This is a genomic window from Bradyrhizobium retamae, assembly GCF_001440415.1.
GTDB lineage: Bacteria > Pseudomonadota > Alphaproteobacteria > Rhizobiales > Xanthobacteraceae > Bradyrhizobium > Bradyrhizobium retamae.
In genome coordinates this window covers 229,049-284,616 of sequence record NZ_LLYA01000159.1, presented here as the reverse complement: position 1 = coordinate 284,616, position 55,568 = coordinate 229,049, and the positions used below count along the sequence as shown (strand labels likewise).

General features: G+C 63.4%; 55 protein-coding genes, 2 tRNA genes and 2 pseudogenes (2 of these 59 running past the window's edge). 32 read left to right on the top strand and 27 right to left on the bottom strand.

Annotated elements, in window-relative coordinates; genetic code table 11:
* A protein-coding gene (locus tag CQ13_RS21465; RefSeq protein WP_082637569.1) for a heavy metal translocating P-type ATPase crosses the window boundary here: on the bottom strand, positions 1-1,490 show its 5' portion. The gene continues 895 nt to the left of window position 1, outside the view; 1,490 of the gene's 2,385 nt are visible here — the first part of the coding sequence; it begins with the start codon at positions 1,488-1,490; its stop codon lies beyond the left edge, outside the window.
* A gap of 50 nt (positions 1,491-1,540) precedes the next feature.
* Here CQ13_RS21465 and CQ13_RS21460 point away from each other — a divergent pair, with 50 nt between their 5' ends.
* Positions 1,541-1,816, top strand: coding sequence for a metal-sensitive transcriptional regulator (locus CQ13_RS21460; protein ID WP_057844804.1), 276 nt, complete (start codon positions 1,541-1,543; stop codon positions 1,814-1,816).
* A gap of 77 nt (positions 1,817-1,893) precedes the next feature.
* Here the strand turns inward: CQ13_RS21460 and nikR are convergent, their stop codons facing one another.
* Positions 1,894-2,328, bottom strand: coding sequence for a nickel-responsive transcriptional regulator NikR (gene nikR, locus CQ13_RS21455; protein ID WP_057844803.1), 435 nt, complete (start codon positions 2,326-2,328; stop codon positions 1,894-1,896).
* Positions 2,329-2,516: 188 nt separating this feature from the next.
* Between nikR and CQ13_RS21450 the strand changes: the two genes are divergently transcribed.
* Positions 2,517-4,667, top strand: coding sequence for a TonB-dependent receptor (locus tag CQ13_RS21450; protein WP_057844802.1), 2,151 nt, complete (start codon positions 2,517-2,519; stop codon positions 4,665-4,667).
* A gap of 169 nt (positions 4,668-4,836) precedes the next feature.
* Here CQ13_RS21450 and CQ13_RS21445 read toward each other — a convergent pair whose 3' ends face one another.
* Entirely contained in the window at positions 4,837-5,817 is a 981-nt protein-coding gene (locus CQ13_RS21445) for a YiiX/YebB-like N1pC/P60 family cysteine hydrolase (protein ID WP_057844801.1), read from the bottom strand.
* Between the two features lie 189 nt (positions 5,818-6,006).
* Here CQ13_RS21445 and CQ13_RS21440 point away from each other — a divergent pair, with 189 nt between their 5' ends.
* Positions 6,007-7,404 (top strand): flavin monoamine oxidase family protein, encoded by a 1,398-nt coding sequence (locus CQ13_RS21440; protein ID WP_057844800.1) that lies wholly within the window; start codon positions 6,007-6,009, stop codon positions 7,402-7,404.
* Positions 7,404-8,117, top strand: coding sequence for a Dph6-related ATP pyrophosphatase (locus CQ13_RS21435; RefSeq protein WP_057844799.1), 714 nt, complete (start codon positions 7,404-7,406; stop codon positions 8,115-8,117). The genes CQ13_RS21440 and CQ13_RS21435 overlap by 1 nt, the downstream gene beginning before the upstream one ends.
* Before the next feature lie 89 nt (positions 8,118-8,206).
* Here the strand turns inward: CQ13_RS21435 and CQ13_RS21430 are convergent, their stop codons facing one another.
* The 5 genes from CQ13_RS21430 to rpmI all read right to left on the bottom strand — a co-directional run bounded on the left by CQ13_RS21430 (position 8,207) and on the right by rpmI (position 13,411).
* A complete protein-coding gene (locus CQ13_RS21430; protein WP_057844798.1) occupies positions 8,207-8,977 on the bottom strand; it encodes a sulfite exporter TauE/SafE family protein in 771 nt (256 codons plus the stop codon).
* Positions 8,974-11,382, bottom strand: coding sequence for a phenylalanine--tRNA ligase subunit beta (pheT, locus tag CQ13_RS21425; protein WP_057844797.1), 2,409 nt, complete (start codon positions 11,380-11,382; stop codon positions 8,974-8,976). Before pheT ends, CQ13_RS21430 begins: the two co-directional genes overlap by 4 nt.
* A gap of 115 nt (positions 11,383-11,497) precedes the next feature.
* Positions 11,498-12,580, bottom strand: coding sequence for a phenylalanine--tRNA ligase subunit alpha (pheS, locus tag CQ13_RS21420; protein ID WP_057844880.1), 1,083 nt, complete (start codon positions 12,578-12,580; stop codon positions 11,498-11,500).
* 193 nt (positions 12,581-12,773) lie between these two features.
* A complete protein-coding gene (gene rplT, locus CQ13_RS21415) occupies positions 12,774-13,133 on the bottom strand; it encodes a 50S ribosomal protein L20 (protein WP_028347928.1) in 360 nt (119 codons plus the stop codon).
* Positions 13,134-13,210: 77 nt separating this feature from the next.
* Positions 13,211-13,411: a 50S ribosomal protein L35 gene (rpmI, locus tag CQ13_RS21410; protein WP_057844796.1), complete on the bottom strand. Its 201-nt coding sequence runs from the start codon at positions 13,409-13,411 to the stop codon at positions 13,211-13,213.
* A 263-nt stretch (positions 13,412-13,674) separates the two neighbouring features.
* On the opposite strand from rpmI, the gene CQ13_RS21405 reads away from it, so the two are divergent.
* The gene (locus CQ13_RS21405) at positions 13,675-14,100 is read left to right on the top strand and encodes a hypothetical protein (protein ID WP_057844795.1); all 426 of its coding nucleotides are present in this window, start codon (positions 13,675-13,677) and stop codon (positions 14,098-14,100) included.
* Between the two features lie 130 nt (positions 14,101-14,230).
* Here CQ13_RS21405 and infC read toward each other — a convergent pair whose 3' ends face one another.
* Complete coding sequence (gene infC, locus CQ13_RS21400) at positions 14,231-14,770, bottom strand: translation initiation factor IF-3 (protein ID WP_028347926.1); 540 nt, start codon at positions 14,768-14,770, stop codon at positions 14,231-14,233.
* A gap of 224 nt (positions 14,771-14,994) precedes the next feature.
* On the opposite strand from infC, the gene CQ13_RS21395 reads away from it, so the two are divergent.
* A complete protein-coding gene (locus CQ13_RS21395) occupies positions 14,995-15,801 on the top strand; it encodes an alpha/beta hydrolase (RefSeq protein ID WP_057844794.1) in 807 nt (268 codons plus the stop codon).
* A 106-nt stretch (positions 15,802-15,907) separates the two neighbouring features.
* Positions 15,908-16,362, top strand: a pseudogene (locus CQ13_RS21390) (nuclear transport factor 2 family protein).
* Positions 16,363-16,383: 21 nt separating this feature from the next.
* On the opposite strand, the gene queG reads toward CQ13_RS21390, so the two are convergent.
* Together queG and CQ13_RS21380 are read right to left on the bottom strand one after the other, a co-directional pair.
* Positions 16,384-17,571, bottom strand: a complete 1,188-nt coding sequence (gene queG / locus CQ13_RS21385; protein WP_057844793.1) for a tRNA epoxyqueuosine(34) reductase QueG — start codon at positions 17,569-17,571, stop codon at positions 16,384-16,386.
* Positions 17,520-18,212, bottom strand: coding sequence for a glutathione S-transferase family protein (locus CQ13_RS21380; RefSeq protein ID WP_057844792.1), 693 nt, complete (start codon positions 18,210-18,212; stop codon positions 17,520-17,522). The genes queG and CQ13_RS21380 overlap by 52 nt, the downstream gene beginning before the upstream one ends.
* Positions 18,213-18,501: 289 nt before the next feature.
* On the opposite strand from CQ13_RS21380, the gene CQ13_RS21375 reads away from it, so the two are divergent.
* Complete coding sequence (locus CQ13_RS21375; protein ID WP_057844791.1) at positions 18,502-19,308, top strand: undecaprenyl-diphosphate phosphatase; 807 nt, start codon at positions 18,502-18,504, stop codon at positions 19,306-19,308.
* A 65-nt stretch (positions 19,309-19,373) separates the two neighbouring features.
* Here the strand turns inward: CQ13_RS21375 and CQ13_RS21370 are convergent, their stop codons facing one another.
* On the bottom strand, positions 19,374-20,354 hold the full coding sequence (locus CQ13_RS21370) for a complex I NDUFA9 subunit family protein (protein WP_057844879.1): 981 nt from the start codon (positions 20,352-20,354) through the stop codon (positions 19,374-19,376).
* Between the two features lie 149 nt (positions 20,355-20,503).
* On the opposite strand from CQ13_RS21370, the gene CQ13_RS21365 reads away from it, so the two are divergent.
* Positions 20,504-20,590: transfer RNA gene (locus CQ13_RS21365), tRNA-Leu, on the top strand.
* 87 nt (positions 20,591-20,677) lie between these two features.
* On the opposite strand, the gene CQ13_RS21360 is transcribed toward CQ13_RS21365, so the two are convergent.
* Positions 20,678-20,920 carry a hypothetical protein gene (locus CQ13_RS21360; RefSeq protein ID WP_057844790.1) on the bottom strand — a complete coding sequence of 81 codons (243 nt, stop codon included), beginning with the start codon at positions 20,918-20,920 and terminating at the stop codon, positions 20,678-20,680.
* A 171-nt stretch (positions 20,921-21,091) separates the two neighbouring features.
* Here CQ13_RS21360 and CQ13_RS44515 point away from each other — a divergent pair, with 171 nt between their 5' ends.
* The 9 genes from CQ13_RS44515 to CQ13_RS21320 all read left to right on the top strand — a co-directional run bounded on the left by CQ13_RS44515 (position 21,092) and on the right by CQ13_RS21320 (position 29,900).
* Positions 21,092-21,250 (top strand): hypothetical protein, encoded by a 159-nt coding sequence (locus CQ13_RS44515; RefSeq protein WP_197427380.1) that lies wholly within the window; start codon positions 21,092-21,094, stop codon positions 21,248-21,250.
* Between the two features lie 197 nt (positions 21,251-21,447).
* On the top strand, positions 21,448-22,062 hold the full coding sequence (locus tag CQ13_RS21355; RefSeq protein WP_057844789.1) for a ribonuclease D: 615 nt from the start codon (positions 21,448-21,450) through the stop codon (positions 22,060-22,062).
* A gap of 131 nt (positions 22,063-22,193) precedes the next feature.
* Complete coding sequence (gene lptC / locus CQ13_RS21350) at positions 22,194-22,925, top strand: LPS export ABC transporter periplasmic protein LptC (protein WP_057844878.1); 732 nt, start codon at positions 22,194-22,196, stop codon at positions 22,923-22,925.
* On the top strand, positions 22,922-23,605 hold the full coding sequence (locus CQ13_RS21345; RefSeq protein ID WP_057844788.1) for an LptA/OstA family protein: 684 nt from the start codon (positions 22,922-22,924) through the stop codon (positions 23,603-23,605). Before lptC ends, CQ13_RS21345 begins: the two co-directional genes overlap by 4 nt.
* 194 nt (positions 23,606-23,799) lie before the next feature.
* Entirely contained in the window at positions 23,800-24,810 is a 1,011-nt protein-coding gene (lptB, locus tag CQ13_RS21340; protein WP_057844787.1) for an LPS export ABC transporter ATP-binding protein, read from the top strand.
* A gap of 207 nt (positions 24,811-25,017) precedes the next feature.
* A complete protein-coding gene (gene rpoN, locus CQ13_RS21335; RefSeq protein WP_057844786.1) occupies positions 25,018-26,667 on the top strand; it encodes an RNA polymerase factor sigma-54 in 1,650 nt (549 codons plus the stop codon).
* Between the two features lie 129 nt (positions 26,668-26,796).
* The gene (gene hpf, locus CQ13_RS21330) at positions 26,797-27,399 is read left to right on the top strand and encodes a ribosome hibernation-promoting factor, HPF/YfiA family (protein ID WP_057844785.1); all 603 of its coding nucleotides are present in this window, start codon (positions 26,797-26,799) and stop codon (positions 27,397-27,399) included.
* Between the two features lie 234 nt (positions 27,400-27,633).
* On the top strand, positions 27,634-28,095 hold the full coding sequence (gene ptsN / locus CQ13_RS21325; protein ID WP_028347914.1) for a PTS IIA-like nitrogen regulatory protein PtsN: 462 nt from the start codon (positions 27,634-27,636) through the stop codon (positions 28,093-28,095).
* A gap of 116 nt (positions 28,096-28,211) precedes the next feature.
* Positions 28,212-29,900 (top strand): methyl-accepting chemotaxis protein, encoded by a 1,689-nt coding sequence (locus tag CQ13_RS21320; protein WP_063800116.1) that lies wholly within the window; start codon positions 28,212-28,214, stop codon positions 29,898-29,900.
* Positions 29,901-30,033: 133 nt separating this feature from the next.
* Here CQ13_RS21320 and CQ13_RS21315 read toward each other — a convergent pair whose 3' ends face one another.
* The 8 genes from CQ13_RS21315 to CQ13_RS21280 form a co-directional block, all read right to left on the bottom strand.
* Positions 30,034-30,300 carry a BQ00720 family protein gene (locus CQ13_RS21315; RefSeq protein ID WP_057844784.1) on the bottom strand — a complete coding sequence of 89 codons (267 nt, stop codon included), beginning with the start codon at positions 30,298-30,300 and terminating at the stop codon, positions 30,034-30,036.
* A gap of 52 nt (positions 30,301-30,352) precedes the next feature.
* Positions 30,353-30,778, bottom strand: coding sequence for an Hsp20 family protein (locus tag CQ13_RS21310; RefSeq protein ID WP_028347911.1), 426 nt, complete (start codon positions 30,776-30,778; stop codon positions 30,353-30,355).
* A 203-nt stretch (positions 30,779-30,981) separates the two neighbouring features.
* On the bottom strand, positions 30,982-32,070 hold the full coding sequence (locus CQ13_RS21305; protein ID WP_057844783.1) for a sn-glycerol-3-phosphate import ATP-binding protein UgpC: 1,089 nt from the start codon (positions 32,068-32,070) through the stop codon (positions 30,982-30,984).
* A gap of 16 nt (positions 32,071-32,086) precedes the next feature.
* On the bottom strand, positions 32,087-32,935 hold the full coding sequence (gene ugpE, locus CQ13_RS21300; protein WP_057844782.1) for a sn-glycerol-3-phosphate ABC transporter permease UgpE: 849 nt from the start codon (positions 32,933-32,935) through the stop codon (positions 32,087-32,089).
* Positions 32,935-33,816 carry a sn-glycerol-3-phosphate ABC transporter permease UgpA gene (ugpA, locus tag CQ13_RS21295; RefSeq protein ID WP_057844781.1) on the bottom strand — a complete coding sequence of 294 codons (882 nt, stop codon included), beginning with the start codon at positions 33,814-33,816 and terminating at the stop codon, positions 32,935-32,937. Before ugpA ends, ugpE begins: the two co-directional genes overlap by 1 nt.
* Before the next feature lie 81 nt (positions 33,817-33,897).
* Positions 33,898-35,211: a sn-glycerol-3-phosphate ABC transporter substrate-binding protein UgpB gene (ugpB, locus tag CQ13_RS21290; RefSeq protein ID WP_057844780.1), complete on the bottom strand. Its 1,314-nt coding sequence runs from the start codon at positions 35,209-35,211 to the stop codon at positions 33,898-33,900.
* Between the two features lie 271 nt (positions 35,212-35,482).
* Positions 35,483-36,679 (bottom strand): CaiB/BaiF CoA transferase family protein, encoded by a 1,197-nt coding sequence (locus CQ13_RS21285; RefSeq protein ID WP_057844779.1) that lies wholly within the window; start codon positions 36,677-36,679, stop codon positions 35,483-35,485.
* 173 nt (positions 36,680-36,852) lie between these two features.
* Entirely contained in the window at positions 36,853-37,278 is a 426-nt protein-coding gene (locus CQ13_RS21280; RefSeq protein ID WP_057844778.1) for an organic hydroperoxide resistance protein, read from the bottom strand.
* A gap of 164 nt (positions 37,279-37,442) precedes the next feature.
* Here CQ13_RS21280 and CQ13_RS21275 point away from each other — a divergent pair, with 164 nt between their 5' ends.
* Positions 37,443-37,901, top strand: a complete 459-nt coding sequence (locus tag CQ13_RS21275; protein ID WP_057844876.1) for a MarR family winged helix-turn-helix transcriptional regulator — start codon at positions 37,443-37,445, stop codon at positions 37,899-37,901.
* Positions 37,902-38,039: 138 nt separating this feature from the next.
* Here the strand turns inward: CQ13_RS21275 and CQ13_RS21270 are convergent.
* Positions 38,040-38,115, bottom strand: a tRNA-Ala gene (locus CQ13_RS21270).
* Positions 38,116-38,180: 65 nt separating this feature from the next.
* Positions 38,181-38,606, bottom strand: a complete 426-nt coding sequence (locus CQ13_RS21265) for a TIGR02300 family protein (RefSeq protein WP_057844777.1) — start codon at positions 38,604-38,606, stop codon at positions 38,181-38,183.
* A gap of 143 nt (positions 38,607-38,749) precedes the next feature.
* On the opposite strand from CQ13_RS21265, the gene aroA reads away from it, so the two are divergent.
* From aroA to CQ13_RS21200, 13 genes are all read left to right on the top strand, one after another.
* Positions 38,750-40,087 carry a 3-phosphoshikimate 1-carboxyvinyltransferase gene (aroA, locus tag CQ13_RS21260; RefSeq protein ID WP_057844875.1) on the top strand — a complete coding sequence of 446 codons (1,338 nt, stop codon included), beginning with the start codon at positions 38,750-38,752 and terminating at the stop codon, positions 40,085-40,087.
* Positions 40,084-40,716, top strand: a complete 633-nt coding sequence (gene cmk, locus CQ13_RS21255) for a (d)CMP kinase (protein WP_057844776.1) — start codon at positions 40,084-40,086, stop codon at positions 40,714-40,716. Before aroA ends, cmk begins: the two co-directional genes overlap by 4 nt.
* A gap of 429 nt (positions 40,717-41,145) precedes the next feature.
* Positions 41,146-42,849, top strand: a complete 1,704-nt coding sequence (gene rpsA / locus CQ13_RS21250) for a 30S ribosomal protein S1 (protein WP_028347899.1) — start codon at positions 41,146-41,148, stop codon at positions 42,847-42,849.
* A gap of 284 nt (positions 42,850-43,133) precedes the next feature.
* Complete coding sequence (gene sppA / locus CQ13_RS21245; RefSeq protein WP_057844775.1) at positions 43,134-44,114, top strand: signal peptide peptidase SppA; 981 nt, start codon at positions 43,134-43,136, stop codon at positions 44,112-44,114.
* A 171-nt stretch (positions 44,115-44,285) separates the two neighbouring features.
* The gene (locus CQ13_RS21240; RefSeq protein WP_057844774.1) at positions 44,286-44,591 is read left to right on the top strand and encodes an integration host factor subunit beta; all 306 of its coding nucleotides are present in this window, start codon (positions 44,286-44,288) and stop codon (positions 44,589-44,591) included.
* Positions 44,592-44,663: 72 nt separating this feature from the next.
* Positions 44,664-45,056, top strand: a complete 393-nt coding sequence (locus CQ13_RS21235; protein WP_057844874.1) for a LapA family protein — start codon at positions 44,664-44,666, stop codon at positions 45,054-45,056.
* A 60-nt stretch (positions 45,057-45,116) separates the two neighbouring features.
* Positions 45,117-45,776: a phosphoribosylanthranilate isomerase gene (locus CQ13_RS21230; protein ID WP_057844773.1), complete on the top strand. Its 660-nt coding sequence runs from the start codon at positions 45,117-45,119 to the stop codon at positions 45,774-45,776.
* Entirely contained in the window at positions 45,773-46,990 is a 1,218-nt protein-coding gene (gene trpB, locus CQ13_RS21225; RefSeq protein WP_057844772.1) for a tryptophan synthase subunit beta, read from the top strand. Before CQ13_RS21230 ends, trpB begins: the two co-directional genes overlap by 4 nt.
* The gene (gene trpA / locus CQ13_RS21220; protein WP_057844771.1) at positions 46,987-47,823 is read left to right on the top strand and encodes a tryptophan synthase subunit alpha; all 837 of its coding nucleotides are present in this window, start codon (positions 46,987-46,989) and stop codon (positions 47,821-47,823) included. Before trpB ends, trpA begins: the two co-directional genes overlap by 4 nt.
* 103 nt (positions 47,824-47,926) lie before the next feature.
* Entirely contained in the window at positions 47,927-48,868 is a 942-nt protein-coding gene (gene accD, locus CQ13_RS21215) for an acetyl-CoA carboxylase, carboxyltransferase subunit beta (RefSeq protein ID WP_057844770.1), read from the top strand.
* Positions 48,865-50,205 (top strand): bifunctional folylpolyglutamate synthase/dihydrofolate synthase, encoded by a 1,341-nt coding sequence (locus CQ13_RS21210; RefSeq protein ID WP_057844769.1) that lies wholly within the window; start codon positions 48,865-48,867, stop codon positions 50,203-50,205. The genes accD and CQ13_RS21210 overlap by 4 nt, the downstream gene beginning before the upstream one ends.
* A gap of 252 nt (positions 50,206-50,457) precedes the next feature.
* Positions 50,458-51,198, top strand: a complete 741-nt coding sequence (locus CQ13_RS21205) for a metallophosphoesterase family protein (protein ID WP_057844768.1) — start codon at positions 50,458-50,460, stop codon at positions 51,196-51,198.
* Positions 51,186-51,803 (top strand): class I SAM-dependent methyltransferase, encoded by a 618-nt coding sequence (locus CQ13_RS21200; protein WP_057844767.1) that lies wholly within the window; start codon positions 51,186-51,188, stop codon positions 51,801-51,803. The genes CQ13_RS21205 and CQ13_RS21200 overlap by 13 nt, the downstream gene beginning before the upstream one ends.
* 176 nt (positions 51,804-51,979) lie before the next feature.
* Here the strand turns inward: CQ13_RS21200 and CQ13_RS21195 are convergent, their stop codons facing one another.
* The 4 genes and pseudogenes from CQ13_RS21195 to addA form a co-directional block, all read right to left on the bottom strand.
* Entirely contained in the window at positions 51,980-52,441 is a 462-nt protein-coding gene (locus tag CQ13_RS21195; RefSeq protein WP_057844766.1) for a DUF2231 domain-containing protein, read from the bottom strand.
* A 131-nt stretch (positions 52,442-52,572) separates the two neighbouring features.
* The gene (locus tag CQ13_RS21190; protein ID WP_283807514.1) at positions 52,573-53,655 is read right to left on the bottom strand and encodes an ATP-dependent DNA ligase; all 1,083 of its coding nucleotides are present in this window, start codon (positions 53,653-53,655) and stop codon (positions 52,573-52,575) included.
* 68 nt (positions 53,656-53,723) lie between these two features.
* On the bottom strand, positions 53,724-54,044 hold the full coding sequence (gene trxA, locus CQ13_RS21185; RefSeq protein ID WP_016847387.1) for a thioredoxin: 321 nt from the start codon (positions 54,042-54,044) through the stop codon (positions 53,724-53,726).
* 72 nt (positions 54,045-54,116) lie between these two features.
* A pseudogene (gene addA / locus CQ13_RS21180) lies at positions 54,117-55,568 on the bottom strand (double-strand break repair helicase AddA) (it continues 2,078 nt past the right edge of the window).

Sequence of the window (55,568 nt, the reverse complement as noted above, 5' to 3'; positions counted from 1 at the left end):
GTGACCACCTTCGGCTTGCCCTCGGTCAGCGTGCCCGTTTTGTCGACCACCAGCGTGTCGACCTTCTCCATGCGCTCCAGCGCTTCGGCGTTCTTGATCAGAACGCCGGCCTGGGCGCCGTGGCCGACGCCGACCATGATCGACATCGGCGTGGCGAGGCCGAGCGCGCAGGGGCAGGCGATGATGAGGACGCTGACGGCGGCGACCAGGCCGAATGCCATGCGCGGCTCCGGTCCGAACCAGGCCCAGGCACCGAATGCGATCAGCGCCACGGCGATGACAACGGGCACGAACCAGCCGGAAACTTGATCGGCCAGCCGCTGGATCGGCGCGCGCGAGCGCTGCGCATCCGCCACCATTTTCACGATCTGGGACAGCAGCGTGTCGCGGCCAACCTTGTCGGCGCGCATGATGAAGCCGCCGGACTGGTTGAGCGTGCCTGCGATCACCTTGCTGCCGGGCTCCTTGGTGACCGGCATGGATTCGCCCGTTACCAGGGCTTCGTCGAGCGAGGAGCGGCCTTCGAGGATGACGCCGTCGACCGGCACCTTCTCGCCCGGTCGGACCCGCAGCTTGTCGCCCACCGCCAACGCGTCGATTTCGACCTCATGATCCGTGCCGTCGTCGCCGATCCGGCGCGCGGTCTTCGGCGCAAGCTGCAGCAGCGCCTTGATCGCGCCTGACGTCGCCTCGCGGGCGCGGAGTTCGAGCACCTGGCCGAGCAGCACGAGCACGGTGATGACCGCCGCCGCTTCGAAATAGACCGCGACCGCACCGCCATGGCCGCGGAAGGTGGCCGGGAAGATGCCGGGCGCAACGGTGCCGATCACGCTGTAGGCATAGGCCACGCCGGTGCCCATCGCGATCAGCGTGAACATATTGAGATTGCGCGTTACCAGCGACTGCCAGCCCCGCACGAAGAATGGCCAGCCGGCCCAGAGCACGACCGGGGTGGCGAACGCTAGCTGAACCCAGTTCGACAGCGTCTGGTCGACCCAGCCATGGCCGCCGACGAGGTGGCCGCCCATTTCGAGGATGACGGCCGGCAGCGCAAGCACGAGGCCGATCCAGAAGCGGCGCGTCATGTCCGCGAGTTCCGGATTGGGCGGCGCATCGAGGCTTGCCACCTCCGGCTCCAGCGCCATGCCGCAGATCGGGCAGCTTCCCGGACCGACCTGGCGGATCTCGGGGTGCATCGGGCAGGTGTAGATCGTGCCCTCCGGCACGGCGGCCTTCGGCCTCTTGTCCTTCTCGAGATAGGCGACGGGATCGGCGGCGAATTTGGTGCGGCAGCCGGCCGAGCAGAAATGAAAGGTCTCGCCGTGATGGTCGAAGCGGTGCTTGCTGGTCGCGGGGTTCACGGTCATGCCGCAAACGGGATCGCGCACGGTTGCCGCACCGGCGGCTTGATTACCGTGGTGGCTGTGACTGGCGCCGCAGCATGCGCCCTTCGAAGCGCCGTTTCGATCGGCGTTTTCATTGTTGTTCATCATCATCTCCGGCACTTGAAACCTATACCCTGTAGGGGTATATAGGCCGCATGCGAAAAGACATCAAGGCATCCTGTCAGAAACGTCTCAGCCGGATCGAGGGCCAGGTCCGCGGCCTGTCACGAATGGTTGATGAGGACCGTTACTGCATCGACATCGTCACCCAGATCTCCGCCGTCCGGGCCGCGTTGCGGCGTGTCGAGGAGGAGGTGTTGCGGGATCACGTGGCGCACTGCGTCGAGCACGCCATCACCAGCGGCAACAAGGCCGACCAGCGAGAAAAGATCGCTGAACTTATGGACGTGATCGGGCGCTCCGACCGGTAGCATCGCGGCAATGGTCTCGTGAGATGGTCGGCGATTATCGCTTGCGAGCCAGTCGCGCGCCTTGATCCAGATCAGTGTCAGTCGTGCCTGCGCGCCCGGGGCTTCTTGCCCGAGACCGTCGGGATCATCACCACGCGGCCATAGCGCACGCCGCGCTCGGCGATGATGTGATCGGCAAGCTGCCGGACCTCGCCGCTTGCACCCTTTAGCGCCGTCACCTCCATGCAAGAATCGTCGTCAAGATGCACATGTAGCGTCGCCAGCGACAGATCGTGGTGGCCGTGGAAATTCTGTACCAGCCGTTTTGAGAGGTCGCGCGCGGCGTGATCGTAGACGTAGACCAGTGCGGCGACGCATTGGCCCGATGGCGTGGCGTTCTCGGCGCTTTGCTGCAGGCCAGCGCGGGCCAGATCGCGCATGATCTCGGAGCGGTTCTGATAGCCGCGGGCTTCCGCCGCCGCGTCGATCTCGGCGAGCAGCTCGTCTTCGATCGTGATCGTAATCCGTTGCATGGAAAATTCCGTTCTGGCTCCAGTATGATATTCCTATTGTATCGTCATACTGCGCTTGCTAGCGTGATGCGCCGGGTTAAGTCGAACTGATGCGGTCGCGCGCCGATTGTAGCAGTTATCATGCAGGGGCATGAGCGTTGCGTCGATCTGCTTGGGGGGCATTTTCCGCCGCCGCATTACTGCTCGCGATGGTGTCGCCGGCGAACGCGCAGAGCGTCGCTGCCGCAGGGGCCGACCGGCTTCCCGCTGTGACTATAGATCCTCCTGAAGCGCGGCCGCGCAACCGGGCCAAGCTGCCGCGCGCTCAACAAGCCGCCCGAAATTCCTCCGCCATTCAGCCGAGCGCGCCTGTTCTGCTGCCCGTCACCGGTGGCGTGACGTCCGGGTCCGCGACGGCAGGGCCGGCATACCTGCAACCGACCGCGGCCAGCGCCACGACGATCAGCGGCACGGAGCTGAACGCCCGGCCTTTTTCGCGCGCCGGCGAGGCGCTGGAGGTGGTGCCGGGGCTGATCGTTACCCAGCATTCCGGCGAGGGCAAAGCCAACCAGTATTTTCTGCGCGGCTTCAATCTCGATCACGGCACCGATCTCGCCATCAGCGTTGACGGCATGCCGGTCAACATGCCGAGCCATGGTCACGGCCAGGGCTATGCCGATATCAATTTTCTGATTCCGGAACTGGTGCAGTCCGTCAATGTCCGCAAGGGACCGTACTTCGCCGACCAAGGCGACTTCGCGTCCGCAGGCGCTGTCGCCATCGACTATGTCAACCGGCTGCCGAACAATATCACTGAGCTGACCTTCGGCAGTTTTGGCCATCGCCGCGCGCTGGCGGCGGGGTCGACGGCGGTCGGCGCAGGCACCTTGCTCAGCGCGTTCGAGGGCGTCGCTTATAACGGTCCATGGGACGTGCCCGACCATATGCGCAAGCTCAACGGCGTGCTGCGCTACAGCCAGGGCACCGCGACCGACGGCTTTACGCTGTCGGCGATGGCCTATTCCAACGGCTGGACTTCGACCGACCAGGTGGCGCAGCGCGCGATCGACCAGGGCGTGATCGGCCGGTTCGGGACGCTCGATCCGACCGATGGCGGCGTCTCGAGCCGGTTCTCGCTGTCGAGCAACTGGGCGCAGTCGAGCGCGTATGGGCAGAGCAAGGTCAACGCCTATGTGATCAACTCGTCGCTGCGGCTCTACAACAACTTCACCTATTTTCTCGACGATCCCGTCAATGGCGATCAGTTCAGCCAGATGGACCGACGCACGGTCTATGGCCTCAACGCCAGCCACGCCTTCGATGTACGCGTGGGCGGGATCGAAACGCAGACCCGCATCGGACTACAGACGCGCAGCGATGATATCCGTGTCGGCCTGTTCAAGACGTTGCAGCGCGAGACGCTTTCGACTGTTCGCGAAGACAGCGTGAGGGAAGGCAATGTCGGCCTGTGGGCCGACACGACGGCGCGCTGGACCGATTGGCTGCGCACCACGGTCGGCATCCGCGAGGATTATTTTGCGGGAAGGGTGCTGAGCGATACGCCGCAAAATTCCGGCAACGCGCAGGCGTCGATGGCGAGCCCCAAGGCCGGATTCGTGCTGGGGCCATGGTATCGAACCGAGTTCTACGGCAATGCGGGCTACGGCCTGCACTCTAACGATATCAGAGGCGCAACCATCACCGTCGATCCGATCGACAAAGTGACGCCGCAGGATCGCGTGCCGCTGCTGGTGCGATCGAAGGGCAGTGAGATCGGCATCCGCAGCAAGGCGATTGAAGGCTTTAGCAGCTCGCTTGCGGTGTTCGTGCTGAATTTCGATTCCGAGCTGCTGTTCGTCGGCGATGCCGGCACCACCGAACCGAGCCGGCCCAGCCGGCGCGTCGGCGTGGAATGGACCAACCAATATCAAATTCTGCCGTGGATGCGGCTCGACTTCGATGTCGCCTACACCCGCGCCCGCTTTACCGATGTTGATCCCGCCGGCAATTTCATCCCGGGCGCGCCGGCGTGGGTCGGGAGCGGCGGCGTGACATTTGGCGGCGAGGCCGGCTGGTTCGGCACGCTGCGTGGACGCTATTTCGGCCCGCGTCCGCTGATAGAGGACGACAGCATCCGTTCGCAATCAGCGCTGATCTTCAATGCACGCGCGGGCTACAAATTCGACAATGGCCTGCGGCTGCAGCTCGACGTACTCAATCTCTTCAATGCGAAGACCAACCAGATCGAGTACTACTATCTGTCGCGATTGCCGGGCGAGCCGATGGGTGGGATCGCGGATCGCCATGTCCATCCGGCGGAGCCGCTCGCGGTACGGCTGACGGTGGCGGGAAGATTTTAGATTGGATGGTGGGCAAAGGCGCTTCGCGCCGTGCCCACCATCCATCCGGAGTGTCGCTTCAAATGGTAGGCACGCGGAGCCTGTCATCACTCCGCGAGCGCACTTGCGCTCGTCGCGGGGCGCGCATTCGCGCGACCCGTTGGCTTTGCCTACGTACAAGTTCGTGCTTTTACGCCACCGGCTCCGGCCTGCGTGGCCTCATGCGGCGCTCGGGCTGGCGGACCGGGACATATTCGACGGCGAGATAATGTTCCGACACGGTGACGCGTTCGACCATCGTCGCAACAGTCACTTCTTCAGCCGCAGGCGGAAGCGGCGTCTCTTGGTCAATCTCTTCAGGAACAAGCGGCGGCGATTTGATCTCTGGAAACACACCGAATTGGCCCGCTACCTCCGGGAGCGGCTTCTGCTTGTCGGCCCAGTGCAGGGCCGTGTAGTCGAAGCCGTGCACGATGGTGGGTTTGACGACTTCGAAATAGGGCGAGATGTCGAAATCGCGCGGCATGTAGAGCGAGGAATCACGGATATGCAGGATTTCGCGCCGAGCCTTTCGCGAGGCGGCGCGGGTAATCTTGGGCAGGATCGGATAGCGCACGGCGTCGAATGCCTGCGCGATCAGCGCCGAGCAGATGATCTTGGTGGGATCGCCGGAGCCGAACGCGATCATGCGCCGCCGCCATCGCTGCGGTATCGGCAACGGAATCAGATAGCGCATTAAATCGACGATGTTCTTGGTGTCGTAGCCGAAGCCGATCCGGTTGATGGCGTAGCGGCACACCGTGGTGCGGTCCTCGTAGGACAGGCCGACCGGACGGCAGATGCGGGTGTGATAGGGAAAATATTTCGACAGCGGCGCAGAGGTGACGCCCTCGCCGATATTGGCCTCGATCAGCACATGTGGCTCGCCGTCGGGCTCGGTGGCGCCTTCAACCGGGCCGACATAGAGCGCGCCATGCGACCAGGTCGACTGCGTGAGGTATTTGATGATGCCGGAGATCCGGTTGTTGCCTTCGACCAGCAGCACATCGCCGGGCTCGATGACGCCGCGCAGATGTTCGGGGTCGCTGGGCGTGAACGGCTCATAGCCCGGGACTTCCTTCTGCAGGTAGCCCGCGATCAATTGGCCGATGGTGTCGAGCATTACGCCCATGAAACTCCCCCAGAGCGGCTTTTCCTCCGCTTTTTTTGTTTCCTTATCATGGTCGCAAGCCGTTTCAATTTAGTTCATGCGGGATGCCGGTCAATCATGATTGATTTACCATGAGTGTTGCTGCGTCACGTGAGATGCTGCACAGTTCGCTAGCTGTTCTCGCGTCCTTCAGGTCCCGGAAACCATGACATGACATTGACCCGCCGCGCCTTTCTGTCGGCGTCTGCAGGCCTGGCGGCGGTTCCGGGCCTTTTCGGTGCGCGTGCGGGGGCCGCGCCCTTGCCGCGGGATGCCGACATCGTGGTGATCGGCGCAGGCGCGGCCGGCATTGCTGCGGCGCGACGGATCATGGCGGCGAACCGCAGGGTGATTGTGGTGGAGGCGGCGAGCCAGATCGGCGGCCGCTGCCAGACCGACGTTTCGACTTTCGACGTACCGTTCGACCGCGGCGCGCGCTGGATGCACAATCCCGAGACCAATCCGATGATCAAACTGGCGCGGGCGGCCGGGCTCGAGATCACGAGCGCGCCATCCGGCCAGAAGATCCGGATCGGTCGCCGCAACGCCCGCGCCGGCGAGACCGAAGAGTTTCTGGCAGCGCTGGTACGCGCCAACCGCGCCATCGACGAGGCCGCGCGGCGGTTCGATGTTTCCTGTGCTTCCGTGCTGCCGAAGGATCTCGGCGTTTGGGCGGGCACGGCGGAATTTGTGCTGGGGGCCAGCTTCTCCGGCAAGGATCTGAACGACGTCTCGGTCGGCGACAAGTCGCGCGCGCAGGACCGCAACATCGCGATCGGCTGCCGCCAGGGACTGGGCACGCTGATCGCAAAACTCGGTGAGCAGGTGCCGGTGGCGCTGTCGACGCCCGCCAGCCGGATTTCCTGGAGCAACCGCGACGTCAGCGTGGAAACGCGTGCCGGAAAGGTCGTCGCCCGCGCTGCCGTCGTCACGGTGTCAAGCAACGTGCTGGCGGCCGGCAATATCAAGTTTGCGCCCGACATTCCGAAGCGCATGCTCGACGCGGCTTCGAAACTCAGCCTCGGCAGCTACGACCGGATCGCCCTGCAGATGGTGGGCAATCCGCTCGGCCTCGCGCGTGACGACATCATCATCGAGCAGAGCAATTCGACCAGGACGGCGCTGATATCAGCCAATATCGGTGGCTCATCGCTCTGCACCCTCGATGTCGGCGGCTCGTTCGGCCGCGATCTTTCCTCGCAGGGCGAGAACGCGATGGTGGCGTTTGCGGTGGAATGGCTGACGAAACTGTACGGCAGCGAGGCGGCCGCCGCGGTGACGAAATCGAGCGCGACGCGCTGGAACGCCGCGCCGTTCACGCTCGGCGCGATGTCGGCGGCCGATCCTGGCGGGCAGTCCTCGCGAAAGGTTCTCACCGAGCCGATCGGCTGCATGTATCTCGCCGGCGAGGCGACCCATGAAACGCTGTGGGGGACGGTCGACGGCGCTTGGGAGAGTGGCGAGCGCGCCGCAGAGGCGGCATTGCGGCGGATCGGCGCTCTAAAGGGTCCCGAGCCGGAGGCGCGACCGGCGAAGCAGCGGCGGCGCGCACCGTCTCCGATCAACTGATGGCCCGTCCCAAAGCACTGATCTCCTGGTCGAGCGGCAAGGATTCAGCCTTTGCGCTGCACGAAGTGATGCGCGCGGGCGAATTCGAGGTGGTCGGCGCGCTGACCACCGTGACCGAGACGTTCGGCCGCGTCTCGATCCATGGCGTGCGGCAGGAAATCTTGCAGGCGCAATGCGAGGCCGCCGGCCTGCCGCAGCGGATCGTGCCTATACCCTATCCCTGTCCGAACGAGATCTACGAGGCGCGGATGGGCGCGGCAGTCGCGCAAGCGGTTGCCGACGGCGTCACGCACATGATCTTCGGTGATCTGTTCCTGGCTGACATCCGCGCCTATCGCGAACAGAAGCTCGCGGGCACCGGAATCACGCCGGTGTTTCCGCTTTGGGAGCGGCCAACGCCGGAGCTCGCGCGAGCAATGATCGCAAGCGGGCTGGAAGCCCACATTGCGACCGTCGATCTGAAGAAGCTGCCGGCGGAATTTGCCGGTCGCAAATTCGACGCAACGCTGCTCGCCGACTTGCCGGACGGTATCGATCCCTGCGGCGAGAACGGCGAGTTTCACACCTGCGTCGTGGCAGGGCCGATGTTTTCAGGGCGGGTGGCAGCGATGACCGGCGAGCGCATCGAGCGTGACGGGTATGCGTATTGCGACCTGGTGATGGATAATGAATCCGTCGTCCCGGCCAAACGAAGCGCGAGCAGGAATCCATAACCACAGTTGCTAGTGCTAGCACGCTGGGGCTACATCCAACTCGAACGTCAAACGCTTGTGGGTCCCTTGCGTTCGCAGGGACGATGGCGTCAGCGCAAAACACCATCCAGCGCCGGCAGGCCGAAGACAACCGCGGCCGCGATCAGCGCGTAACAGATCGAGCGGAATACGGTTTCGCTGGCTTTGCCGAACAGCGATGCGCCGAACCAGACGCCGATTCCGTAGACGGGGCCGACCACCAGCGCGAATTTGATCGCATCCATCGTGATCAGTCCGGTCGCGGCGTAACTCACGGCGGAGAAGAAATCCGAGGCGCCGAAGAACAGCACGATATTGGCGCGGGCAATGACTGACGGTATCGGGCGGCCGAGCCAGTAGCCGACGATCGGTGGGCCGCCGGTCTGGGCGAGGCCACTGCAAAAGCCCGACAGCCCGCCGATGCCGATCGAGACCGCCACGTGGTCCTTGCCGCGGTAACGCCAGCCCGAGAGCAGCAGCAACAGCAATGCGAACACGAAGGCGGAAATGATCCAGCGCGTCGTCACCGGCTCTAACCGGCTCAGGAAATAGGTGCCGATTGGCACGCCGATCAGCGCACCCACCACTATGACCGCAGTCGCCTTGCGGTCAGCCTTCTCCCACGCATTGGGCAGCAACGGCGCGGCGGCGACGAAATCGATGATCAGGAGCAGCGCGGCCACCAGCCGCGGGTCGGCGATCGAGCTGGCTAGCGGCATGAAGATCAGCGCCGCCCCGAACCCGGAAAAGCCCCGCGCCGTGCCCGACATGAAGGCGACGGCGCAAATCGCGATTGCGGCGTTGAGGCTGATGTCGGAAGGGATGAGACCGAGAGGGCTCATCCCCGCAACGTGCCGCCGGTCTTCTTCGTCACCTCGGCCACGATCTTCGCCGCTACGGCGTCGATCTCCTGATCCGTCAGCGTCTTCTCGCGCGGCTGGATCGTCACGGCGATCGCGATCGACTTTTTGGCCGGATCGATGCCCTTGCCTTCATAGACGTCGAACACGGCCACGTCCGTGATCAGCTTCCGGTCCGCGCCTTGCGCCGCGCGTACGATGTCGCCGGCCTTGACGGCGCGATCGACGATGAACGCAAAATCGCGCGATACCGGCTGGAACGCGGAGAGTTCGAGCAGCGGCTTGGCGCGGGTCGGCTTCTTCTTGGCATCGGGAATGCGGTCAAGGATCACCTCGAACGCGATCATCGGGCCGTCGGCGCCGAGCGCCTCCAGTGTGCGCGGATGCAGCTCGCCGAAATAGCCGAGCACGTTCTGCGGCCCGATCTGGATGGTGCCGGAACGGCCGGGATGCAGCCACGCAGGTCCACCCGGCACGATCTGCAACGCCTGCATCGGCGCGCCGGCCGCCGCGAGCACCGCGAAGGCATCGGCCTTGGCGTCGAGCGCATCAGTCTGAGCGGAGCCGGACCAATGCCGGCCCATGCCGTTTGAGGACGCAAAGCCGTGGCGCACGCCTGAGGCTGCAACGAACTGGTTCTCGGGCTTGTCGCCCTTAAAGATCTGGCCGACCTCGAACAGCGCGACGTCGGAGCAACCGCGGTTGGCGTTGGCCTGCGCCGCGGCGACGAGACCCGGCAAAAGGCTCGGCCGCATGTCGGAGAGATCGGAAGCGATGGGGTTGGCGAGCACGAGCTCGGCCTGACCGCCGCCGAACATCTCAGCATGCGGCTTGGAAATGAACGACCATGTCACGGCTTCCACCATGCCGCGCGCAGCGAGTGCGCGCTTGGCGCGGCGGGTGCGGAGCTGGATCGTGGTCAGCACCGGCTTGCGCGCTTCGTCACCGCGCTCGAACGGCGCCATCGGCACCTTGTCGACGCCGACGATGCGGACGATTTCCTCGACGATGTCGGCCTTGCCGTGCGCGTCGGTGCGCCAGGAGGGAACGGCGACCTTCACGACCGGGCCGTTGCCGGCCACCATGAAGCCGAGATGGCCGAGGATGCGCCGCATTTCGACCAACGGCACCTCAATGCCTGCCAGGCGTTTGACCTCGCTCAGTGGAAAATCGATGATGCGATCGTCGCCGAACGCATTACCGACGACCACGGTCTCCGACGGCGTACCGCCGCAGAGCTCCATCACCATTTTGGTGGCGAGCTCGAGTCCCGGCACCATGAAGGCCGGATCGACGCCGCGCTCGAAGCGGTAGCGCGCATCCGAATTGATGCCGAGCTTGCGCCCGGTCTGCGCGATGTTGATTTCATTCCACAGCGCCGATTCGATCAGTACGTCGGTCGTGTTCTCGTCGCAGCCGGAAGTCTCGCCGCCCATGATGCCAGCAAGCGATTCGACGCCATGCTCATCCGATATCACGCAGATCGAGGGATCGAGCGTGTAGGTGCGGCCGTCGAGCGCCAGCAGGCTCTCGCCTTCCTTGGCGCGGCGCACGGTGAGATTGCCCGTGACCTTGCTGGCGTCGAACACATGCAGTGGCCGGGCGCGGTCGTAAGTCATGAAGTTGGTGATGTCGACCAGCGCATTGATCGGCCGCAACCCGATCGCGGTCAGGCGCTTCTGCAGCCATTCCGGCGAGGGACCGTTCTTGACCCCGCGCACCAGCCGCAACGCGAAGCCCGGACACAGCGTCGCATCTTCCACCGTCACTTTCACCGGACAAGGGAATTCGCCCTTGACCGGCCTGATGCCGGGATCGATCAACTTGCCCATATCGGCTGCGGAAAGGTCTCGCGCGATGCCATGTACGCCGGTGCAGTCCTGGCGGTTCGGCGTGAGGTTGATTTCGAGCACGGGATCGCCAAGCCCGGCCCATTCGGCATAACCCTTGCCGATCGGCGCATCGACCGGCAGCTCCATTATGCCGTCATGGTCCTCGGAAAGCTGCAGCTCGGCCGCCGAGCACAGCATGCCGCGGCTCTCGACACCCCGGATGGTGCCGACGCCGAGCGTGATGTTCTTGCCCGGGATGAACGTGCCGGGCGGCGAGAACACGCTGACGAGCCCAGCGCGCGCATTCGGCGCGCCGCAGACCACCTGCACCGGCGCAGCACCATTGCCGGTGTCGACCATGCAGACCCGCAGACGATCGGCATTGGGATGCTGCTCGGCCGAGATCACCCGCGCGATGGAGAATGGCGCGAGCGCCTTCGCCTTGTCCTCGATGCTCTCGACCTCGAGCCCGATCATGGTGAGCTTGTCGGCAAGCTTTTCCAGCGGCTCGTCGGTGTCGAGATGTTCCTTCAGCCAGGAGAGCGTGAATTTCATGACGATGGTTTCTCTTGTCCCCTCTCCCGCGCTTGTCCGCCGAAGCCTCGGCGAAGGCGGACGCGGGGGAGGGCTAGGGTGGAGGCTCTCTCCGCAATGGCGGTCTCGACGAGGCTCACGTGCTCAATCCCCCCGCCAGCGTCGGGACGTCGAGCGGCTTGAAGCCGTAATGCGAGAGCCAGCGCACGTCGTTCTCGAACAATTGCCGGAGATCGGACATGCCGTATTTCAGCATCGCGATGCGGTCGATGCCCATGCCCCAGGCAAAGCCCTGATAGACATCAGGGTCGATGCCGCAGGCGCGCAGCACGTTCGGATGCACCATGCCGCAGCCAAGAATCTCCAGCCAGTCCTCGCCTTCGCCGAAACGGATCTCGCCCTTGTCGCGCCGACACTGGATGTCGACCTCGAGCGAGGGCTCGGTGAACGGGAAGAACGACGGGCGGAACCGCATGTTGATATGGTCGACCTCGAAGAACGCCTTGCAGAACTCGTGCAAAATCCATTTGAGGTGGCCGAGATGCGAGCCCCTGTCGATGACGAGGCCTTCGACCTGATGGAATTGCGGCGTATGGGTCGCGTCCGAATCGATGCGATAGGTACGGCCCGGGCAAACCACGCGGATCGGCGGCTTTTGCGACAACATTGTGCGCACCTGCACCGGCGAGGTGTGGGTCCGCAGCAGCATGCGCGAACCGTCTTCCTTCGGATTGAAGAAGAAGGTGTCATGCATCTCCCGCGCCGGATGGCCCTCGGGGAAGTTCAATTTCGTGAAATTGTAATCGTCGGTCTCGATATCAGGACCTTCGGCGATCGCAAATCCCATGTCGGCGAAGATCGTGTTGACCTCCTCGAAGACCTGGCTCAGCGGATGGATACGGCCCTGTTCGGCCGGGCTTTCCCGCAGCGGTAGCGTGACGTCGATGGTCTCGGAGGCAAGCCGGGCATCGAGCGCCGCCGATTTCAGGATGTCGCGCCGTGCCGTGAGCGCCTGTGTAACCTTGTCCTTGGCAAGGTTGATCGCGGCGCCTTGCGTCTTGCGCTCGTCCGGCGACATCTTGCCGAGGGTGGCGAGCAGCGCCGAGATCGAGCCCTTCTTGCCGAGAGCCGCGACACGCACGGCTTCAAGCGCGGCTTCGTCGCCGGCGGCGGCGATCTGGCTGAGAATTTGGGATTCGAGTTGAGCTAGGTCGGACATGGCGACGGTACCTTTGGGGAACGCGCGCTCGCAGTCCATACGGGATCGCCGTCATCCGCGAAGGCGGATGATCCCAGTAACCCCCGGAGTCAAAATGTCGGTCGGTGGTTACTGGATGCCCCGCCCCAGTGCGCAATTGCGCACAAGGCGGAGCATGACACCGGAATTGCAAGAACGCCGCAGCGATTGCGAATTAGGCCGCCAGCGCGGCCTTGGCCTTCTCGGCAATCGCCTGGAACGCCGCCGGCTCGTTGATGGCGAGATCCGACAGCACCTTGCGATCCACCGTGATGCCCGACTTCGAGAGGCCGTTGATAAAGACGCTGTAGGTCATGCCGTACGGACGCACAGCCGCGTTCAGACGCTGGATCCAGAGCGCGCGGAAGGTGCGCTTCTTGCGCTTGCGGTCGCGAAACGCATATTGCCCGGCCTTCTCGACCGCGGCCTTGGCGGCGCGGATGGTGTTCTTGCGGCGGCCGTAAAAGCCCTTGGCGGCCTTGTAGACTTTCTTATGCTTGGCGTGAGCGGTCACACCGCGTTTGACGCGAGACATGACTGGTATCCTTGATCAGAAATAAGATGACGGGATCGCCGCGCGGGCGCGGCTCGGCTGCTGTGGCGTGAACGCGATCAGGCGTTCGGCAAGAAGTACTTCTTGACGTTGTCGCCGTCGGTCTTGAACAGCACGCGGGTGCCGCGGAGCTGACGAATCTGCTTCTTCGTCCGCTTGATCATGCCGTGGCGCTTGCCGCGCTGGGCGTGCATCACTTTGCCGGCGGCAGTCACCTTGAAGCGCTTTTTAGCGCCTGACTTGGTCTTCAGCTTGGGCATTTGGCTCTCCTGTGGCCGCAGAAAAACGCGCCCGAGGGGCGCTTTTGCGGCTTAAAATGCTCGTTAGAGCGTTGAAAGTGCTCAGGTTTTTCCCAAAAACGAGGCAACCCGCACGGACATCGACACGGCAGCCCTTGATCAGCCGGGCGATGAAGGTGGGGCTTATGGCAGAGGAAACGCCAAATGGCAACGATGAACCGCGGGGGGCGGTGCCGTTACCAACGCCGTGATGTCGTCAATTACCTTGGTGCGGAGCAGGAAGAATGACCCGATTTCAGCGATCGATTGCCTGTTGTCACGCGTTTCCCGGCCTGCGTTGCCTGCGCTGGCTTCCCGTATTCGCCACGCTTGCCGCCGTGGCCACGCCTGGTGGCGCCGATGCAGCCAGCAGAAGGGTCGCAGGCGTCTATGACGGCACCTGGAACGTGGTTTTCGCGACGACGCGGGGCAATTGCAGTTCCGGATACAGTGTCCCCTTCACGGTTGCCGGTAACCGCGTGTCGTCGGCCGGCGGTGGCCGGGTTTCCGGTTCGGTCAATCGTACCGGTGCGGTTGCGGTCAAGGTTTCCGTCGGCGCCTCCAAGGCTAGCGGCGGCGGCCGGCTCGCCGGCATCAGCGGCGCGGGCGCATGGAGCGGCATCATCACCGGCGACCGCTGCAGCGGCACCTGGCAGGCCACGCGGATCTAGATCTAGCTCGTGTCCCGGACGCGCGTGAACGCGCTGTCGGCGTTGCGCAGCATCCGGGGAATGCAATCGGCACCAACGAAAACGGCCCGCCGGATCGTCCAACGGGCCGCTTCGATTTCACTAACTCAACTTAGCGCGGCGCCAGCACCATCACGACCTGGCGTCCCTCGAATCTGGCGTCCTGCTCGACCTTGGCGAATTCGGCGACGTCGGCCTTCACCTTGTCCAGGAGCTTGGTGCCGATTTCCTGGTGCGCCATTTCGCGGCCACGGTAGCGCAAGGTGATCTTGACCTTGTCGCCTTCCTCAAAGAACCGCTGCATGGCACGCATTTTCACGTCGTAGTCGTGATCGTCGATCATCGGCCGCAGCTTGATCTCCTTGATCTCGACGATCTTCTGCTTCTTGCGCGCCTCGGCGGCTTTCTTCTGTGCCGAATACTTGAACTTCCCGTAGTCCATGATCTTACAGACGGGAGGATTGTTGTTCGGCGAAATCTCGACAAGATCCATGCCCGCCTCGAGCGCCATCTTGATGGCGACCACGGTCTCGACCGTTCCGTGGTTGGTGCCGTTCTGATCGATCAGCTGGATCTGCGCGTTGCGGATATCATCATTGGTGCGCGGCCCGTCTTTGGTTGCAGCGGGCGGGGCTCTGTTGGGACGGCGAATGGGTAACTCTCCAAAGTTGTGAAAGAAGGGCCGTAGTTTGAAGCAATACGCTCAAGACAGCAAGCGAACTCGCGGTCTGCACCCGAAAACCGTCAAATGCGAGGCATTTCGGTCACGTCCGGCAAATATAGCGCGGCGGCCTGATCCGCAAGCGCCGGGCGGTCTCGTGCTTGACCGATAGAGCGCGCTCGCGGACAAAGCGGCAAGGCGAGAGTGACAGATCCATGACTGATTCAGCGACAAATTCAGCGCCAATCGACCAGGAACCGACCTTTGTCGAGGTGGGAGAGGGTGTCGCCCGCCGCCGGATCGCGGTGCGCGCCCGCGCCGGCGGCGACCCCGGACTATTCTGGCTCGGTGGCTTCAATTCCGACATGCGGGGGACCAAGGCGCTCGCGCTGGACGCGTGGGCTGCGGAACACGGCCGGACCTGTATTAGATTCGATTATTCCGGCCATGGCGAATCGGGCGGCGCTTTCATCGATGGCACCATCGGACGCTGGCTGGAAGAGAGCGTTGCCGTATTCGAGCAATTCTGCCGGGGCCCGCAGGTCGTGATCGGCTCATCGATGGGCGGCTGGCTGGCGCTCTTGCTAGCGCGCGCCATCGCCGAGCGTGAGGCGACGCAGGCGAACCTCGCCGGGCTGGTGCTAATCGCGCCGGCGCCTGATTTCACCGAGCAATTGATGTGGAACAGTTTTTCCGACGAGGTCCGCGAGGAGATTAGGACCGAGGGCGTGTGGATGCGGCCTTCGGAGTATGGCGACGGCGCACCCTATCAGATCACGCGCGCACTGATCGAGGAGGGCCGCAACCATCTCCTGCTCGGCAGCGCCATTGAAGTCGGGTGCCCGGTCCGCATCCTGCAGGGTGCGCAGGATCCCGACGTGCCCTGGCAGCACGCTTTCGCGCTGGCGCACCGGTTGCCGGCCGAGGACGTGGTGTTGACCATGATCCAGGACGGCGACCACCGTCTGTCCCGCCCGCAAGACATCGCGCGGATCATCGCTGCGGTGGAGGAGATGGGGTGATCTCTGCCCACTTGGTTCAGTGTCATCATCCGCCACCGGGTCGCGCGACGCGCGCCCGATGACGGGGTATGACGATCCTGGGAGACAACGCCATGAACACATCCCCATGCTCCGCGCCTTCTGCGATGCCGTCGAGCAGCGAAATGGCAAGGCGTTCGCGGAACTGTTTACGGAGGACGGCGTCTATCACGACGTGTTCTATGGCGCGTTTGAAGGCCGGGCCAAAATCGCTGACTTGATCGACGACTGGTTCTATCGCACCGCGACCGATTTTCGCTGGGACATGCATGATCCCGTCACTGACGGCCACACGCCTATGCGCGCTATACCTTCAGCTATCGCTCGACGCTACCGGAGGCGAAAGGCGCGCGGGCGATGTTCGAGGGCGTCGCGATCATGCGGCTGCGCGACGGCAGAATCGCTGAGTACCACGAGGTCGCCAACACCGCCCCGGCGTTCGTCGATCTCAAATTTGCGCCCGAGCGGATCGCCAAGATCGTTGCCAGGCAGGGCGCGGCTCTGAAGGCACGGCCGGAGATGAGGCGGCATTTGGCGGAGTGACGACGCGCACTGTGGCGCAGGCTAGGAAGCTTGCAGCCATTCCTGCCGAACGCTTTCATCGGCTTCACTCTTCGAAGCCCTCACAGCCAGCGCGTCGAATCTCTCCCGCTCCATCAATTGCGACAGCGCCCAGACCGCCGCGCCACGCACGAGCGGGCTTGCATCGCCAAGCAATCGCTCCGCTTCAATCGCCAGCGCCGCATCCCCTGCATTGCCGAGCGCGATCAGCACGTTGCGGACAAATCGGTCACGGCCGATGCGCTTGACCGGCGATTTCGAAAACAGAGCGCGAAATGCGGCGTCGTCAAGCCGCGCCAACTCTCCCAGCGAAGGCGCGCGCAATTCCGCGCGCGCGGCAAGTTTGGTTTCTCGGCCTTTTTGCGCGAATTTGTTCCACGGGCACACGGCGAGGCAATCGTCGCAGCCATAGATGCGGTTGCTGATGCTTTTGCGGAATTCACGCGGGATCGGGCCCTTGTTCTCGATCGTCAGGTAGGAAATGCAGCGTCGCGCATCGAGCTTGTAAGGTGCGGGGAACGCAGCAGTCGGGCAGATCTCCTGGCAGGCGTTGCAGGTTCCGCAATGGTCGGTGTCGGCGGTGTCGCGCGGCAGCTCGGCGGCGGTGAAGATCGCGCCGAGAAACAGCCATGAGCCGAACTCGCGCGAGACCAGATTGGTGTGCTTGCCTTGCCAGCCTAGCCCTGCCGCCTGCGCCAGCGGCTTTTCCATCACCGCTGCGGTATCGATGAACACTTTCACTTCCTCGCCCGATGCCGCGACCAGCCACCGCGCCAGTGTCTTCAGGCGCTTCTTGATCACGTCGTGATAGTCGTCGCCCTGGGCATAGGCGGAGATTGCGCCGCGTGTGCGCCTTTCGAGAAGCGCAAGCGGATTTTCATCGGGTCCGTAATTGACGCCGAGCATGATGATCGACCGCACGCCCGGCCACAGCACGCGCGGATCCATCCGCCGCTCGGGCTGAGTGGCGAGCCAGTCCATGTCACCATGCGCGCCGGCATCGAGGAACTCGCGGAAGTATTTTCCGGCATTGCCGAGCGCGCCGGGATCGGTGACGCCGATGCAATCGAAACCGAGCGTCGCGGCTTCGCGCACGAGCGCGGACTTTAGATCGCTGGCGGAGAGCTTGACGGCCTTGTTCAGAAGTCGAGGTCCACGTAGGTGCGTGACGCCGGTACGCCCGCCAGCCACTCGCTCAAGAGCGGGCGGAACGACGGGCGGGATTTCACCCGCGCGTACCACGCCTTTGCCGCTTCGTCCTCGCTCCATGGCACATCGCCCAGATAATCGATCGCCGAAAGGTGCGCCGCGGCGGCGAGATCCGCGTAGCTCAGCCGGTCGCCGGCGAGGAAATTCCGCGTCTGCGCCAGCCAGCCGATATAGGCCAGATGATAGCGCACATTGACCTTGGCCGCGCGGATCACGTCGGCCGCCGGCGCGCCGCCGCCGTTTTCCTCGCTCATGAAACGCTTATAGATGCGCTCGGTTACCAGCGGGTTCGATGCCTCCTCGAAGAATTTTTCGTTGAACCACGCCATCAGCCGGCGCACCTCGACGCGTTCCGCCATCGACGCCGGCAACAGCCGCCGCTCGCCGGCCTCCAGGCCGTGCGTCTCGTCGAGATATTCGGCGATGACGCCAGCGCCGGGAATCGGCGGAAAGCCGTCAGCCATCAACACCGGCGTGGTGCACGCGGGATTGAGCGCGAGAAACCCTTCACGCCGTTCCCAGGCTCGCTCTTCCACCAGCCGCAGGTCGAGGCCGTTTTCGCCCAGCACCAGGCGAATGAAGCGCGAATGCGGACAGAACGGATGATGAAAGAGCGTGTACATGAGATCCTTGAACAATTCGCGGCGACGCTCAAGGAACCCGAGCGGTCAAGCCGCGTCATGCGAATCGCGACACCAGAGCCTATTCGGTTCTGCCTGAAATCAGAACCGAATCGGCCCCAGCCTTTGTTTTGACGCGTTTTGTTTGCGCGAACCGGGATTCAGTTCGCCCGAAAACGCTATAGCCAAGCCGGCGCAAGAGGCAACTGTCTTTGGCGTTTTTTTGCGATTGCGGCATCGGGATGAATAGGCGAGAAGGACGCGACTTTTCCAGCCAAAACGGACCCCCATCATGATGTCGGATGTAGTGAAGGCGGTGGTTCTCGGCATCATCGAGGGCGTCACGGAATTCCTGCCGGTTTCGTCGACCGGCCATATGCTGGTCGCGCAACGATTCTTCGGGCTTGGTGAGGGTGCGTTCTGGCAGAGCTTTGTCGTGCTGATTCAACTCGGTGCGATCCTCGCCATCGTCATGCTCTATTTCGTCAAATTGTCGCGCGTCGCGCTCGGCATGTTCACCAACCCGGACGACCGGCGTTTCGTGATCGGCGTATTGCTGGCGTTTCTGCCGGCGGTGGTCATCGGCCTGGTTGCCGGCAAGTACATCAAGGAGTTTCTCTTCAATCCGTGGGTGGTGTGCTTCACCCTGATCGTGGGCGGCGCAATTCTGTTGTGGGTCGATCAACTCTATCTCAAGCCGACACAGCATGACGCCACGCGCTATCCGCTGCTGATGTATCTGTGGATCGGCATTGCGCAATGCGTGGCGATGATTCCCGGCGTGTCGCGCTCCGGCGCCAGCATCGTGGCGGCGATGCTGCTCGGCGGTGACAAGCGATCGGCCGCGGAGTTTTCGTTCTTTCTCGCGATCCCGACCATGATCGGCGCGTTCGCCTATGATTTCTACAAGAACCGCGCCGAGATGACGACCGATCACATCGGTATCGTCGCGATCGGCTTCGTGGTCTCGTTCATCACCGCGGCGATCGTGGTTAAGACGTTCCTCACCTATGTCACCCGCCACGGGTTCACGTTCTTTGCGTGGTGGCGCGTCGTCATTGGCATGCTCGGCCTGATCGCGCTGGCGCTGGGGAAGTAGGTCTTGAATTGGTGGGCACGGCGTAAGAGCGCCTTTGCCCACCCTTACGGATCCGCTGCGAAAAACTACGCGCTTTTCCTTTGAAACTGCCCGGCGGCGCGGAAGCGCCAGAGATATTGCGGGGCGATCGCTTCCATCGCTTCCGGCGTAATGCCGAGCCCCTGCAGCGTCAGACCAGCCGCCTTCGCTTCGTCCGACACGACATTGTCGACTTGCAGCATCGCCACCTGGTCCGGCGTCAGCTTCAACGGACCCGGCGCGAATTGCAGGAATTGCGACTTTAGCCTCGCCAGTCCCCACGGCAGCGAAACCAGCATGCGCTTGCGGCCGGTGATCTTGAGGATGATTTCCATGATCTCGCGCATGGTCAGCACATCAGGCCCGCCGAGCTCGTAGGTCGCGCCCGGCTTGGTCTTGCCCTCGGCGGCGTCGGCGACCGCGTCGGCGACGTCGGCGACATAGGCCGGCTGCACCCGCGTCTCGCCGCCGCCGATCAGCGGCAGGAACGGCGATATCCGGGCGAGCGACGCAAAGCGGTTGGTGAATTGATCCTCGGGTCCGAACAGCAGCGACGGCCGCAGGATCGTGGCCGATGGCGCTGCCGCCATCACGGCCTTCTCGCCAGCCGCCTTGGAGCGGAAGTAGGCCGACGGCGAATTCTCGTCGGCGCCGATCGCCGATATATGCACCATCTGCGCGCCGATGGCGGTGGCGGCCTTGGCGATGGTTTCGGCGCCTTTGGTCTGCACCGCGTCGAAGGTCTGTGCGCCGCTCTCGGCCAGGGTGCCGACCAAGTTGACCACGGTTTCGGAACCGCGCATCACCGCCTCCACCGAAGCCGGGTAGCGCAGATTGGCCTGCACGGGGTGGATCTGGCCAACCCGGCCGAGCGGTTGCAGGTGCCCCGCCAGTTCGGGCCGCCGTACCGCCACCCGAATCCGATAGCCACGCTTGGCCAGCGCCCGGACCACGTTTCGCCCCAGAAAGCCCGATCCACCAAACACCGTGATGAGCGTTTCCAGGTTCGCTGCCGCGTGCAGTGCCATCGGGGTCAATTCCTGCCGGTCAAACTCGAAGATATCGGTGGGATTTAGCGGATTCGCGATACGCCAACACGGCTCCGCTGTACAGCGGATTTCGGATGGCATTGAAGCGATTTGACAAGCGCGTGACCGATCCTTACTAACCCGCCCGGGCCCAGGTGGCGGAATTGGTAGACGCGCTGGCTTCAGGTGCCAGTGGCTTCACGGCCGTGAAGGTTCGAGTCCTTTCCTGGGCACCATTGCCCTTGCCCGAGCGAGTTGAGATGCCGGCTGGCGCCAGACCCCGGGGCGATGGATGCTCACCTGCAGTGGCAATATTTGCTGACCTATGCCGTCGGATCCGGATCGGCTGCCGTCGTGTGTCCGTCCGGACCACGATTGAACACGCCGTAATTGCTCGACTTCGCCCCGTCGCCATCGGCGGCCTGAGCCGTCAGTCCAAGTTTCAGGAGTTCACGAACGGCCGCTGCCCGCGTCGGCATTCGGTGTTTGAAGCGGAAATCGTCAATTGCGGTCAGTTCATCCGGCGAAAGCATGACCTGCAATCGTTCATCGCGGATATCAGACATCGCTGCGACCCAGAATGTGCGGATTGAGTAGTCTACTCAATGCGCATGACCGGAGCAGGTTCCAGCAATGGAGATTCAGGCGTCAATTTAGCTAAATACGCCAGTAATAACAACGTGTTATGGTTGATTTGGCGCCGGCGCGAGCGCATAGTTTGGTCTTGGAGAATGGCCATGACCGAGAACATCAAGTTGCCACGCAAGTTGTCCGAAGAGCGGGAACAACCGCCGCCGCGCCGGCCGAGCCATGCGGACGTCATTGAAAATCTCGACCGCTGGGCCAACAGTCCGGAGCTTCAGCCGCCGAAATCACTCGACGGGAAGACGGGCTAATCCGCCCTGACTTCCGGCAGCAAGCTGCAGGGACGGCAAAACTTCGCCTCGCGCAGAGCGGGCGATGGCCTGATTAGCGGAGGAAATCACGGCGAACTCCGCTATTCCCCCCTAAAGCTATGGTCGGCCGCTCGCCTCCGGCGGCTCCGGGCGGTAGTGTTTCGGTCGAATCGACCTGAGACACGAGGCTTACCGTCATGACCATCCGCCTGCATCGTGGCGACCTGCCCGATCTGTCCCGCTACAAGGATTCGGTGGCGATCGATACCGAGACCATGGGGCTCAATCCGCATCGTGACCGGCTTTGCGTGGTGCAGATGTCGAGCGGCGATGGCAGCGCTGATGTCATCCAGATCCCCAAGGGCCACACCGACGCGCCGAACCTGAAGGCGCTGCTCGCCAATCCGGCCATCACGAAGATCTTCCACTTCGCCCGTTTCGATGTCGCCGTGCTCTACAGCACCTTCGGCGTGATGCCGCAGCCGGTCTATTGCACCAAGATCGCCTCGCGGCTGAGCCGCACCTACACCGACCGCCACGGCCTGAAGGACCTGGTGCGCGAACTGCTCAACATCGATCTGTCGAAGCAGCAGCAGTCGAGCGACTGGGGATCAGAGAGTCTGAGCGAGGCGCAGCTCGCCTATGCCGCGTCCGACGTGCTGCATCTGCATGGCCTTCGCGAGCGGCTCGATGCCATGCTGGCGCGCGAGGGGCGCACGGCGATGGCGCAGGCCTGTTTCGACTTCCTGCCGACCCGGGCCAAGCTCGATCTCGGCGGCTGGGAGGCCGAGGACATCTTCGCGCATTCGTGACCGGGGGCCATTTGAAGCGCCGGGCTGCCCGCCGCCGCCCCGTTTCGGTCACACTCATCGCGAGTGTCCGGGCTGCATAATCCCGCGATTGCGGGTAGGATGGCGCTCTCTTGGGCGCCTTTGGAGCCGCGGTGAACTCGATACAGAACCCAGCCTTTGCCACCGGAATGGAGGCGCGCTTCGCTGCGGCCGCCCGTCACAGCCGGATGGTGCGGGTGCTGCGGGTCGCGGTTCCGGCAGCCGTGCTGCTGGCCATGGCCGGGATCGTCGCGATCTCGATCTTCAACCCGTTCCGAATCACAGGGCTCTCGAAGCTGCCGGTCGACATCGGCAATCTCGTGGTGTCAGGCACCAAGATCACCATGGAAACGCCGCACCTTGCCGGCTTCTCCACCGACCAGCGCCCATACGATTTGTGGGCCAAGGCGGCGATCCAGGATCTCGCCAATCCCGATCACGTCGAACTCCAGACGCTGCGGGCCAAGGTCATGATGGAGGACAAGAGCACGGTGACGATGGATGCCCGCACGGGATTTTTCGACAGCAAGCAGCAGATGCTCGACCTGCGAAAGGACATCTTCCTGCAATCCTCCACGGGCTACGAGGCGAAACTGTCGCAGGCCTACGTCGACATCAACAAGGGCACGGTGACGTCGGACGAGCATGTCGACGTCAAATTGCTGAACGGTACGCTCACCGCCGATCGGCTCAGGATCATCAACAGCGGCGAGATCGTACGCTTCGAAGGCAATGTAGTGATGAACCTGATCATGGAAAGCGCTCCGGCACCTGAGCCTGAGCCCGAGCCGCAGCCAGCGCCCAAGACGCGGTCCATCAGCGGCAAGTCCGCCAACACGAAATGATATCTATGATGCAGTTGTTCTCGCGCAGGTTTGCGGCCGCAGCGCTTGTGCTCGCATTGTCCGCCTCCGATGGCGCCTTCGCGCAAGGCGCCATGTCGGGCGTGCCGAACGCGATGCAGGGCTTTTCGCAAAACCGCGATCAGCCGATTCAGATCGAGGCGGCGTCGCTCGAGATGCGCGACAAGAAAAAGGAGGCGACCTTTTCCGGCAACGTGAAGGTCGTGCAGGGCGATACCACCATGACCTCGAAGTCGCTGGTGGTGTTTTACGATTCCGGTCCGGCATCGGACGCGCCGCCCGCTGCACCCAAGGGATCGAAATCCGCGTCGATGCAGTCCGCGAGCCCCGGGCCTGGCGGCAGCTCGTCGATCCGCCGGCTGGAAGCCAAGGGCTCCGTCGTGGTCACGCAGAAGGACCAGGTCGTGACCGGCGAGACTGCGATTTTCGACACGCGGGCCAACCTCATCACGATGGTGGGTGGGGTCGTGCTCACCCAGTGCAAGAACGTGCTCAAGGGCGACCGCCTCAAGGTCGACATGACGACCGGCGTGTCGCGCGTCGAATCCGACAGCGGCAAGGTGCAGGGCATGTTCATCCAGGGAGAGAATTGCGGGTCGGGATCGGGCGGGGCGAAGCCCGCTCCGGTCCAGATACCCTCGCTGATCCCCGGTAAAAAATAAGCCAGATCAGCGTCTTAAAGATTATTTGGGGCGGTTACGGTTGAAGCCGGTAGCGCGAGCCTGTATCTACGGGGCAGGGCGCACGGCGGGGTGTTTCGCTGGGCAGGGACATCCACTCATTCATGGTTCGCTAGCGAAGCGATTCGCCGGCGGGCGCGTCGCGGAATCACCGTGAAAGGCTTGAGCGAAGCGGGATGGTGGATTTATTCGGCATGTTCCGTCGACGCCCCGCGAAACGCGGCCCTGTGGGCTTTGCGCGATCGCGCGAGGACATCACCGCGCTCGGCGATTCCTTCGGCGACATGCTGGCGAGCCCGGTGCGCGATGCGCCCCCGATGGCGCGTTCGGCTTCGCTGCCCGGGCTGGAATTGCCGCAGTCCGAGCCCCATGTCGAACCCCCGCGCCAGGACAGAGCGCGTTCACGGGCACAGGCGCCTCGCGCCAAGTCCAATGGCGGCGAAGCGCCGCGCCTGATCAAGCGGCCCGGCTTTCTCGCTGTGCATAGCGTGGAAAAAAGTTTTGGCACGCGGCAAGTGGTGCGCGGCGTCAGCATCTATGTTCGCCGCGGCGAGGCGGTAGGCCTGCTCGGCCCGAACGGCGCCGGCAAGACCACCGTGTTCTACATGATCACCGGCCTGATCAAGGCGGATCGCGGCGCCATCGAACTCGATGGCCACGATGTGACGAAGCTGCCGATGTATCAGCGCGCGCGGCTCGGCATCGGCTATCTGCCGCAGGAAGCCTCGATCTTTCGCGGCCTCACCGTCGAGCAGAATATTCGCGCCGTGCTCGAAGTCGTGGAGCCCAACCGCAAGAAGCGGGAGGCCGAACTCAATTCGCTGCTCGATGAATTCAACATCACGCGCTTGCGCAAATCGCCATCAATCGCGCTCTCCGGCGGCGAGCGCCGCCGCGTCGAAATTGCGCGCGCGCTGGCGACGCGTCCAAATTACATGCTGCTGGACGAGCCCTTTGCCGGCATCGATCCGATCGCGGTCGGCGACATTCAGGACCTGGTCCGTCACCTCACCAACCGCGGCATCGGCGTCCTGATCACCGACCACAATGTGCGCGAGACGCTCGGCCTCACCGACCGCGCCTACATCGTTTATGCCGGGCAGATCCTGACCGAGGGCAGTCCGGAAGAGATCGTCAACGATCCGGATGTACGCCGTCTTTACCTTGGCGAGGAATTCCGACTATAGCGCACGACCGCCAAAACATCGGCGGTTCGGTCATAAGATATTGCACTCAATCAGGATTTTCTGGCACGCCGCGGGAGCGGCTCGGCTTCCCACTGCCGCGGATCGCCGCCCTAGCCCAATTTTCGCGCTCGTCAAGGCGTGTACAAGAGCTTTGGACTAAGATAAGCAAGAATCGGACCAACTTTTAGTGGATCGGCTCTTGGCCTCATGGCGCTGACGCAGAGATTAGAGTTCCGGCAGTCGCAGTCGCTGGTGATGACGCCGCAATTGATGCAGGCGATCAAGCTCCTGCAACTGTCGAATCTCGACCTTTCGGCTTTCGTCGAGGAGGAATTGGAGCGCAATCCGCTGCTGGACCGGGCCAGCGACAGCCCCGAACCGCCGGTTGCAGGCGAGCCGGTACCCGAACGCGCTGAATTCGCCGATTCCGGCAGCTATGGCGAGGATGGCGGCGGCGATGCCTCCGATATGAGCAGCGGCCCAGGGAGCGAGACCTTCGAGGCCGGCCAGGAGGAGTGGCTGAACCGCGATCTCGGCAGCCGGACCGAGATCGAGCAGACGCTCGACACTCGGCTCGACAACGTCTTTTCCGAAGAGCCCGCCGAAGCTGCCGCGCGCGCCGCACAGGACGCGGCGCCGACCGCCTACACCGAGTGGGGCGGGGGCGCCTCCAACGACGACGAATACAATCTGGAAGCCTTCGTCGCCGCCGAGGTGACGCTATCCGGCCACCTCGCCGAACAGCTCGCGGTCGCCTTCAGCACGCCATCGCAGCGCATGATCGGGCAGTACCTGATCGATCTGGTCGACGATGCCGGCTATCTGCCGCCGGATCTGGGGCAGGCTGCCGAGCGCCTGGGCGCCTCGCAGGCGGACGTCGATGCCGTGGTCGCAGTGCTGCAGACGTTCGATCCGCCCGGTGTCTGCGCGCGGAACCTGAGCGAATGCCTCGCGATCCAGCTCCGCGAACTCAACCGTTACGACCCGGCCATGCAGGCGCTGGTGGAAAATCTCGATCTGCTGGCGCGGCGCGACATTGCGTCGTTGCGCAAACTGTGCGGCGTCGACGACGAAGACATCACCGACATGATCGGCGAGATCCGGCGTCTCGATCCGAAGCCCGGCCTCAAGTTCGGCTCGGCGCGCACGCAGACGATGGTGCCCGACGTCTATGTGCGGCCCGGCCCGGACGGCGGATGGCATGTCGAACTCAACAGCGACACCTTGCCGCGCGTGCTGGTCAATCAGGTCTATTACACCGAGCTGTCGAAGACGATCCGCAAGGACGGCGACAAATCCTATTTCAGCGACTGCCTGCAGAACGCGACCTGGCTGGTGCGCGCGCTCGATCAGCGCGCCCGCACCATCCTGAAGGTCGCCACCGAAATCGTGCGCCAGCAGGACGGGTTCTTCACCCATGGTGTCGCGCATCTGCGACCGCTGAATTTGAAAGCGGTGGCGGACGCGATCCAGATGCATGAATCCACGGTGTCGCGAGTCACCGCCAACAAATACATGGCGACCAATCGCGGCAGTTTTGAGCTGAAATATTTCTTTACCGCCTCGATTGCTTCAGCCGACGGCGGCGAGGCGCATTCGGCGGAAGCGGTCCGCCACCACATCAAGCAATTGATCGATGCGGAAGCGCCGAGTGCGATCCTCTCCGACGATACCATCGTGGAACGATTGCGCGAATCGGGCATTGATATTGCCCGCCGCACGGTCGCGAAGTACCGCGAAGCCATGCGCATTCCTTCTTCAGTCCAGCGCCGCCGCGACAAACAGAGCATGCTCGGTAACGCCCTTTCCGCTCCCGCCACTTCCTCCGACCGGTCCCGCGATACGGCGCCGGCCTGATTGCGTTCGCGTCAGATCGCGATAGTGTCAGGTCCCCGACAGAGCGCGGCCCGGAAAGCGACACCGGCTTTCCGAATGGGCCATGCTCCGGCAACACCAGAGTGGTCGAGGCATCAAGCGAGGCATCAAATGACCCTTCGAATCTCCGGGAAAAGCATCAGTGTCGGCGAGGCTCTTCGTTCGCGCGTCAGCGAGCGCACCGATGAGGTCTTAAGAAAGTATTTCGACGGCAATTATTCCGGCCACATCACGCTGAGCAAGGACGGCTTCGGCTTCCGCACCGATTGCGCGCTGCATCTGGACTCCGGGATCACGCTGGAGGCCGATTCCAATGCTCCCGATGCCTATGCCAGCGCCGACCAGGCGCTCTTGATGATCGAGAAGCGCCTGCGCCGCTACAAGAGCCGGCTGAAGGACCGCTCGGCCCGCAAGGCCTATGCGGCCTCCGCGGCGCTGGCCGAGATCGATGCCCCGGTGCTCGATGCGCCGAGCTACGTGATCGAGGCGCCGGGGGGAGGCGAGGAGGAGGTCACATCCTATAGCCCCGTCATCATCGCGGAGGCGACCACGTCGCTGAAGCGGCTTTCGGTCAGCGAGGCGGTCATGGAACTCGATCTGACGGGCGCCGCCTGCATCGTGTTTCAGCACGGGTCCAGCGGCCGGGTGAACATCATTTACCGCCGGCCGGACGGCAATGTCGGCTGGATCGATCCTCCCTCTGTTACCCCCTGAGATCTATGCCCGATGGCATTGACGCCCCCATTGGCCCTCCCTATGGTCCGCCGCCCTTTAAGCATAGGGTGCACGAACTGGCCCCTTCGGGAGTTGGCACCGCGCCTGCGTTGGAGTAGAAGCCGTGCAAATCGGGACGCGGGCGTTAACCCCGCCTCCAGCCTCATCTTCTTGACGCCCCGGTTCTCGAACCTATCTCGCAACCTGACGGTTTAATTCACCTCGGAACGCCCCATGACGATTACCGATCTGGTCGCACCCGAGGCGATTCTCCCCGCTTTGAAGGTCATCAGCAAGAAGCAGGCGCTGCAGGAGCTGGCCGCGCGCGCTTCCGCCCTGACCGGCCAGAACGAACGCTCGGTGTTCGAGGTGCTGTTGCAGCGGGAGAAACTGGGCACCACCGCGGTGGGCTATGGCGTCGCCATTCCGCACGGCAAACTGCCGAAACTGGAAAAGCTGTTCGGGCTGTTCGCCCGGCTGGAACGCCCGATCGATTTCGAGGCGATGGACGGCCAGCCGGTCGACCTGATCTTCCTGCTGCTGGCCCCGGAAGGCGCCGGCGCCGATCATTTGAAGGCACTGGCGCGGATCGCGCGCCTGTTGCGCGACCAGGACGTTGCCAAGAAGCTCCGCGCCTCCCGCGACGCCCAGGCGATCTATTCGGTGCTGGCGCTGCCGCCGGCCAGCGCAGCGTAGTTCCTCGCGAGGAACGGCCATTCCTCGCCCAGTGGTAGAGCGGCTAAACGCAATTTTAAGCTAAATGGCAGTTATTTGGTTCGCTGGGATTTTTCCTCTGCCCGAAGAACATTGCCATGATGCTGCGGCTGACGATTTCGCGCGCGATATTGATTTTTGGATTGGTCACTGCATTGGGCCTCGGTGCCGTGATTGCTACCAGTGTTTACGGCCTGTCGCAGCTCAAGGTCGGCGGCCCGCTCTATAACCAGATCAAGCTTGGCAACGACCTCATCGCCGACATCCTGCCGCCGCCGGAATATGTCATCGAAGCCTATCTCGAGGCCACCCTCGTGCTGCACGATCCGGCGAAGCTTTCGGCGCATCGCGACCGTATCGCGCAGCTCAAGAAGGAATATGACGAGCGACGCGACTTCTGGGTCAAATCCGATCTCGACCCGGTGCTCAAGAGCAAGCTGGTCGATAAATCCGACGGCGAAGTCAAACGCTTCTGGACCGCGATCCAGGACGGCCTGTTGCCCGCGCTCGCCAAGGGCGATGGCACGGCGGCGGCGAAATCCTACGCCGAGATCACCGCGCGTTATACGGCGCACCGCGCCATCATCGACGACATCGTCAAGCAGACCAACGACCAGAACGCGGCGACGGAGGTCGCGGCGACGGGGCGCGTGAGCACGTTCACGTGGGTGCTGTGGGGCGTTTCGGCCGCGGTATTTCTGGTCATCGGCGCCGGCATTTTCGGTGTGGCATTCGGCGTCATACGCCCCATCGCCGAGATGACCGACGTGATGAAGGGCCTTGCCGGCGGCGATCTCTCTGTCTCGGTCCCGGCCCTCAGCCGTGACGACGAAGTCGGCGCCATGGCGCGCGCGGTTCAGGTGTTCAAGGACAACGCGCTGCGCGTTCAGTCGATGGAACAGGAGCAGGCAAGTCTGAAGTCGAAGGCCGAAGGCGAACGCAAGGCCGCGATGCAGCAGATGGCCGATGGCTTCGATGCCGCGATTGGAAAGATCATCCAGACCGTATCGACAGCCTCATCCGAACTCGAATCATCGGCCGGACAGCTAACCAAGACCGCCGAAGTGACCCAGATGCTCTCGGCAACCGTTGCCTCCGCATCGGAGCAATCCTCGGCCAACGCGCAGTCCGCCGCGACGGCCGCGGAAGAGATGGCCTGTTCGGTGTCGGAGATCAGCCGCCAGGTCCAGGATTCGCACAAGATATCCCGCGAGGCGGTCAGCCAGGTCGAGCAGACTAACGCGCGGATTGCCGATCTCGCGCAGTCCGCCAGCCGGATCGGCGAAGTGGTCAAGATGATCAGCGCGGTCGCCGAGCAGACCAACTTGCTGGCGCTGAACGCCACGATCGAGGCGGCGCGCGCCGGCGAGGCGGGACGTGGATTTGCCGTCGTCGCCTCCGAAGTCAAGGCGCTTGCCGCGCAGACCGCGAAAGCGACCGAGGAAATCAGCGAGCAGATCGGCCAGATGCAATCGGCGACCAATCAGTCGGTGTCGGCGATCCAAGAAATCGGCGGCACGATCGGCCGCATCGCGGAAATCTCGCAGGCAATCGCGGCAGCGGTGGAAGAGCAGGGCGCCACGACGCAGGAGATCTCGCGCAATGTGCAGCAGGCGGCGCAGGGCGCCACGCAGGTCGCGGGCAGCATCACCGACGTCAACCGCGGCGCGACCGACACCGGCGCGGCATCGACGCATGTGCACGGTCTGGCCCGCTCGCTGCTGGGACAGAGCAATCATCTCAAGGGCGAGGTGGAGAAATTCCTCTCGACCGTGCGTGCGGCCTAGGCGGATTGGAATTTGCTATTAACGAAGATACGCGGGCGATGCCCGCGTATCCGAAACTCTCTTCTCGCATTCACTCGGCATCAGATCAGTCGATGCCGGCGAAGCTTCGTCAGTGACAGCAGCAAATGCTGCGTCAGTGCACGCTGACGGCCTGAAGCTCGTTGCTCCATGCGTTGGCGATCGCCGCTTCGCGGCTGTCGGTCAGCATGATCGGGGTGCCGTCGGCGGCATGCAGCGCGAACAGTTTCAGCCCTGGCGCGATTTTCGGCGCCTGCGGAAACAGTCCCGGCACGTCCTCGGAACGGACTTGTTTCACGTAGGCGATATGGCCTTCGCCAAGATGGGCCAGCGCCTCAACGGAAACTTTTTCGGGTTCGAAGGTCACACTCATGTCACTCATGGTCTCGACTCCTCTGGAGACTAAGCGGTCGAGTCCGCTCCTTGTTCCACTATTATTCGTGCTCATTGATAGCGATTGTCTTAACGACCCTTTCAGGCTCCGGCCTGGCAAGGTCGATCGACAACAGCCCGTTTTTCAAATCCGCGCCCAGCACCTGCATCCCCTCCGCCAGCACGAAGGTGCGCTGGAAGTGGCGCGCGGCGATGCCGCGATGGATGTACTGCCGAGCCTTATCGTCCTGCTGGCGGCCCCGGATCACGAGCTGGTTTTCCTCAATGGTCACATCGAGTTGGTCACGGGTAAAACCCGCCACCGCCAGCGTGATGCGCAACCGTTCGGGCTGGCCGTTGGCGCGGTCACACCGCTCGATGTTGTAGGGAGGATAGCCGTCGGCGCCTTTGACGACGCGATCGAGCGCACGCTCAATTTCGTCGAACCCAAGCAGGAACGGACTTGATAACGAAGGAACACGAGACATCACAAAGTCCTCTCGAAGCGACTTTGAGGGGCCCTTGCGGCGCCCCATTCAACCGGCCGGCCGACTTGCCGTCCGGTCAAGAAGGAATATGGGGGTGATTTGGGGAGGTTCAAGCGCCTCTGAACGCTACGTAAATCGGCGGTGGTGGGGTTTTCCACCGTCATTCCGGGGCTGGTCCTTCGGACCATCCCGGAAATGACGGATTACCCGCCCACGCGCTTCCTTCCATCGGCGGTAAAGAGATGCAGCTTGTCGGGCGCGGCGACCGCCCTGATTCGCTCGCCGATGGAGGGGCCGACGGCGCCGGGAATCCGCACGATGATTTCCCCCGGCGGCAGCTCGCCCGGCGTGGCGGCTACCCCCTGCATTTCCTGCTGCCTCGTCCCGTAGATGAAGGTCTCGGCGCCGACGCGCTCGATCGCTTCAACGGTGAGGCCGAGCGCCACGCCACCGGACACCGTTTGGTTCGAGATCACAAAGTCCTCAGGCCGGATGCCGATGATGCCGGCTTCGCCAGCGCGGGCATCGCCGGCCAATTGCGATTTCAGTTCGGAGCGCAGCGGCATCAGGTTCATCGGCGGGGCGCCGATGAAGGAGGCGACGAAGGTGGTGGCGGGCTTCTGGTAAATTTCCAGGGGATTGCCGATCTGCTCGACCTGGCCGCCATTCATCACCACGAGAATGTCAGCCAGCGTCATCGCCTCGAGCTGGTCATGGGTGACGTAGATTGATGTCGTGGACAGCCGGCGCTGCAATTTGCGGATTTCGACGCGCATGGCGATGCGCAGTTTGGCATCGAGATTCGACAGCGGCTCGTCGAACAGAAACACCTTTGGCTGCCGCACGATGGCGCGGCCCATCGCCACGCGCTGGCGCTGGCCGCCGGACAATTGCCGCGGCTTGCGTTCGAGCATTGCGCCGAGCTCGAGAATCCGCGCGGCTTCCCCGACGCGCGTCTTGATCTCGCCCTCCGCCATGCCGCGGTTGCGCAGGCCGTAGGCCATGTTGTTGTAGACGCTCATGTGCGGATAGAGCGCGTAGTTCTGGAACACCATCGCGATGTCGCGATCGGCCGGCTCGATCTGGTTGACGACGCGCCCGCCGATATCGATCTCGCCGCCGGTGATAGTCTCCAGCCCCGCGACCATCCGCAGTAGCGTGGACTTGCCGCAGCCGGACGGGCCGACCAGCACGCAGAACTGGCCGTCGCCGACCTCGAAGTCGATGCCCTTGATGGCCTCGAAGCCACCAAGGTAGGTCTTGCGGACGTTGCGGAGCGTTACATTAGCCATCGAGTATTCGCCATATTCACTTTTCCGTCTGGACCAGGCCGCGGACGAACAGCCGCTGCATGAATATGACCACGGCGACCGGCGGCAGCATGGCGAGGACCGCAGTCGCCATTGCGAGCTGCCATTCGGCCAGCTCGTCGGTCGTCACCAACATCTTCTTGATGCCGATCACGATGGTCTGCATCGAGTCCTGCGTGGTGATCAAAAGCGGCCAGAGATATTGATTCCAGCCATAGATGAACTGGATGACGAACAGCGCCGCCATGGTCGTCACCGACAGCGGCAAGAGCGTATCCCAAAAGAAGCGGAAGGGGCCGGCGCCGTCGATCCGCGAGGCTTCCAGAAGTTCATCCGGCACCGTCATGAAGAACTGGCGGAACAGCAGCGTGCCGGTGGCGGATGCAATCAGCGGCAGGATCAGGCCGGCATAGGTGTCGAGCAGCCGCAAATCCGCAACCACCTTGTAGGTCGGGTAGATGCGCACTTCGACCGGCAGCATCAGCGTGATGAAGATGATCCAGAACGCTGTCTTGCGGAAGGGAAAGCGGAAATAGACCACCGCATAGGCCGACAGGATCGAGATGAAGATCTTGCCCACCGCAATGCCGATCGCCGAGACGAAGGAATTGATCAGCATGTTGGCCACCGGCTCGCGGCTGGTGCGCGTGCCGCCGACGAAGATGGCGCGATAATAATTCTCCAGCGCGCGGCTGCCGGGCGTCGCCGGCATGTGGCCGCCGACCACCGTCGCCGCGTCATGGGTCGAGGCGACCAGCGCGAGATAAACCGGGAAAGCGACGATGAATATGCCAAGCGTCAGGATGGCGTAGGCGATGAAATCGGTGAGCGGGCGATGCTCGACCATCAGTACTGCACCTTGCGCTCGACATAGCGGAACTGGATCGCGGTCAGCGCGATCACGATGACCATCAGCACCACCGACTGCGCCGCCGAGCCGCCGAGGTCGCCACCGAGACGGCCGTCGGCATAGACCTTGTAGACCATGGTGGTGGTGGCGCCGGCGGGTCCGCCGCCGGTGACGGCGTCGATGATGCCGAACGTGTCGAAGAAGACGTAGACGACGTTGACCACCAGCAGGAAGAACGTCGTCGGCGACAGCAACGGGAAGATGATGGTCCAGAAGCGGCGCACCGGCCGGGCGCCGTCGATGGCGCTGGCCTCGATCACGCTTTTCGGGATCGATTGCAGGCCGGCCAGGAAGAACAGGAAATTGTAGGAGATCTGCTTCCAGACGGACGCCATCACCACCAGCATCATGGCGTGGTTCTCGTTAAGCAGCGGATTCCAGTCGAGACCCATGCCGCGCAGCGGGCGCGCCAGCATGCCGAGCGAAGGCTGGAACATGAAGAACCAGAGCACGCCGGCCACCGCGGGCGCCACCGCATAGGGCCAGATCATCAGCGTCTTGTAGGCGGGCGCGGCCTTCAGATTCTTGTCGGCCTGGGTTGCGAACAACAGCGCGATCGAGAGCGACAGCGCCGCAACCAGCGTCGAGAAGATCACCGTCGTCAGCATCGACCGGTAGTATTCCGGCTGAGCGAACAGGGCCTGATAATTCTCCAGCCCGACGAATTCGGAGACCAGGCCGAACGCGTCCTCGCGCAGGAAGGACTGCCAGATCGCCTGGCTTGCCGGCCAATAGAAGAAGACAACCGTGATGACGAGCTGCGGCAGCAGCAGCATGTAAGGCAGCAGGCGGTTGTTGAAGACGATGGACTTTTCCATTCAGGCGTCGCGGTTACCGGTGATGCAAGCGCTCCCTCCCGCAATTCGGGAGGGAGCGCCGGTAGTCTGGTTCAGCTTCGCCTACTTTGCAGTCTTCTCGAAGGTGCGCAACATGGCATTGCCGCGAGAGACGGCCGCATCGAGGGCTTCCTTCGCGGACTTCTTGCCGCCCAGCGCCGCCTCGATCTCCTCGGACCAGAGGTCGCGCATCTGCACCATGTTGCCGAAGCGCAGGCCGCGCGAATTCTCGGTCGGCTCCTTGTTGGTGAGTTCCTTCAAGGGAGTCTGCAGGGTCGGGTTCTTCTCATAGAAGCCGTCCTTGATCGACTTTTCGTAGGCCGCCTTGGTGATCGGCAGATAGCCGGACTCCTGATGCAGCTTGGCCTGGCGGTTGGTGTCAGACAGGAAGGTGAAGAACTTTGCGACGCCCTTGTACTCTTCCGGCTTCTTGCCGCCCATCACCCAGAGCGACGCGCCGCCGATGATCGAGTTCTGCGGGGCGCCGGCGACATCAGGGTAATAGGGCATCGGCGCCGAGGTGAAGTCGAATTTGGCCGTACCTTTGGCGGTTGCGTAATAGCCCGACGAGGTCAAGAAGATCGCGCATTCGCCGGAGCCGAAGCGGGCCTCGTTGGTGCTGGTGCGTCCGCCATAGTCGTAGGTCTTGTCCTTCTGCAGATCCACCAGGTTCTGCAGATGCCTTACGTGCAGCGGCGAGTTGAACTTCAGCTCGGTATCGAAACCGTCGAGGCCGTTGGCCTTGGTGCCGATCGGCACGTTGTGCCAGGCCGAGAACTGCTCGATATGGGCCCAGCTTGCCCAGGCGTTGGAGAAGCCGCAGGTCGCATGCCCCGCCGCCTTCAGCTTCTTGGCGGCGTCGAACACTTCCGGCCACGTCTTCGGGATTTCGGTGACGCCGGCCTTCTTCAATTCATCCTTGTTGATCCACATCACCATGGACGACGAGTTGAAGGGGAACGACAGCATCTCGCCCTTCGAGGTCGAGTAGTAGCCGGTGATGGTCGGCAGGTACGCCTTGGGATCGAACGGCTCGCCGGCATCCTTCATGAGCTGGTAAACCGGCTTGATGGCGCCGGTGGCGCTCATCATGGTGGCGGTGCCGACCTCGAACACCTGCATGATGTGCGGCGCGTTGCCGGCGCGGAACGCCGCGATGCCGGCGTTCATGGTGTCGGGATAGCTGCCCTTGTAGGACGGCACGACCTTGTAGTCGGACTGGCTGGCGTTGAACTCTTCGGCGAGCTTGTTAACGATGTCGTTGTTGCCGCCGGTCATGGCGTGCCACCACTGGATCTCGGTCACAGCGTGGGCAGGTGTTGCGAACGCCAGCGCAGCAGTGACTGCCGCGGCTGGGCCGAATTGTCGAAATGCCATGTAATTCCTCCAGGTTGGGGTCGTCACCTTCGTTTCGCGCGATAACAGCGCCGGATGACGTGCAAATGACCGTATAAGCGAAAGGATGCTAGTGGGAAAGCGTGCGACTGGGGAAGCCGGAAAATAGGCGAAGGAGCAAGTGGTAGCCGTCGCCCCTGCGAACTGCAGGGGCCCATAACCACAGCCGTTCGTGATTGCGAAGGTGGCTGCCACCGCTCCCAAAGCGAAGCCGCGGCGTATGGACCCCTGCTTTTCGCAGGGGCGACGACGTTTAGCGCTTGCGTTCGGAGCCGCAGACCGCGCCCTTGGCGACTAGCGCCTCGATCTCGCTCTTCGAATAGCCGAACTCGCCCAGCACCTCCGATGTGTGCTGGCTGAATTTCGGCGGCGTGCGGCGCAGGCTGGGCTTGGTCCGCTCCAGTCGGATCGGGGAGGCGACGCCCTTGTACCAGTCCTTTTCGATGATATCGCCACGATGCAGCGTATGCGGATTGGTCAGCGCCTGGTCGATCTTCTGCACCGGGCCCGCCGGCAGGCCGGCCGCCAGCAGCCGATTGCAGAGCGGTTCGGCCTCGTGCTGGCTGAACACGGCGGCGAGCTCGGCGCGCAGCGCCTCGCGGTTGGCGATTCGGTCCTTGTTGCGGGCAAAGCGCGGATCGGTGCCGAGTTCGGGTTTGCCGATTTCCCTGGCGAGCTTGCGGAAGGTGCCGTCATTGCCGACGCCGATGAAAATGTTGTCGGTCTTGGTCGGGAAGATCGCGTAGGGAACGAGGTTCGGGTGCTCGTTGCCGGTGAGCGACGGCGGCTTGCCGTGCATGAAATAGTTCGCGGTGTGCGGATGCATGATTGCAAGGCCGGTTTCATACAGCGTGGTTTCGAGAAACTGGCCGAGACCCGAACGCTGCCGCTCCGACAGCGCCATCAGGATGCCGATCGCCGCGTAAAGCCCGGTGGTGATGTCGACCAGCGGAACGCCGATCCGCATCGGGCCGCTTTCGGGCGAGCCGGTCGCCGCGATCATGCCGGTCATGGCCTGGATGATCGCGTCATAGCCGGGATTGCCGCCGCGCGGACCGTCGGCGCCGAAGCCGGAAATCCGGCAGTGCACCAGTCTTGGAAACTTCGCGCGCAAGACGTCGTTGCCGATGCCCCATTTGTCGAGCGTGCCCGGCTTGAAGTTCTCGATCAGGACGTCGGCCGTCTCCAATAGCTTCATCAGCACCGCGCGCCCGTCTTCGGACGCGAGGTCGAAGCCGATCGAGCGCTTGTTGCGGTTGATGCCGACGAAATAGGCCGCGTCCTCCTCGTGGAACGGAGGGCCCCAGTCGCGCACTTCATCGCCGGCCGGCGGCTCGACCTTGATCACGTCGGCGCCGTGGTCGGCGAGGATTTGCGTGCAATAGGGGCCGCCGAGCACGCGCGTCAGATCGATCACGCGCAGGCCGGTCATTGCGCCGGGAGAACTCATGGAGAAGACCTTCGCTCAGGATGAGAAATGGAGGCTTTGAGCTAGCGGTCTTCAGGCGCGGCGGCAATGGCGTCCCGCGCACAGGCGCATGACGCTGCCGCCGTAGCAAGAGGTGAGAATTCCGCGGGGGCGAATGGCCCGCCGATATCAGCGGCGGGCCATCCTGGCCGTCGTCAGATGACGGTCAGGCGCACGTCGACATTGCCGCGCGTGGCGTTGGAATAGGGGCACACCTGGTGGGCCTTCGCGACCAGCGCTTCCGCATCCGCCTTGGGAACGCCGGGCAGTGAGACGGCGAGTTCGATATCGAGGCCGAAGCCGCCGGCCGAGCGCGGGCCGATGCCGACGGTCGAGGTCACCGAGGCGTCCGCCGGCACCTTCGGGCCGCCTTGCGAAGCCACGAATTTCATCGCGCCGATGAAGCAGGCGGCATAGCCGGCCGCGAACAGTTGCTCGGGATTGTTGCCGGCACCACCGCCGCCGCCGAGTTCTTTCGGCGTGGCGAGCTTGACGTCGAGTGCGCCGTCGAGGGTGGCGGCGTGGCCATCGCGGCCCCCGGTTGCCTTGGCGCTGGTCTTGTAGAGCACGTTCACGGACATGGTCGGTCTCCTCTGGGTTTGCCGTTTTGATGGAATATGTATTGCACACGATTAGATTTCGCACAATCTAAATTATTGCGCAGGCTGCAATTTAATTGTATGCAATTGAAATCAAGCGCTTACGGCTCCGAATCGGGGCAGGGCCGCTCGTTGACGAGGTTGTGATGGCCAGAAAACACGCGGCCGACCTGCCGCTGAAGCTCGATAATCAGCTCTGCTTTGCGGTGTATTCCACCGCGCACGCCTTCAACCGCGTCTACAAGCCGCTGCTCGACCGGCTCAGCCTGACATATCCGCAATATCTGGTCATGTTGGTACTGTGGGAGCGCGACGGCGTGCCGGTGAAAGACATCGGCGAGCGGCTATTCCTGGATTCCGGCACGCTCACGCCGCTGCTCAAGCGGCTGGAGGCCGCCGAACTGATCAAGCGGACACGCAGCACCGAGGACGAGCGGCAGGTGCTGATCGCGCTGTCGCCCAAGGGCGAGGCGCTGCGGGAGAAAGCACGGACAGTGCCGCAATCGATTCTCGCCGCGTCAGCCTGCTCGGTCGGCGAACTGGTGGCGATGAAGAACGAGATCGTCGCGCTTCGCGATCGGTTGAATGCGGTGTTGGGAGAGTAGGGAGTCAGAGGCGTTTTTTGGCGAAGGCGCGGCCGGAGGCCAACGTCAGATACTTTTCGGAGGCAAGGGCACCAGGGCTTGCCGAGGCCCGCCGTCGCCCTTCGGGCTATGGCAGGGCAGCCTTCGCTACGCGAAGGCTGGTGGAGCCAGGCGGGATCGAACCGCCGACCTCTTGCATGCCATGCAAGCGCTCTCCCAGCTGAGCTATGGCCCCTTAAGAATCGCGCGCCTTAATTCGGCGTGCGGGCAACGACCCTGAACCACAGTTTAGGGCCGATCTCAAGTCTCTTCGTCACCTCCGACGTCGCCGATGATGTCGGTAACGTCCTCATCGCCCTCTTCCTCGTCGGGAATGAAGGTAGAATCGTCGTCGTCATCGTCCTCGATGGTCTCGTCGATCTCGATATCGTCTTCCGATTCGGGAACCACGGCCTTGACCTTGCCGGTGTTCTCCTCGGCATCGGCCTCCTCGAGCGAGACCAATTCTTCTGCCTCGGCGGCCTCCGGCATATCGGCAGCAGCGGTAGCCGATGCGGCGGCTGCAGCGCGCGCGGCATCGCCACGGGCCGCTCGCGGCGGCGCGACCGGAGCAATCGGAACGACCTCGCCGGTGTAGGGCGAAATCACCGGGCTCTTGTTCAGGTCATAGAACTTTTTACCCGTCGTCGGGCAAATACGCTTGGTTCCGAGATCGGATTTGGCCACGTGTAGATCCTGGGAAATTCTGAAAAACGGTGCTTCACTTGGCTAGTTGAGGGGCCGGTGTCAATAGCGCTTTGAAGCTTTTGAGGGCCGCGTGACGCCGTGTGGTCCATGTGATACTGCCGCCCCCGCAGAGGACCGCCATCTTGACCCATTCAACCACCCAGACCCCGCTGGAATCCCGCGCCAGCGGTCCCTTGGCCGGGAAAGTCCGCGTTCCCGGCGACAAGTCGATTTCGCACCGCGCACTCATTCTGGGGGCACTTTCGGTCGGCGAAACCAGGATCTCCGGCCTGCTCGAGGGCGAGGACGTCCTCAACACCGCCAAATCGATGCAGGCGCTGGGCGCCCAGGTCGAGCGAACCGGGCCGTTTGCCTGGCAGGTAAGGGGCGTGGGCGTGGCAGGCTTCGCCCAGCCGGCCTCCCCGCTCGATTTCGGCAATTCCGGTACCGGGTGCCGGCTGGTGATGGGGGCTGTGGCCGGCTGTCCGATCACGGCCGTGTTCGACGGCGACGCCTCGCTGCGCTCCCGTCCGATGCGCCGGATCCTCGATCCCCTGGAGCTGATGGGGGCCAAAGCCGGGGAGACCAAGGAAGGCGGCCGCCTGCCGCTGACGCTGCATGGCGCCCGCGATCCCGTGCCGATCCTGTATCGCACGCCGGTAGCCTCGGCTCAGATCAAATCGGCGGTGCTGCTGGCGGGACTTGCCGCGCCTGGCGTCACGACCGTCATCGAACAGGAAGCCAGCCGAGACCATACCGAACTGATGCTGAAACATTTCGGCGCCGATATCGTCTCAGTCAGGGAAGGCAGCCACGGCCGCAAGATCGCGCTCACCGGCCAGCCCGAACTGCATGGCGCCGAGGTCGTGGTGCCTGCCGATCCGTCTTCGGCAGCATTTCCGATCGTGGCGGCGCTGATCGTCGAGGGCTCCGACGTAACTTTCTCCGACGTCATGACTAACCCGTTGCGCACCGGCCTGCTCACGACGCTGCGCGAGATGGGCGCCGCCATCGAGGAAAGCGAGGTTCGCGGCGACGCCGGCGAGCCGATGGCCCGGTTGCGCGTGCGCGCATCAAAACTGCGCGGCGTCGAGGTGCCGCCGGAGCGCGCGCCCTCGATGATCGACGAATATCTGGTGCTCGCGGTCGCAGCCTCCTTTGCCGAAGGTACCACCATCATGCGCGGCCTGCAGGAACTGCGCGTCAAGGAGTCCGACCGGCTGGAGGCGACCGCCGACATGCTGCGCGTCAACGGCGTGAGGGTCGAGATCGCGGGCGATGATTTGATCGTCGAGGGCCGCGGCCACGTGCCCGGCGGCGGTCTCGTCGCCACCCACATGGACCATCGGATCGCCATGTCGGCACTGGTGATGGGGCTTGCGGCCGACAAGCCGGTCAAGGTCGACGACACCGCCTTCATCGCCACCAGCTTTCCTGATTTCATTCCGATGATGCGATCGCTGGGAGCTGAGTTTTCATGATTATCGCCATCGACGGACCGGCGGCATCCGGCAAGGGTACGCTCGGCAAACGCCTCGCGCATCATTACGGCTATCGCCACCTCGATACCGGCGTGATCTATCGCGCGGTGGCGAAGGCGTTGCTGGACGAGGGTTTCGATCTGACGGACGAGGCGCGGGCCGTCGCCGTCGCGATGGAGCTTGATCCCGAGAAGTTCGGACATCCCGAGCTGAAGACGCAACGGATTGGGGACGCCGCCTCGGTGGTCTCGGCGATCCCCAGCGTGCGCGAAGCGCTGGTCAATTTTCAGCGCCAGTTCGCGGCCGGTCCGCCGGGCGCCGTGCTTGACGGGCGCGACATCGGAACCGTGATCTGCCCAAACGCCGATGTGAAGATCTTCGTGGTCGCCGATCCGCAGGTGCGGGCTCGCCGCCGGACGCTCGAAGCCCGCGCGCGGGGCGAGGAGGCCGATGAGGCGCTGGTGCTGGCGGATATCCTCAAGCGCGACGAGCGGGACCGCAATCGCGCTGCCGCCCCGCTCAAAGCGGCCGACGACGCCCACGTCCTGGATAATTCCAATCTCGACATCGAGGCCGGCGTTCGCGCCGCAATTGCCATCGTCGAGGCCGTCCGCGCCCAGCGGAAATAGCCAGGATTTGACCCGCCGCGGCGACCCGAACCGCCTGTAAATCGGGCATTTCCGGCTTGCCGAAAATGGCTCGTGGGGCTATATCCACGCCCATCCGGGCCGCCATCGATGAGATCAGGGCTGTCCGAGCGGGCCGGCCGGAGGTTTGAACCTCCCGCCGTCATTGGAGGAAAGCCCGCTCCAGGTTCTTGAAGTCGATATGCTCGTTTCAGGCTCCGGATTTCTGACGCTACGCGCACTCTTCCGCTGAACCGGTACCCGCTTTTGCGGAATGCGCGACATCAAACGTATCGAACGTGCAGGCATGCTGCCGGCCCGCTTTTGCGCCCTCCGCAAATGTGGTCGTCAGGGTTTTGCGGTCCCCTGACACTTCACGCGCGATGCGCCCTTTAACCCGAACGGCCGGCAATATCCCGCATTGGAGAACAAATGGCTTCGACTACTGCTGCTTCTTATAATCCGACCCGCGACGATTTCGCTGCGATGCTGGACGAGTCCTTTGCCGGCGGCAATCTGCAGGAAAGCTCCGTCATCAAGGGCAAGGTGGTTGCAATTGAAAAGGACATGGCCGTCATCGACGTCGGCCTGAAGACCGAGGGCCGCGTTGCGTTGCGCGAATTCGCCGGCCCCGGCCGCGAAAGCGATCTCAAGGTCGGCGACGAGGTCGAGGTGTTCCTCGACCGCATCGAGAACGCGCTCGGCGAAGCCGTGCTGTCGCGCGACAAGGCGCGCCGCGAGGAAAGCTGGGGCAAGCTCGAGAAGGCCTTCAACAACAACGAGAAGGTTCACGGCGTCATCTTCAACCAGGTCAAGGGCGGCTTCACCGTCGACCTCGACGGCGCTGTCGCCTTCCTGCCGCGCTCGCAGGTCGATATCCGCCCGATCCGCGACGTCGCTCCCTTGATGAACAACTCGCAGCCGTTCCAGATCCTCAAGATGGATCGTCGCCGCGGCAACATCGTGGTGTCGCGCCGCACGGTTCTGGAAGAGACCCGCGCCGAGCAGCGCCAGGAGTTGGTGCAGAACCTCGAAGAAGGTCAGGTGATCGACGGCGTGGTCAAGAACATCACCGATTACGGTGCGTTCGTTGATCTCGGCGGCATCGACGGCCTGCTCCACGTCACCGATATCGCCTGGCGCCGGGTCAATCACCCGACGGAAGTGCTGACCATCGGCCAGACCGTGAAGGTCAAGATCATCAAGATCAACCACGAGACCCACCGCATTTCGCTCGGCATGAAGCAGTTGCTGGACGATCCGTGGCAGGGCATCGAGGCGAAGTACCCACTGAACGCGCGCTTCACCGGCCGCGTCACCAACATCACCGACTACGGCGCTTTCGTCGAACTGGAGCCGGGCATCGAAGGCCTGATCCACGTCTCGGAAATGTCGTGGACCAAAAAGAACATGCACCCCGGCAAGATCGTTTCGACCTCGCAGGAAGTCGAAGTGCAGGTGCTCGAAGTCGATTCGGTCAAGCGCCGCATCTCGCTCGGCCTCAAGCAGACCATGCGCAACCCCTGGGAAGTCTTCGTCGAGAAGTTCCCGGTCGGTTCGGTGGTCGAGGGCGAGGTCAAGAACAAGACCGAGTTCGGCTTGTTCCTCGGTCTCGATGGTGACGTCGACGGCATGGTCCATCTGTCCGACCTCGACTGGAAGCTGCCGGGCGAGCAGGTCATCGACAACTTCAAGAAGGGCGACATGGTCAAGGCCGTGGTGCTCGATGTCGATGTCGAGAAGGAACGCATCTCGCTTGGCGTCAAGCAGCTCGAAGGCGACCCCTTCGCAGAACCCGGCGACGTCAAGAAGGGCGCGGTCGTGACCTGCGAAGTGCTCGAAGTGAAGGAAGCCGGCATCGAGGTGAAGATCTCGGGCACCGACTTCACCACCTTCATCAAGCGCTCCGAACTGGCCCGTGACCGTAACGATCAGCGCGCCGAACGCTTCGCCGTCGGCGAGAAGGTCGATGCCCGCGTGATCCAGTTCGACAAGAAGGCCCGCAAGGTGCAGGTCTCGATCAAGGCGCTGGAAGTTGCCGAAGAAAAGGAAGCCATCGCGCAATACGGCTCCTCCGATTCGGGCGCGACGCTCGGCGATATTCTCGGCACCGCGCTCAAGAACCGCGAGAAGTAAGCGTTCGCTTATTGCCTGCGACATCAGGCCCCGGTTTCGACCGGGGCCTTTTGCTTTTCCTTCTCCCATTGTGTGAGAAGGTGCCTTCGCGCAGCGAAGGCGGATGAGGGGTTCTATCCGCCGAGACAGACCCTTCCGGCGCTTCGCGACACCTTCCCCCACAACGGGAGAAGGGAAGAAGCCGGGCCTTGCTTTTTTCATATTGCATCGCAATTGATGTAATCAGGTAACGCTTCGCTCACGCTGCGACTGCAAAACGGGCTGATGTTTTCAGGAGAATTTCGATGTCGTTCGATTCGGACGTGATCGTCGACCGCCGCAGGATCCGACGGAAGCTGACGTTCTGGCGTATCATGGCTGGCCTGGTGACGATCGCGGCGATCGTCACCGCCGGCGCAATCGCGACAACGAGCGGGCCGGCTGCCCTGACCCCATCGGGGTCGATCGCGCGCGTCAATATCGAAGGGCTGATCCGCAGCGACCAGCAGCGCGTCGAGGCGCTGGAGCGGCTGGAGAAATCGAGCCATGCCGCTGTTGTCGTGCACATCAACTCGCCGGGTGGCACCACGGCCGGCTCCGAGCAGCTCTACGACTCGCTAGTGCGCCTGAAGGCCAAGAAGCCGCTGGTTGTAGTGGTGGAGGGGCTGGCCGCGTCGGGTGGTTACATCACGGCGATGGCCGCCGATCATATCGTTGCCCGGCAGAGCTCTCTGGTCGGTTCGATCGGCGTGCTGTTTCAATTTCCGAATTTCACCGAGCTGATGAAGACCGTGGGCGTCAAGGTCGAGGAGGTGAAGTCCTCGCCGTTAAAGGCCGCGCCCAATGGTTTCGAGCCGACCAGTCCTGAAGCGCGCGCTGCGCTCGATTCGCTGGTGAAGGATTCTTATGCCTGGTTCCGCGGCCTGGTGAAGGAGCGGCGCGGCATGGATGAGGCGCTACTGGAAAAAGTCGCGGACGGACGGGTTTTCACCGGCCGCCAGGCGGTCGAACTGAAACTGGTCGATCAGCTCGGCGATGAAAAAGCAGCCGTTGCATGGCTGGTCGCCGAGAAGAAGATCAAGAAAGATCTGCCGGTACGCGATTACAAGCTGAATCCGCAGCTTGGCGACCTGACGTTTCTGCGAACGGCGGCTTCCCTCGCGTTCGATGCGCTCGGGTTGAGTTCCATCGCACGCCAGATTGAACAGGCCGGCGTCGCCCAGGCGGTCGATCAGCTCGCGCTCGACGGTATGCTGGCCTTGTGGCGCCCCGCAGCCTCCAATTGAGCCGCGGCGGCTGCCCTTTGTGATGTTCTCCCGCATTGCGGGTGTTGTCACAACTCCCTTCCGGGCGGTTTGTCACGCCATTTCGCGATGCCCAAAAGTGAATTAGCGTCTTGACAGTGCAAGGCATTTTCACGGAAATGGAAGTCCGCACGATCCCGGACCCCAACTTCGATGATCAAATCCGAACTTGTTCAGCGCATCGCCGAGCACAACCCGCACCTCTATCAGCGGGATGTGGAGAACATTGTGAACGCGATCCTCGATGAGATCGTCGCTGCCTTGGCGCGCGGCGACCGTGTCGAGTTGCGCGGCTTCGGCGCTTTTTCGGTCAAGCATCGCCCGGCGCGAGCGGGGCGCAATCCGCGCACCGGCGCCCATGTGCCGGTCGACCAGAAGAGCGTCCCGTTCTTCAAGACGGGCAAGGAAATGCGCGAGCGACTGAACCGCGACAACGGCTCGCCCGAGGCCGGCGCGTAACCGATTTTTGCGATCTGTAGCCGTGTTGCGGGTCCCGTGCCCGCCTTTCTCCATCACCTAAGAGAGATGGTCATGCGAAAGTTCTTCACGGCGCTGGTCGTCATTCCCTTAGGGCTGATCTTCGTTATTTTCGCCGTCGCCAACCGCCATTTCGTGACGGTATCGTTCGATCCCTTCAATTCGACCGATCCGGCGGTCGCGGTGAGCTTGCCGCTGTTTGCCGTGATCATCATGGTCGCCATTCTGGGGGTGGCGGCGGGTGGCATGGCGACCTGGTTCCGCCAACGGCACTGGCGCCGCGCGGCGCGCCAGCATGAGGCGGATGCCCGCCGGGCAAGGGCGGAAGCGGCCGATCTACGGGCCGCGGCGGCGGTTTCGCGGGGCCATCAGCAGCGGCTTCCGGCGCCGTCCCCGTATGGCTTCTACGGGGCCCCCGGGCGAGACAAGCAGGGCGCGACGTTGTAGAACCCGCCCGTCAGCCCCTGTTCCAGCCGGTTACGGGGCGAAATATGTACCCGAGAGACCATGTCCCTGCTCGTCAAAATTTGCGGCCTGTCCACGCGCGAGACGCTCGAGGTAGCGCTTGAGGCGGGTGCAGACATGGTGGGGTTCGTATTCTTCTCCCCGTCGCCGCGCCATCTCAGCCTCGAGACCGCGCGCGAGCTCGGCCGGCAGGCCAAGGGCCGCGCCACCAAGGTGGCATTGACCGTAGATGCCGACGACGCGACGCTCGAAAATATCGCCGAGACGCTGCAGCCGGACCTGCTGCAACTGCACGGCAAGGAAAGCATCGCGCGGGTGCGCGACATCAAACAAAAATTCGGATTGCCGGTCATGAAGGTGATCGCCGTTGAAACCTCGGCCGATCTTGCAGCGCTGCCGGGCTATGCGAGCATTGCCGATCGCATCCTGTTCGATGCCCGCGCTCCCAAAGGCGCCACCCGTCCTGGGGGGTTGGGGAACGTGTTCGACTGGCACGTTTTGGAAAAGCTCGATCTCCAATTGCCCTTTATGGTCTCGGGCGGGCTCAGCGCCGACAATGTCGCGGAGGCCATTCGCGTTACCTGCGCCGGTGGCGTCGATGTGTCCTCCGGCGTGGAAAGTGCGCCCGGTGTCAAGGCTCCCGAGCTGATCCGCCATTTCATTCGCGCCGCGCGCGCAACCGAAGAATTGATGGTCCGATGAATTCTAGACTTCCGAACTCTTTCCGCACCGGTCCCGACGAGCGCGGGCATTTTGGCAATTTCGGCGGCCGCTTCGTCGCGGAAACGCTGATGCCGCTGATCCTCGACCTGGAAAAGGCCTATGCGGCAGCCAAGGCCGATCCGTCGTTCCAGGCCGAGATGAACGGCTATCTCAAGGATTACGTCGGCCGGCCATCACCGCTCTATTTCGCCGAGCGGCTCACCCAGCATCTCGGCGGCGCCAAGATCTACCTGAAGCGCGAAGAGCTGAACCATACCGGCTCGCACAAGGTGAACAACGTGCTCGGCCAGATCATGGTCGCGCGTTGCATGGGCAAGAAGCGCATCATCGCCGAGACCGGCGCCGGCCAGCACGGCGTCGCCACCGCGACGCTGTGCGCGCGCTTTGGTCTCGAATGCGTGGTCTATATGGGCGCGGTGGACGTCGCCCGTCAGGCGCCAAACGTGTTCCGCATGGAGATGTTGGGCGCCAAGGTCGTGCCGGTGCAGTCGGGCACGCGCACGCTGAAGGATGCGATGAACGAGGCGCTGCGCGACTGGGTCACCAACGTGCACAACACTTTCTATTGCATCGGCACGGTGGCGGGGCCGCATCCCTATCCGATGATGGTGCGCGACTTCCAGTCGGTGATCGGCGAGGAAACGCGCAAGCAGATGCAGGAGGCCGAAGGCCGTTTGCCGAACTCGCTGATCGCCTGCATCGGCGGTGGCTCTAATGCGATGGGCCTGTTTCATCCGTTCCTCGACGACCCCTCCGTCGAAATTTTCGGCGTCGAGGCGGCCGGGCATGGGCTGACACAACTGCATGCCGCCTCGATCGCCGGCGGCCGGCCCGGCGTTCTCCATGGCAACCGCACTTATCTCTTGATGGACGATGACGGTCAGATCCAGGATGCGCATTCGATCTCGGCGGGGCTCGATTATCCCGGCATCGGGCCGGAGCATTCCTGGCTGCACGAGAGCGGCCGCGTCACTTACCTTTCGGCGACCGACGACGAAGCGCTCGCCGCCTTCATGCTGCTGTCGCGACTGGAAGGCATCCCACCCGCGCTGGAATCTGCGCACGCGATCGCCAAGGTCACGGAGCTCGCGCCGAAGCGGCCGAAGGACCATCTGATGGTGGTCAATCTTTCCGGCCGTGGCGACAAGGACATTCCGCAGATCACGGAGATCTTGAAAGGCAGGAAGCAGTGACCACCCGCATCGACGCACGCTTTGCCGAACTCGCAAAAGAAGGCCGCTCGGCGTTTGTCACCTTCCTGATGGCCGGCGATCCCGATCCCGCGACTTCGCTCGACATCCTCAAGGCGCTGCCAAAGGCGGGCGCCGACATCATCGAGATCGGCATGCCCTTTACCGATCCGATGGCGGACGGGCCATCGATCCAGGCCGCCGGCCTGCGCGCGCTCAAGAGCGGCATGACCCTGCGGAAGACGCTCGAGATGGTGCGCGGCTTCCGCGAGGAAGACAACACCACGCCGCTGGTGCTGATGGGCTATTACAATCCGATCTATATTTATGGGGTCGACAAGTTCCTCGCCGATGCCAAGACCGCCGGCGTCGATGGCCTCATCATCGTCGACTTGCCGCCGGAGGAGGATGATGAGCTCTGCATTCCCGCGCTGAAGGCCGGGCTCAACTTCATCCGCCTGGCGACACCTACGACCGACGACAAACGCCTGCCCGCCGTGCTCGCGAACACCTCCGGTTTTGTCTATTACGTCTCGATCACCGGCATCACCGGCGCTGCGGCGGCCGATTCGAAGGCGGTAGGCGATGCGGTGGCCCGTATCAAGCGCCACACCAAGCTTCCGGTGTGCGTCGGCTTCGGCATCCGCACCCCGCAGGCGGCGCGCGCGATTGCCGAGAAGGCCAATGGCGCCGTGGTCGGCACCGCCCTGGTCGATGCGTTGCGCGACAGCCTCGACGCCCAGGGGCGGGCGACCACCAAGACCGTGGCCGCGGTGGCCGATGTCGTGGCGTCGCTGGCGCAGGGCGTCCGGGGCGCGAAGCAGGCTGCGGAATAAGCCACAATTTGCGTGGAAATAGGCGTTAGCAGCGGCTTGCCCGGTCTTGGCCGGGCAGCCATATAATCCAATTGATGCGTCAAATCGCATTTCGGAGCGAACCATGAATTGGCTCACCAATGTAGTCCGGCCGAAAATCCGCAACATCCTGCGCCGCGAGACGCCGGAGAATTTGTGGATCAAGTGCCCGGATTCCGGGCAACTCGTGTTCTACAAGGACGTCGAGGCCAACCAGTTCGTCATTCCCGGCTCGAACTACCACATGCGCATGGGCGCGGTGGCGCGGCTGAAGTCGATCTTCGACAACGAGACCTGGTACGACATCGCGCTGCCTGAAGTGACGGCCGATCCGCTGAAGTTCCGCGATGAACGCAAATACGCCGACCGCATCAAGGACGCCCGCGCCAAGACCGGGCTCAACGACGCCATCAAGGTTGGCTACGGCAAGCTGGAGGGCGCCGGCGTCGTCATCGCGGTGCAGGATTTCGATTTCATGGGCGGCTCGCTCGGCATGGCCGCGGGCGAAGCGATCGTGCGCGGGCTCGAACTTGCGGTGGAGAAGAAGTCGCCGTTCATCGTGTTCGCGGCCTCCGGCGGCGCGCGCATGCAGGAAGGCATCCTGTCGCTGATGCAGATGCCGCGCACCACCGTCGGCGTACAGATGCTGCGGGAAGCAAAGCTGCCCTACATCGTGGTGCTGACCAATCCGACCACCGGCGGCGTGACCGCATCCTACGCCATGCTGGGCGACGTGCAGATCGCCGAACCCGGCGCGCTGATCGGTTTTGCCGGCGCGCGCGTGATCGAGCAGACCATCCGTGAAAAATTGCCGGAAGGGTTCCAGCGCGCCGAATATCTGCTCGACCACGGCATGATCGACATGGTCGTGCATCGCCACGAGATGCGTTCGACGCTGGCGCGGCTGTGCCGGCTCCTGACCAAATCGCCGCCGCCTGACGTCGCCTCAAAGCCCTTGCCGCAGGTCACAGACCCGGCCCAGATCGTCTCGGCTCCGGAAGCGGTGCCGGCTGCACCCCACGCGTGAGCCTGCCTGCCGCCAGATCTCAGCCGCTCGGTGAATTGATCGCGCGGCTGTCTGCCTTGCATCCGAAGCGCATCGATCTCGGCCTTGATCGGATGCACCGCCTGCTGGCGCGGCTCGATCATCCGGAGCGGCTGTTGCCGCCGGTGATCCATGTCGCCGGCACCAATGGCAAGGGCTCCACCATCGCTTATCTGCGCGCGATCCTGGAGGCTGCAGGCCTGCGCGTGCACGTCTACACCTCGCCCTATCTGGTCAGGATCAACGAATGTTTCCGGCTGGGCGAGAAGGGCGGCGGACGGCTGGCTGATGATGCCGAATTGCGCCGGGTACTGGAGCATTGCGAGCAGTTCAACGCGGGCGATCCGATCACGATTTTCGAGATGGAGACCGCGGCGGCGTTCTGCCTGTTCGCGGAGCATGACGCCGATGTCGTGCTGCTGGAAACCGGGCTCGGCGGAAGACTCGACGCCACCAACGTCATCGACCGGCCGGTCGCGACCGTGATCACGCCAGTCAGCATGGATCATACGGAATTTCTCGGTAACACGCTGACCGCGATCGCCGGCGAGAAGGCCGCCATCTTCAAGCGCGATGCGCCGGTGATCTGCGCCGAACAGGCGCCGGAGGCGATGGCGGTGATCGACGCGCAGGCCAACCGCATGCGCGCCCCGTTGCATGCGGCCGGGCAGCAATGGCATGTCGGTGTCGAGCGCGGGCGGCTGGTCTATCAGGACGAACGCGGCCTGATGGATCTTGCGGCGCCAAGGCTGTTCGGGCGGCATCAATTCGACAATGCCGGCCTTGCCATCGCCACGCTGCGTGCGATCGAGGCGTTCAGGATCGGGATGGCGGCGTTCGAGGCCGGCATCGTTGGCGCAGAATGGCCGGCGCGGATGCAGCGGCTGGTCTCGGGCGCACTAGTCGATCAGGGGCCGAAAGGCTGCGAGATCTGGCTCGATGGCGGACACAATGCGGAAGGCGGCCGCGTCGCCGCTGCCGCGCTAGGCGATCTCGAAGAGCGGGTGTCGCGGCCCCTGGTGGTGATCGCGGGCATGATGGCGAACAAGGATGCCAGCGCGTTTCTCGCTAATTTCGCAGGACTGACGCGGCACATCGTGGCGGTGCCGATCCCCGGACGCGACAATGCGATGCCGCCGGACCGGCTGGCGGATGCGGCGCGCGCGCTCGGCATGCGCGTGGAAAATGCTGCAGGCGTCGAAGCCGCGCTGCACGCGCTCTCGCGTCTCGCCTACGAAGTGCCGCCGCGGATTCTGGTCACCGGCTCGCTCTATCTCGTCGGCCATGTGCTTGCCATCAACGGCACGCCGCCGGCATAGTATTCCACAAAATTAAATGACCGCTGGAATCGCTTCCAGCGGCCGCCCGGGAAAAAATATCGATTGCTTATGAAACTAGCCAGCCCCGGTCTTTGCAAAGACTAGCCAAGACGCCTGAGAGCTGCGAGTCGGAACCTTCGTTCCGCAATAGGAAGTAAGGATAATGTTGCAGGCTGGCTTCACCCAAATGAGGTAGATGGCGCAGCATCGTTTTTGCAGGGCCGTACGACAATCATCAAAGCTGGAATCCCCATGCGTTTTGCCGCCATTGCTGATGTGCATGGAAATTACCTCGCGCTGGAAGCCGTGCTGGCCGACATCCGCGCGCTAGGCATTGGCGAAATCGTCAATCTCGGCGACATGGCGAGCGGACCGCTCGACGCTCGACGCACCATGGATGCGCTGATGGCGATCGACGCCGTTCATGTACTAGGCAATCATGATCGCTATCTGATCGACCGGCCGCCGGAGAAGATGGGATCATGGGACCGGCCGGCGCACGCGCAGCTCGAACAGCGCCATCTCGATTGGCTGCGCGCGGTGCCGAAGACGGCTGTGTTTCGCGATCGGGCCTTCCTCTGCCATGCAACGCCTGAGCATGACGAGGTCTACTGGCTGGAAACGGTGTTGCCCGACGGCACCGTGCGAATGTCATCGCTGGATGAAATCGAGGAGCGCGCGCGGGGCGTCACGCAGTCCCTGATCCTCTGCGCGCACACCCATCTTGCCCGCGCGGTCAGGCTTCGCGATGACCGATTGATCGTCAACCCCGGCAGCGTCGGCTTGCCCGGCTATCGCGACGTGCATCCCTTTCCGCATGTCGTCGAAGCCGGCACGCCGGATGCGCGCTATGCTATCCTCGAACTTGCTGACGCCGCCTGGCGCGTCACGTTTCGGCATGTGCCGTATGATCACGAGGCGATGGCCGCGCTCGCGCAACGGAACGGTCAGGCCGAGCTCGCCAGCGCGCTAGCGACAGGATGGATCAGGTAGCTCCGAAAGCGGCAACGGTGCAGCCGATGCATGACTACGACGCGGAATACCGCCGCCTGAAGATAACCGGTCACCGGGGGTGGTCAGGACGGGCGCAGAAGCGGAATCTTGCGCGCATGACCGATACGCTCGATCGGCTCGAGCGGGAATTCCTGCCCTCGCCACCGGCGAGAATTCTCGCGCTCGGCTGCGGCAACGGCGTGTCGTGGTCACTGCTGATGGCCGGAAAGGGTTACGAGGTGCACGGCGTCGGCATTTCGGAAACGGCCATCGTCTGGGCAACAGAGCAATTCGCCGAACGCGGGCTTTCCGGCGCTTTTCGGGAAGGCAATGTTTGCGAGATGCCGTTCATTCCCGACGCGTCGTTCGACATCGTGATGGACGGCAGTTGCCTGCATTGTCTGATCGGATGCGATCGAACCCGGTGCCTTCAGGAAGTTCATCGAACCCTTCGATCCGATGGCGTCTTCGTCGTCAGCACCATGTGCGGCTTGCCGAAATCCGACGAGGCCAAGGCGCGCTTCGACCCGGTCAACGGTCAATTGCTGCAGGACGGCTGTGCGTACCGAACGCTGAAGCCGCTGAGGATATTGGTCGCGAGCTGATGGACGCTGGCTTTGAGGAGCGAGAGAGCACGGTCAATGTCAATTCGTGGTGGGACCATGCGACGATGGTCTGTCGCATCGCGGAGACCGCCTAGATCCTCCGGGTGGTTGGGTGGTCGCGAACTCAGCTTACCCCTGACCACCTGCCACCCATAGGATCTACAAGCCCGCGTTATTCAGCGAGGCTGATCGGCAACATCGGATACGCCGACGTGGTTGCGGTAAACCATGTCCCAGCCCTTCCAGCCGGTGAAGAGCAGGATGAGTACGACGATGAGCGATAGGACCAGACCCGTCGGGACAATGGCCGACGTTCCCTCAGTGTAGCGAGAATACCAGTTATAGAGCTCGATCAAGACCGCGATGACATTGCCGCCGGCATGCAGCCAGGCGTCGTTGAGATTGCGGATGCGATCGTCCCCCATCAGGTCGATCACGCCCACGACCGCCGCGAGTGCGGCCATGATCAGGCCTATTCCCAGTAGCCAGAGTGAGGCGTTGGCCCAGAATTCGTTCGAGGTTCTCCAGAATGCGACGTCAGATACGAACGCGAGAACGAAGCAGGCGACCGGAAACGGAATAAGCATGGGATGGATCGGGTGGCCGGCAATTTGCGCCGTGGATTTTGGATTGGTCATGAATGCCTCCTGAATTGGCAATGGGCATTCAACTGCCTGTTGAAACGCGGGTTCCTACGCCCATGCTGCAGAGGATCGAAGTGCGCCCGCAAAAACTCATGGAACGTCCGCTTCGCGACATAGCGCCCGCTTCACTTCAGCAGCCTCATCGGGTCGGCGGCTTTCTGCTTGAGTTGATCGAAGGTGCACTGCCGCGGCGCCTTGTCGGGCCGCCAGCGCAGGATCGAGGTGCCGTGGCGGAATCGCTCGCCGCTGAAATGATCGTAGCAGACCTCGATCACGAGTTTTGGCTTCAGCGGGCACCACTTTGCCGATCGCTCGGTCGACCATCGGCTCGGACCGCCCGGCGCATTGCCGGTGAACCCTGGAGGCGCGATCAGCGGCTCGAGCCGATAGGTCAGCGCTGGCTTATCCGCCTGCTTGATCGCGGAGGTGAATCCGACATGATGCAGAAGCCCCTTGTCGTCATAGAGGCCGAGCAGCAGGGAGCCGACAACCTTCCGGTTCGCGATTCTGTTGGTGGCGTAACGGAAGCCGCCGACGACGCAATCGGCGCTGCGGAACTTCTTGATCTTCTGCATGCCGTCGCGATTGCCGGCCTGATAGGGCAGGTCGATGCGCTTGGCGATCACGCCATCTGAACCGCCGCCGGCTTGCTTCAGCCATTTATGGGCGGTGGTGTAGCTCGTGGTGACCGGCGACAGACGAAATGTCGGGCTGGATTTGAACTGCGCTTTCGCAAACGCTTCCAGCGCCGGCCGGCGTATCCGCAACGGCGATGCGGCGAACTTCTTGTCCGCGGCCGTCTTCAGCAGGTCGAACGCGAGAAACAGCGCCGGCGTCTCCTGCGACAGCTTCTTGACCCGGCTCGCGGCGGGATGAATCCGCTGCAGCAGATCGTCGAATGAAAATGCCTTGCCATGCGGCACGACGATTTCGCCGTCGAGCAGGAAACTGGTCGCCTTCAACGCAAGCGCCGAGCGAACCAGTTCGGGAAAGTAGCGGGCGAGATCCTCGCCGGACTTGGAGCGAAGGTCGACCAGATCTCCCTGGCGCGACAGCAGGCAGCGAAAGCCGTCCCATTTCGGCTCGTATTGCCATTCTGCGCCGCGCGGGATGACATCGACCGAGCGCGCCTCCATTGCCGCCAGCGGGGCGGGGCGCCGGCGAGCCTTTCCAGGTGGCAGGCCGAGGTATTCTTCAACGCGAGACATACCGTCTCAACGCAAACGGCCGGCAATTTGCCGGCCGTCGTCAAAAAATTATTGCCTCTAGACGGCGATCAGACTGCCGCGGTGATCCACTGCTGCAGCTTCGCCTTCGGCGCGGCGCCGACCTGGCGGGAGGCCATCTCGCCGCCTTTGAAGATCATCAGGGTCGGGATCGACATCACGCCGTATTTGGAGGCCGTCTTCGGGCTCTCGTCGACGTTCAGCTTCACGATCTTGACCTTGTCGCCCATGGCGCCGGAAATCTCGTCGAGCGCAGGCGCGATCATGCGGCAGGGGCCGCACCATTCGGCCCAGAAATCGACGACCACCGGCCCGGTCGCCTTGAGCACTTCGGCTTCGAAATCGGCGTCAGAAACCTTGCCAACGGCCATGGGAATTACCTCGTTTGGTTAGAAATTAAGGGGCGCGGTCAAGAATCGCGCCCCGCGTATGATGTGGCAAACCTATGAACGCGACCCTGCCGGGTCAAGCGCGGTCACGCCGAGATGATGGATGCCAGCTCGGCCTCCAGCGCTGGAGCTGAAATCTCCATTAATTCAGAGGTTTCGGTCCAGAGCAGCGCGGCTCGAATCGGCCGCTGGGGATACAGCCTGGCCAACACCGCCCGGTACAGCGCGAGCTGGCGGACATAGCCCCTCGGCGCTTCCTCGGGCCGGCCCGGCGGGGCGTGGTTGGTCTTGAAATCGACGATCAGGACTTCGCGCTCGGTCACCACGAGGCGGTCGATCTGCCCGGACACCAGCGCCGGCCGCCCGCCCGACCGCTCCAGCCGACCGACGATTGAGACTTCGGCGCGGCTTCCGGGGGCGAAAGCGTGCGCAAACCGTGCATCGGCGATCAAGGCGAGCGTGCTTTCGGCCAGTACCTGCCGCTCCTCCTCGGTCCAGCCATCGGCATTGCGGGCCAGATAGGTCAGCGCGGCCTCGCGGCGGCGCTCGGCGGCGACATCAGGCAGCGACTGCAGAAGCCGGTGCACCAATGTGCCGCGCTGCAGGGCGCGGGCACGCTGTGTGAGCGACTCCGCCGTCCGGACCGGGTGGCTGTCGCTGTCAGCGGGGTCCGAAGGCCGCAACAGACTTTCCGGGGAAATTTCGGGCTGTGCTGGCGTCAGCAACCAGTTGGGCAACGCCATCGGCGCCGCCGGGGATGACGCAGCAGCCGGAGCGGCCGAGGGTGCGGACTCCTCGGGCCGCGTATAGCGCTTCACCCGGCCTATGGCGGTCTCGATCTCCTGAAGCTGCAAGGCGGAGCCCGTGAGCCCCTTGGTGATCAGGTCGTACCAGGACAGCGGCCGGACACTCTTCATGTTGCCGGGCATGCAGCCGCCGACGATCAGGCGGTCCGCTGCGCGCGTCATCGCGACATAGAGCAGGCGGCGGTATTCATCCTCGGTATCGTCGATCATCGCGGCGCGGGCGGCAGCGACAGCCGGGGGGTCCTCCGCCTTGCGGCCGGCCCACACCACGACACCGGGCGCGTGCGGATCGGCATTGCCCAGCGGCAAGTTGATGAGCTTCAGCCGCTGCGTATCCGAGGGCGACGTCGTGGTGTCCACCAGGAACACGACGGAAGCTTCCAGGCCCTTGGCGCCGTGCACGGTCATGACGCGGACCTCGTCGCGCGAGATCTCCATGTCGCGCTTCACTTCGAGGTCGGCGGTGCGCAACCAGGCCATGAAACCCTGCAGCGAGGCCGGCGCCTTGCGTTCATAGCTCAGCGCCAGCTCCAGAAACTCATCCAGCGCGTCGTTCGCCTCGTGCCCAAGCCGCCGCAGGATTCGTGCGCGGCCACCATCGCCGCCGAGCAGCCAGGCATAGAACGCAAACGGCGTTTCGCAGGCAAAGCGGCGCTCGCACTGTTCGAGCCGCCACCGCGCATCCCTCAGCCGGCCATCA

What these genes read in the sequence shown, in the direction of transcription:
- lptB (WP_057844787.1), top strand. Translation starts at nt 23,800, where the DNA reads ATGGTGGATTTATTCGGCATGTTCCGTCGACGCCCCGCGAAACGCGGC.
- CQ13_RS21310 (WP_028347911.1), bottom strand. Translation starts at nt 30,778, where the DNA reads ATGTCTCGTGTTCCTTCGTTATCAAGTCCGTTCCTGCTTGGGTTCGAC.
- CQ13_RS21205 (WP_057844768.1), top strand. Translation starts at nt 50,458, where the DNA reads ATGCGTTTTGCCGCCATTGCTGATGTGCATGGAAATTACCTCGCGCTG.
- hpf (WP_057844785.1), top strand. Translation starts at nt 26,797, where the DNA reads ATGACCCTTCGAATCTCCGGGAAAAGCATCAGTGTCGGCGAGGCTCTT.
- CQ13_RS21315 (WP_057844784.1), bottom strand. Translation starts at nt 30,300, where the DNA reads ATGAGTGACATGAGTGTGACCTTCGAACCCGAAAAAGTTTCCGTTGAG.
- CQ13_RS21405 (WP_057844795.1), top strand. Translation starts at nt 13,675, where the DNA reads ATGACCCGATTTCAGCGATCGATTGCCTGTTGTCACGCGTTTCCCGGC.
- CQ13_RS21195 (WP_057844766.1), bottom strand. Translation starts at nt 52,441, where the DNA reads ATGACCAATCCAAAATCCACGGCGCAAATTGCCGGCCACCCGATCCAT.
- CQ13_RS21435 (WP_057844799.1), top strand. Translation starts at nt 7,404, where the DNA reads ATGGCCCGTCCCAAAGCACTGATCTCCTGGTCGAGCGGCAAGGATTCA.
- rpmI (WP_057844796.1), bottom strand. Translation starts at nt 13,411, where the DNA reads ATGCCCAAGCTGAAGACCAAGTCAGGCGCTAAAAAGCGCTTCAAGGTG.
- rpoN (WP_057844786.1), top strand. Translation starts at nt 25,018, where the DNA reads ATGGCGCTGACGCAGAGATTAGAGTTCCGGCAGTCGCAGTCGCTGGTG.
- ptsN (WP_028347914.1), top strand. Translation starts at nt 27,634, where the DNA reads ATGACGATTACCGATCTGGTCGCACCCGAGGCGATTCTCCCCGCTTTG.
- CQ13_RS21460 (WP_057844804.1), top strand. Translation starts at nt 1,541, where the DNA reads ATGCGAAAAGACATCAAGGCATCCTGTCAGAAACGTCTCAGCCGGATC.
- CQ13_RS21240 (WP_057844774.1), top strand. Translation starts at nt 44,286, where the DNA reads ATGATCAAATCCGAACTTGTTCAGCGCATCGCCGAGCACAACCCGCAC.
- rplT (WP_028347928.1), bottom strand. Translation starts at nt 13,133, where the DNA reads ATGTCTCGCGTCAAACGCGGTGTGACCGCTCACGCCAAGCATAAGAAA.
- CQ13_RS21275 (WP_057844876.1), top strand. Translation starts at nt 37,443, where the DNA reads ATGGCCAGAAAACACGCGGCCGACCTGCCGCTGAAGCTCGATAATCAG.
- trpB (WP_057844772.1), top strand. Translation starts at nt 45,773, where the DNA reads ATGAATTCTAGACTTCCGAACTCTTTCCGCACCGGTCCCGACGAGCGC.
- CQ13_RS21235 (WP_057844874.1), top strand. Translation starts at nt 44,664, where the DNA reads ATGCGAAAGTTCTTCACGGCGCTGGTCGTCATTCCCTTAGGGCTGATC.
- CQ13_RS21280 (WP_057844778.1), bottom strand. Translation starts at nt 37,278, where the DNA reads ATGTCCGTGAACGTGCTCTACAAGACCAGCGCCAAGGCAACCGGGGGC.
- rpsA (WP_028347899.1), top strand. Translation starts at nt 41,146, where the DNA reads ATGGCTTCGACTACTGCTGCTTCTTATAATCCGACCCGCGACGATTTC.
- ugpA (WP_057844781.1), bottom strand. Translation starts at nt 33,816, where the DNA reads ATGGAAAAGTCCATCGTCTTCAACAACCGCCTGCTGCCTTACATGCTG.
- cmk (WP_057844776.1), top strand. Translation starts at nt 40,084, where the DNA reads ATGATTATCGCCATCGACGGACCGGCGGCATCCGGCAAGGGTACGCTC.
- CQ13_RS21440 (WP_057844800.1), top strand. Translation starts at nt 6,007, where the DNA reads ATGACATTGACCCGCCGCGCCTTTCTGTCGGCGTCTGCAGGCCTGGCG.
- CQ13_RS21230 (WP_057844773.1), top strand. Translation starts at nt 45,117, where the DNA reads ATGTCCCTGCTCGTCAAAATTTGCGGCCTGTCCACGCGCGAGACGCTC.
- ugpB (WP_057844780.1), bottom strand. Translation starts at nt 35,211, where the DNA reads ATGGCATTTCGACAATTCGGCCCAGCCGCGGCAGTCACTGCTGCGCTG.
- CQ13_RS21360 (WP_057844790.1), bottom strand. Translation starts at nt 20,920, where the DNA reads ATGTCTGATATCCGCGATGAACGATTGCAGGTCATGCTTTCGCCGGAT.
- ugpE (WP_057844782.1), bottom strand. Translation starts at nt 32,935, where the DNA reads ATGGTCGAGCATCGCCCGCTCACCGATTTCATCGCCTACGCCATCCTG.
- CQ13_RS21380 (WP_057844792.1), bottom strand. Translation starts at nt 18,212, where the DNA reads ATGTACACGCTCTTTCATCATCCGTTCTGTCCGCATTCGCGCTTCATT.
- nikR (WP_057844803.1), bottom strand. Translation starts at nt 2,328, where the DNA reads ATGCAACGGATTACGATCACGATCGAAGACGAGCTGCTCGCCGAGATC.
- CQ13_RS21375 (WP_057844791.1), top strand. Translation starts at nt 18,502, where the DNA reads ATGATGTCGGATGTAGTGAAGGCGGTGGTTCTCGGCATCATCGAGGGC.
- pheS (WP_057844880.1), bottom strand. Translation starts at nt 12,580, where the DNA reads ATGTCCGACCTAGCTCAACTCGAATCCCAAATTCTCAGCCAGATCGCC.
- CQ13_RS21190 (WP_283807514.1), bottom strand. Translation starts at nt 53,655, where the DNA reads ATGTCTCGCGTTGAAGAATACCTCGGCCTGCCACCTGGAAAGGCTCGC.
- CQ13_RS44515 (WP_197427380.1), top strand. Translation starts at nt 21,092, where the DNA reads ATGACCGAGAACATCAAGTTGCCACGCAAGTTGTCCGAAGAGCGGGAA.
- CQ13_RS21450 (WP_057844802.1), top strand. Translation starts at nt 2,517, where the DNA reads ATGGTGTCGCCGGCGAACGCGCAGAGCGTCGCTGCCGCAGGGGCCGAC.
- CQ13_RS21355 (WP_057844789.1), top strand. Translation starts at nt 21,448, where the DNA reads ATGACCATCCGCCTGCATCGTGGCGACCTGCCCGATCTGTCCCGCTAC.
- CQ13_RS21395 (WP_057844794.1), top strand. Translation starts at nt 14,995, where the DNA reads ATGACTGATTCAGCGACAAATTCAGCGCCAATCGACCAGGAACCGACC.
- CQ13_RS21430 (WP_057844798.1), bottom strand. Translation starts at nt 8,977, where the DNA reads ATGAGCCCTCTCGGTCTCATCCCTTCCGACATCAGCCTCAACGCCGCA.
- accD (WP_057844770.1), top strand. Translation starts at nt 47,927, where the DNA reads ATGAATTGGCTCACCAATGTAGTCCGGCCGAAAATCCGCAACATCCTG.
- CQ13_RS21305 (WP_057844783.1), bottom strand. Translation starts at nt 32,070, where the DNA reads ATGGCTAATGTAACGCTCCGCAACGTCCGCAAGACCTACCTTGGTGGC.
- CQ13_RS21445 (WP_057844801.1), bottom strand. Translation starts at nt 5,817, where the DNA reads ATGGGCGTAATGCTCGACACCATCGGCCAATTGATCGCGGGCTACCTG.
- trxA (WP_016847387.1), bottom strand. Translation starts at nt 54,044, where the DNA reads ATGGCCGTTGGCAAGGTTTCTGACGCCGATTTCGAAGCCGAAGTGCTC.
- CQ13_RS21320 (WP_063800116.1), top strand. Translation starts at nt 28,212, where the DNA reads ATGATGCTGCGGCTGACGATTTCGCGCGCGATATTGATTTTTGGATTG.
- pheT (WP_057844797.1), bottom strand. Translation starts at nt 11,382, where the DNA reads ATGAAATTCACGCTCTCCTGGCTGAAGGAACATCTCGACACCGACGAG.
- CQ13_RS21370 (WP_057844879.1), bottom strand. Translation starts at nt 20,354, where the DNA reads ATGGCACTGCACGCGGCAGCGAACCTGGAAACGCTCATCACGGTGTTT.
- CQ13_RS21200 (WP_057844767.1), top strand. Translation starts at nt 51,186, where the DNA reads ATGGATCAGGTAGCTCCGAAAGCGGCAACGGTGCAGCCGATGCATGAC.
- sppA (WP_057844775.1), top strand. Translation starts at nt 43,134, where the DNA reads ATGTCGTTCGATTCGGACGTGATCGTCGACCGCCGCAGGATCCGACGG.
- CQ13_RS21285 (WP_057844779.1), bottom strand. Translation starts at nt 36,679, where the DNA reads ATGAGTTCTCCCGGCGCAATGACCGGCCTGCGCGTGATCGATCTGACG.
- CQ13_RS21345 (WP_057844788.1), top strand. Translation starts at nt 22,922, where the DNA reads ATGATATCTATGATGCAGTTGTTCTCGCGCAGGTTTGCGGCCGCAGCG.